Origin of the sequence: Cellvibrio sp. BR, from assembly GCF_000263355.1 — a bacterium.
In the GTDB taxonomy this organism is placed as follows: Bacteria; Pseudomonadota; Gammaproteobacteria; order Pseudomonadales; family Cellvibrionaceae; genus Cellvibrio.
Genome location: NZ_JH668209.1, coordinates 57,672 through 100,400 on the forward strand (window position 1 = coordinate 57,672; position 42,729 = coordinate 100,400).

Genomic DNA, 42,729 nt, shown 5'->3' on the forward strand with positions numbered 1-42,729 from the left:
AATATTCCCGCAGGCCAGTGGTCGCACTTGGCGTTCACGGTGAATAACGGCGCGCTCAATGTGTATGTAAATGGCGTGAAAAGATTCAGCGGCACCAACTTCCCGAATATTTTTACCACCACCAATGGCATCTTTTCACTTGGTGTGAACTGGTGGGATGTGCCCTACAAAGGCGCGATGGATGAGCTGCGTATTTATGAAACGGCATTAACTGAAAGCCAAATTCAAAGCCTGGCATTCTAGGTTTTTACTGAAAAGATTTTCGTCATACCCGCGCAGGCGGGTATTCATAAAAATTTTTGTGATAAAAGTGAGTGAAAAAATGAAAGTATTTATTGGAAGTGTGTTGTTAATGTTTGCGGCGCAATTTGCCAGCGCAGCAGTAATTGATTTTGATGATTTGGGCGATGAATCCTTCGCGCAAATTGGTGATGGTTACGGCGGCTTTAATTGGAATGTAATCGGCGCCCTGAGCGGCAGTGATTACTCTGGCTCTGGTTTGGATACGGCGGTCGTCTCCGGCACTAATGTTGCGTTTAATCCATTTGGTGCCTGGTCGTCTATCGATTTGGCAGGCGCGGGCAGTTTTGATTTTATCGGCGCCTGGTTTGGTTCTTATTTATTTGAACAGGAACTCGCGTTTGAAGGTTGGTTGGATGGGGTGTTGGTGTACAGCACCTTGGACACTTTTGTAATCACGTCCGAGAGCGCAAGTTGGATTCAATTGGATTGGGCCGGTATAGATCAGCTGATGATTTACAACAGTCTTGCCGATTGGGGCGTGAGCTGGGCGATGGATGATTTCACGGTGGAGGTGCATTCCGCCGCCAGCGTGCCGGAAGCGTCGGGTTTGGTGCTGATATTAATGGGCTTGTTGGGAGTTGGTTTGTTGCGTCGCCGCCGTTAAAAAATGCTGCGCTTAACCTTTTCAGTGTTAATTAAAAAGTTATAAAAGAGCAGTGTTAAAAAATAAAAACGCCAGTGGGAATCGGTTTCTGCTGGCGTTTTTTTATAAAGCCTTCGTCAGCTTTTATCTGCAATTCACGCGGCCCTGTCTATACTATTTTTTATGTCGCGATTCATCTTTTGCGCTAGGTGAGTCGCGGCATTAGTATAAATTTCCAGTCAGGGCGACATTATGAATGCTGTCAGTGAAAGTCAAAAATGTTTAACACGAATTCTTAATACTACCGACCTCTCTGCGCTCAACAAAACTGATCACAAAACCTTTTTAAAACGGCTGGATCAGCATTTTCCCTCCCTGTTTGACCTGTTGTTACATGTTTATGACCGGCATTACGACTTGCACTTTCACTTGCAACAATTGGTGGCGAGCCTTGCTGCCAACTTTTCCCAGCGTAAAAATCGCCTGAAAAAGAAAGATAAACAGCGCCTTGCTGATCCGCTTTGGCATAAATCGGAACAGATGCTGGGCATGGCCTGTTACGTGGATTTAATGGCCGGTGATTTAAACGGGCTGCTGGCAAAAATCCCCTATTTCACCGAGTTAGGGCTGACCTATTTGCATTTGATGCCGCTCTATAAATCCCCCGAGGGCGATAGTGACGGGGGTTATGCCGTGTCGGACTATCGCTGCGTGAACCCGGCGCTGGGTACCACCAAAGACTTGCAGGTATTGGCAGAAGCGCTGAACGATGCGGGCATCAGCCTGGTATTGGATTTTGTGTTTAATCACACGGCGGATGATCACGCCTGGGCCAAAGCGGCGCGCGCTGGCGATGCGGAATTTCAGGATTATTATTTAATGTTTGATGATCGGCGTATTCCCGATCAATACGATGCGACCCTGCGCGAAATTTTCCCCAGTGTGCGCCGTGGCAGTTTCAGTTATTTGCCGGATATTGATAAATGGGTGTGGACGACTTTTAACAATTTCCAGTGGGATTTAAATTACGGTAACCCCGCCGTGTTCCGCGCGATTGTGGATGAAATGTTATTCCTCGCCAACCTCGGCTGCGATTCCCTGCGGCTGGATGCTTTGGCGTTTATTTGGAAAGACATGGGCACAGTGTGTGAGAATCGCCCCAAGGCCCATGCGCTAATCAAAGCCTTTAACTGTTGTTTGCAAATTGTCGCACCGGCAGTGGTATTTAAATCTGAAGCCATTGTGCACCCGGACGAAGTGGTTAAATACATCGCGCCCACGGAATGCCAGCTCTCCTATAACCCGCTGTTAATGGCGCTATTGTGGAATAGTTTAGCCACGCAAAAAACGCGGTTAATCACCCAAAGTTTAAGTCACCGCTTTGAAATAAATCCGCACTGCAGTTGGGTCAATTATGTGCGCTGCCACGACGATATCGGCTGGACGTTTGACGATGGCGATGCGGCGCATTTGGGCATTAATGGTTACAATCACCGGTTGTTTTTGAATCAGTTTTACACTGGCCGTTTTGAAAATTCGTTTGCGGTGGGCTTAGGTTTTCAAGAAAATCCGGAAAACGGTGATTGTCGTGTGTGCGGTTCGCTGGCATCACTTGCTGGCCTGCAACAGGCATTGGAACGCAATTCCCCGGCATTAATTGAGCTGGCAATTAAACGCATCTTGTTATTGAACAGTGTCATTTTAAGTATCGGCGGCGTACCGCTGCTGTACGCGGGCGATGAATTGGCCATGCTTAATGATTACAGTTTCCAGTCTGATCCTCACAAATTGCACGATTCACGTTGGGTGAATCGTCCGCGTATCGATGAACCAGCGCTTGCACTCGCACATAAACCCGGCACACCGCAATACACCGTTAATGTGGGTTTGCGCAAAATGATTGCAGCACGCAAAAAACATGCGGTATTTGGAAACGCCAGTACCCATATTTTGCGTACCGGTAATGACCATTGTTTTGCTTATTTACGGCAAGCGGATAATGGTGAGCGGTTATTAGCGATATGTAATTTCAGTGCGGCTGAGCGCGAGATAAACGCAGACATATTGCACAACTTATTGCCCGCGCGCGAGGTGATTAACCTGATTGATCACCAACCCTTGGTCATGGATTTTAGCAAGCCGCTGGTGCTTAGGGCGTATCAGGTAATGTGGTTGTATTTTCCAGGTTAACTATTTTCAATAGATACCCGCGTTTGCGGGTATCGAAATTTTTTGACCTGAAAATTACTGGCGCGATTGGCGGCGCTGCAATAAATCGGCGATGGGATCGGCAGAGTTTAATTGCGCATCAATTAAATCGGCTTGGGCGCGAGTTTGGTGTAGCAGTGACATTAACAGCCGCACCTCATCGTACATTTCGCCGTGGGTTTCATTGCACAGACGGCGCCCCATTTCCTGCGCCAGGCGCATCACTTCAGCCAACTCACGTGCAGTTTCACCCTGTTCTTCACGCAGCCACTTGGCGTGGTTGATGTTGTCGTGTTTCATGGCGCTTCTCCTAATTGATCCTGTTCCTTTATCAAGGTTGTGGCGGGTAAACAACTATCTACCCGCCACAGCTATATCCTCGTTAAAGCCTAGACCTTTCAGGAGTGTTAAACAAAGAGTTAAAACTAATAACCCCGCGGAATTCCAATCAAAAAGTTATGAGCTATTTAGTTAAACTCGCACAAAAGGTTTAACGCGCCACACCACACAAACTTACTTTTTTCTTATTTAACTCGTTTACTTTGGTATGTATCCAACTCTTTTGGGTCAACCATAGGCCAGCCTTCTTTGTCCCAGCTGATATTCATGATTTTTAATTTCTGCAAATATTTATCCGCCGTTTCATAGGCGTGTAGCACCAAATAATCTTTATCGTCCCATGAATAGGCGCTGTTGTGGCCGAGGCCGACCCAGTTTTTATTGCCGAGTAGTAACAAGCTGCCGCCGCCTTGGTTCATGTCGCGGCCAGCGCGGTCAAGGTAGGGGCCGGTGACATTTTTGGAGCGGCCTACGGCGAGGTGATAAGTGGATTCACCGCGTTTACAGCAGAGGCCCCAGCTTACGAATAAATAGTAGTAATCACCTTTGCGCAGAATAAATGGCGCTTCAATTTCACCGGGGCCGGCGTTAACGTCGGTGCCGGTAGGAACCTGATCGCGGCGCGCTATGCTGTGCCACTCTTGTGGTTCGGCGGGGCGGGTGAGGTCGCTGTTTAATTTAAAAATTTTTAAACCGCTCCAGAAAGAGCCAAAACTCATCCAGGCTTGGCCTTGTTCATCAAAAATTACTGCGGGGTCGATTGCGTTCCAGTTGTCGCGGTTGGGCACCGATTCAATCACTATGCCTTTATCTTCCCAGCGGTAGTCGGGCGATTTGGGATCCAGCGTTTTATTAACTGTCACACCAATTGCTGAGGTATTTTTGCCAAAGGCGGATACCGAGTAATACAAATAAAACTGGTTGTTATGTTCGATCACATCGGGCGCCCAGAGGTGACCGTCAAAGCTTGGCGACACCGATTTGGCCCAAGTGGGTTGGTCGGCAAAGGCGCGGTCAGAGAAAGTCCAGTTCACTTTGTCTTTGGAGCTGTAAATAGTGATGCCGGGGCCGGTGCTGAACAAATACCAGGTGTCGCCTTCGCGTGCCATCACGGGGTCGTGCACATCCACTTGTTTGGCTTGGGCAACCGATGCTCCCAATAACAGGGCGACGGCGTTGAGGAGCAGCGCAGCGGTATAACCAACGCGGGCAGCAGCTTGGCGGAAACGGGTGAGGGGGGCTGTATTTACCATAGTTAACTCTCTTATAGGTCGATTTCTCTCAATATGTAATATAATATTATTCCATTAAAAATAACAGTTAACCGGTGTAAAGCCGGGCACAGGAGAATCATCCATGAAGTTTATTGCTATTCAATCGCACACCTTCCACTTGTTATCCCTGAGCAGTTTGCGCATCGCCGCCGTGGCGTTGGGTAGTTTTTTATTGGCGGCTTGTGGGGAATCTAGCGCACCGGTCGGTTCAGCTGAGTCAGCCGCTACCAGTGAATCTGTTGCGGCCAGTGCATCGTCAGTAGTTGGCGATATCAAACCGGAAACCGCGAGTGATGTACCGGTGGCCTTGGTGCCGCAGCGCGCTGACCCGCAAATTTATCGCACCGAATCGGGCCATTACTATTTTATTGCGACAGCGCCCAAGTTTGATCGCATTCAGTTGCGCAGCTCACCTAGCTTGTCAGGTATTGGCAGTGCAGAAGAAGTGACCATTTGGGAAAAGCATGAATCCGGCCCGATGAGTGAAAATATTTGGGCGCCGGAATTACATCGCTTTAACGATACCTGGTACATCTATTTTGCCGCTGGTGAAAAAGGTGTGGGTGGTAGTATTCGCATGTATGTGTTGGCCAATGAATCGGCCGACCCCATGCAGGGTGAATGGAAAGAATTGGGTCTGGTAAGAACCGCGCGCGACTCCTTCTCGCTCGATGCCACCGTGTTTGAGCACAAAGGCCAGCGCTATTTGGTGTGGGCGCAACGTGACCCGGAAGGCACCATGAATTCCGCGCTCTATATTGCCACACTGGATTCGCCTACTCAGGTTGGTGCACTGGAAGTGGAAATTACCCGCCCGACATTGGATTGGGAAATTCAAGGTTATAAAGTGAATGAAGGTGCAGCGGTGATTATTCGCAACGGTAAAATTTTTATCAGCTACTCGGCGAGTGCTACTGACCATCGCTATGCGGTAGGGTTGGTCTGGGCCGACGTGGACGCAAATTTACTCGATAAAAATTCGTGGAATAAATCGCCTGAGCCGATTTTTTTCACCAACGAAAAACTCAAGCGTTTTGGCCCTGGCCACAATAGTTTTACCCTGGCGGATGATGGTAAAACCGATGTGCTGGTATATCATGCGCGCGATTACGCCGAGCTACAGGGCACACCGCTTACTGATCCCAATCGCCACACCTATATTCGTGAACTGGGTTGGACAGCCGAGGGGTTCCCCGACTTCGGACAAGACCAACCCGATGCCCTTGCTCCCTGAGCGCAGGGGTTTGAAGCCCGGCGCACCGAGCGCCACGCCTCTACTAATACTTCAACTACTATGACAGCAGCTATGACAACAACTACAGCACCACTATCGGCAACAACATCTACAACAATGATTGCGCAAAAATTATTTGGCACTACTCCTGCGGGCGAAGCGGTAAACGAATTTACCCTCACCAATAAACTGGGTAGCCAGGTAAGTATTATTACCCTCGGCGGTATTATTACCGAGTGGCACATGCGCGATAAAAACGGCGCGCTCGGTGATGTAGTGTTGGGGTTTGACACCCTTGAACCCTACCTTGAGGTAGGCCCTTATTTTGGTGCACTGATTGGCCGCGTGGGCAACCGCATTGCCAATGCGCAATTTACGCTGGATGGCACGACCTATAAATTAACTGCTAACAATGGCAGCAATAATTTACACGGCGGCCCACAGGGGTTTGATAAAAGAGTCTGGAGCGCTACCACCGCTGAAGATGCAAATGGTCCCATATTAAAATTGCATTTGCTCAGTGAAGATGGCGACCAGGGCTTCCCCGGCAATTTGAGTGTGACTGTCACTTATCAATTCACCCACAGCGATGAATTGATCGTGGATTATTTCGCTACTACCGATAAAGCCACGCCGGTAAACCTCACCCAGCACAGTTATTTTAATTTGGCTGGTATTGGTGCAGCGTCAGGCGAAACTATTCTCAACCACAAAGCGCAGATATTTGCCGATCACATTAACGCGGTAAACCAAGCGGCAATTCCGGTAGGTGAACCAATGCCGGTTGCCGGAACACCGTTTGATTTTCGCGAGCCGACGTTAATTGGCAGTCGCATTAATGATGAGCATGAGCAGATAAAAAATGGTTTTGGTTACGATCACAATTTTTTGATCAATCAAAAAACCTACAAAGAATTAACTCTGGCTGCCCGTGTTCAAGAAGAAACTTCTGGCCGAGTACTGGAAGTATTCACTGAAGAGCCGGGCGTACAATTTTATTCCGGTAACTTTTTAGATGGCACTCTCACGGGTAAAGGTGTCACCTATAAAAAGCGCAGCGGTTTTTGTTTGGAGCCACAACACGCTCCCGATTCGATTAACCAAGCACAATTTCCATCGATAGTGTTGCGCCCTGGTGATGAATATAAAACCCGCACCATTTTTAAGTTATCAGTTAAGTAATTATTCGGAGTAGGGCGGAGTCGCGCAGCACTCCGCCGCACTTTGCAGTAGACAACAAAAAAAGCCCTGTACTGAAAAGTGTAGGGCGTTTTTTTATTCAACATGGTTGTAATATGGCTAAACGAAAAAGCCCCGCCTTTCATCTGAAAGGCGGGGCTTTTTGTTACTGCGTCTGAGCTAGATGGTCAGTCGCGGTAAATAGTTGCCCGGGATAATGCCGAAGACTGAGAGCACTATGAGAATCAGCATGATAATGAATAAAACCCGCACCACTTGCGCCACCGGTGACGGCAGCGGCAAGAGTGATACCAGCCACCAGATAAGCCCGAATACAACCAGGTAGACGATAAGGTTAATAATGGAGTCCATGATCTTTTCCTTTGCGATTTGCTAACGATGGTGCGCCGGGCATTACTATTTGCCCTAACGCTTAAGTGATATTGATCATAACGAAGCGGGAGGGTTTTGGCGGTGCGCTGGCGTACACAGGAGTGTGGTGGCGCTGTTACCCATCTACACCACAAGTGTAAAGACCGCCTAAATCCCTTGGCCTGAAAGTAGATTTATGAGTAAAATCAATTTGTCTTATAATATTAAGACAATATCAATCACAACCTACCGTCTAACAATAATCTACAGGTAACCATTATGTTTAAATCAATTCTGGCGGGACTGGGCCTTTTGCTGTGCAGCGTTAGCGCATCGGCGATTACGCTTTCGGGTTTGACTAATTCCCATGACCCGGGCGCCCTCATTAAGGATGGTAATACCTATTTTCATTTCACCACGGGTACCGGTATTTGGTACTCCACATCGACCAATTTAACCACCTGGACGGGTGGCCCGGCGCCGGTATTTACCACTTACCCCAGCTGGATTTACAGCAAGATCCCCAATTTCAGCGGCTCTTTCTGGGCGCCTGAAGCGATTCATATGAATGGTTACTACTACCTTTATTACTCCGTATCCACCTTTGGCACCTCGGTGTCGGCAATTGGGGTCGCGCGTTCAGCATCGCTGACCTCACCCAGCTGGCAGGATTTGGGGGTAGTGGTGGAGTCCTGGGGCGGTAGTAGCGAAATTAACGCGATTGACCCGGCGCTGTACCGCGACCATGACGGCAAGGTGTACATGAGCTACGGTTCGTTTTTTGGTGGGATTGGCGTGGCTGAAATCAACCAAAGTACCGGTAAGCTCAATGGCAGTGTGACTAAGGTATATGGTGGCAACCACGCGGATATTGAAGCGCCTTACATTTCACGCAATGGCGATTATTACTACTTATTTATTAATCGCGGCGCCTGCTGCCAAGGTGCTAACAGTACCTATTACGTGCAGGTCGCACGCTCAACTTCCGTCTACGGCCCTTACACCGATGTGCGCACCTTGCTGCCTAATGTGGATGGCAACTACAAAGGCCCGGGTCACATAGGTTTGTTAAAACAAGATGGCTGCAATTACACCTCTATTCATTATTACGACTTGAACGATAACGGCAATGCCAAGTTAGACCTGTTAAAAATGACCTACAGCAATGGCTGGCCGACGCTCACGCGTAATTTTTCTGTCGCCAGTTGTGGGGGTGTGAGTGATGGTTTGTATCGCATTACTGCGCGTCACAGCAATAAAGATCTACTGCCTGCCGCTAAATCCTCCGCTAATGGCGCGATGATTCAACAGGAAACCTGGAACTCTTATCGCGCCCAACAGTGGTATGTGATTAACCAGGGCACGGGTTATTACAGCCTGATTAACGCGGCGAGTTTGAAAAGTTTGGACGTGTACAACAATTCCACCGCTGCGGGCGCCAATATCGCGCAGTGGGATTATTGGGGTGGTGCAGGGCAGAAGTGGAGCCTGACGAATAGCAGCGGCTATTACACCATTCGTTCGCAACTGAGTAATTTACCGCTCGACGTGTTGAATTTAAGCACGGCAAATGGTGCACAAATCATTCAGTGGAATGCGACTGGCGCCACCAATCAACAATTCAGTTTAACCCGCTTGAAATAAAACCCGGGTTTGACGCGCGGCGCCTTTCGGCGGTTGATAAAAACTGTCGGAAGGCGCTGCGCTTTTCCAACCGACAAAATATAAATGGAGAGTTTTGATGAAAAAAATAGCCAGCGTTTTGCTTGTGATGGGCGTGAGTGTGTTGGGTACTGCCTGCAGTCAAAAAGCGCCAGAAACCCTTACCAGTCCCGACACTAACCTTAGTGTTAAGGTATTTGTTACCGAGCAAAATACACTGGCTTATTCAGTGGATCGCGCGGCGCAGCCGGTGATTCTGCCATCAGATTTAGGTTTGCAGTTAAGCGCTGCCGATTTTACCCAGGGCGTCACTATTGAATCGCGTTCAGCTATTACTCCTGTGACTGATAATTACACCCTGCGTGTGGGTAAAAAAAATAAGATCGCCTATCGCGCCAATGAACAAACATTTTCTATTTTAAATGCGCAACAACAAAAACTCATACTGACCTTTCGCGTATCAGACGACGGTGTTGCGTTTCGTTATGCCGTGAAAGATTCCGCTATCGCCACCAAAGAATTTGTGAAAGAAACTACCAGCTTCCAATTGCCGGAAACGGCGCGCGCCTGGTTGCAACCTATGGCGGTGTCGCAAACCGGTTGGAGCAATACCAATCCATCCTATGAAGAACATTACCAAATGGATATTCCGGTGGGCACTGCTTCCACCCTCGGTGCGGGCTGGGCGTTCCCAGCGTTGTTTAACACCGGTAATAACTGGGTATTGATCTCGGAAGCGGGCGTGAATCGCGACTGGCATGCCTCACGTTTGCATCATGAATCACCCAAGGGCGAATATACATTTGCAACACCACAAGCGCCGGAAATTTATATTGCACCCAATGGCGAAAAAGGCGCACTGCTTGCCAATAGCAGCGGCGATTTAATTTCCCCCTGGCGTATTCTCGCAATAGGCGATTTGCCGCGCATTATGGAATCAACTTTAGGAACCGATGTCGCTGAGCCTGCCATAGCGCTGGATAAAAATATTATCCAGCCCGGTCACTCATCCTGGAGCTGGGCCATTTTAAAGGATGATTTCACTACCTTCGATGTGCAAAAAAAATTCATCGACTACGCCGCTGAAATGCACTGGGATTACACCCTGATTGATGCCGATTGGGATAAAAAAATCGGCATGGAAAAATTGAAAGAATTAGTTGAGTACGCTGCGCAAAAAAATATTGGCATTCTGGTCTGGTACAACTCATCGGGCAGCTGGAATGAAACACCCTACAGCCCTAAAAGCGAATTGCTCACCCATGAGCAGCGCCAGGCTGTATTTGCGCAGTTGAAATCAATTGGCGTAAAGGGTTTGAAAATCGATTTTTTTGCCGGTGATGGTCAATCCATGATGGCCTATTACCACGACATCATGGCCGATGCTGCTGCACATGGTTTGTTGCTCAACTTTCACGGCGCCACTCTGCCGCGCGGTTGGCAGCGCACTTATCCCAACTTAATGACCATGGAATCCATTAAGGGTTTTGAGTTCACCACCTTTACCCAAGCTGACCAGGACCCGGTAGCGGCGCATGTGGTTATGTCGCTTTTTGCACGCAATGTGTTTGACCCAATGGATTACACGCCCATGGCGTTTGGTGATATCCCGAATATTAAACGTGTGACCGAAAATTCATTTGAGTTAGCCGAAGCGGTGCTCATGATTTCCGGTATTCAACACTTTGCAGAAATTCCCGAAGGCATGGCGACTGCACCGGACTATGTAAAAGCATTTTTGCAAGAATTACCGCGCGCGTGGGATGAGGTGAAATTTATTGATGGCTACCCAGGAAAGTACGCCGTAATTGCCCGTCGCGCAGGCGATGTTTGGTATGTCGCTGGTATTAATGCGGAAAAAGAAAATAAAACCCTGAATCTGGATTTAGGTTTTATCGGCGACAAAAAATGCACGCTGATTGCCAGTGGTGCAGGTGAGCGCGATTTTATACAGCAAGATGTTGATAACAAAACACCACAGGCTATTAGTCTGCGCCCCAGTGCCGGTTTTGTGATGGTATTTAAATAAATTTTGGCATACGACCAAAAAATCAAAAATTAAAAATGTAAATGTGAGAGAGAGGTACCATGAAAAAATTATTATCCCTATTGTTATTGCCCGCGGTATTAATCGGCTGCGGTAAAGAGGCAGAGGTGCCCGCTGAAAAAAGCGTGGCACCCGGAGCGCAAACGTCGGTTGCAAGTCAACCGGCTAATGGCCCCACCGCCGAGCAAATGGTCAATAGCTTTATCAACCCGATTTTCCCCAACGGTGCCGACCCTTGGTTGGAATATTTTGAAGGCAATTATTATTTAACCACCACCACCTGGACATCGCAGTTGGTGATGCGCAAATCGCCCACACTCGCTGGCCTTGCTACAGCAACGCCGATTAATATCTGGTCAGAGAGTGATTTGGGCCGTTGCTGTAATTTTTGGGCGTTTGAATTTCATCGCCTGAATACCCCTAAAGGGCCGCGCTGGTACGTTATGTACACCTCGGGCATTGCTGAAAATTTTGATCGCCAACATTTAAGTGTGATTGAAAGCCACGGCGATGACCCGCTCGGCCCCTATACCTATAAAGGTTCGCCCATGCCGGATATTTGGAATATCGACGGCAATTATTTTGAGCACAAGGGCCAGTTGTATTTGCTCTGGTCGCAGTGGGTGGGCGATGAGCAAACCATTTGGATTTCCAAAATGAGCAACCCCTGGACGGTAGAAGGCGAGCGCGTAAAAATTATTCGCCCCGAATACGACTGGGAATTTTCCGGCATGAAAGTCAATGAAGGCCCGGAAATGTTAAAGCGCAATGGCAAAACTTACATGGTGTATTCCGCGAGTTTTTGTAATACCCCGGATTACAAATTGGGCTTGGTGGAATTAGTGGGCGATGACCCGTTAAAAGTAGAGTCCTGGCATAAATTTGATAAGCCAGTATTTAGCAAAGCCAACGGTGTGTTTGGCCCCGGTCACAATGGTTTCTTCAAATCGCCCGATGGCACCGAGGACTGGATTATTTACCACGGTAACGCCAGCGAATTGGAAGGTTGCACCAGCACTCGCTCAGTGCGCGCACAAAAATTTACCTGGAATGAAGATGGCACCCCAAACTTTGGTGAGCCGGTCGCTGCCGGTGTGCCTGTAGCATCTCCCTCTGGTGAAAACGGCCCGCTCGTCACTAAAGTGCAAGGCACTCAAATATCCTTGGTAAGCAAAGCGGATAACACCTGTGTGGTTGCCGATAATAGCGGAAAAATTTCTGCCGCGAGCTGCGCAGATACCGCGAGCAATAATGCCAGCGCGACTTGGAATTTGGATTACACCACCAACGGCAATTATCGCTTGGTAACACCAAGCGGATTATTCCTCACCGCCGGTGGCGAGCAGTGCGCGATTACCGATGCAGGTTTGAGCAGCGCCCCTTGGCACAACCAACTCTGCCAGCAATGGCAAATCAAACCTTATATTAAAGGTTGGGTCGCACTGGTAAATGCACAAACCCGGGAAGAGTTACGCTTTGCTGATTGCAAGGAGCCCGCACCAAAAGAAGTGCAAAAATCAGTTGAAGACATTCCGCAATTTATTCAGCCAAAATCTGCTTGTGCACAATGGGCATTGCAACCACAAGGTGAAAATGCCATCACCAGTATTCAAAGCGGTAAAGCAATTACCGTCGTGGAAAATACAGCCGTTAAAAATATTGCGCAGCAAGAGTGGCTAAACAAATCGAACCAACGTTGGAAATTTGCAGCGGCCGATGAAGGTTACTTCTACATTCAGCCGAGTGCCGAGCAATCTAATAGCAATGCACAACAATGTATTGCGGTCGCAAAAAAGTCTATCGTGCCCGGTACTAATATCGAGCTGGCAAATTGCGGAGAGGATTACACCCAATGGCAAGTAGAGTTTTTAGCTGACGGCACCGTAAAACTCGCCAACCGTAAAAGTACGCTAGTAATCGATTTGGCCCACGGTGGCGTGGAAGACTTCACCAACTTCGCCCAAGCCCAATGGCTAAACAGCAACGGACAGCGCTTCCAAATTAAACCCGTACAATAATATTTCCTGCATTGGGTGGGTGCCGCACAAACGGCATCCACCATTTTCGATCACCCCGCGAGTGCATGTATCCTGCCCCCCGTTTTAATTAGCTGCACCAATCCTGATAATCTGCTCGTGCCGCATATCACCTTCTTGTTTATCTGCCCACAAGATTAATGCTTTTAAAAACAGTAGGTTATCTGTAGTAAAAAATATCGCATAAAGCAATAACCGGCGCAGTATCCATACTCGCGCCGGTTTTTTAATAATTGATATATACAAGCAGCTCGCCAAGTGATTGAATCAGCAGTATCTTTTTGAGTAAAAGGTACCCGCCATAAAAAGATATGCGGCTGGGTGATATACGGCTTGAGCCGTTTAATAAACTGTTATAGCGTGCGAACTGTTTTTGAACGTACACAAGGAAAGCTCATCGCAAGCAAACACCTTTTGGCGTTTCCGCAATGTTCAAAGTGCGCAGTGTCGTTCCGGTGCTAATAGAAAGTGTGTGGCAACGCGCTTCGCATTTTGGGGTGCAAGAAAGAAAATCGGTGTAAATTGTGCATCGGTAATATTAATTGGCAGCTTCGGTTGGTTTTTGTAGAAACGTGGCTTTCTGAAAGTGCAAACCGTCGCTGCCATAACAAGAAGCGCCAGGCTCGCACACTTCGTGTGCTGGACGCATTGTAAGTAGCGCTTTTATGGTTTTGCTTCGCAAAAGTCTTCCATAAAATCACTACTTACAACGCGCCCCTGCGCTTAACGTTATAGGCACAAACAAGGAGTTAAAAATGAACAATATCGTAACCTGCAGTTCCCTTGAGGAAGTTCGTTCAAATATCGATGCTATCGATCAAAAAATTGTTAGCCTTATCGCTCAGCGTGGCGGCTTTGTTATGCAAGCCGCTCGCTTCAAAAAAACAACCGAAGACGTTAAAGCGCCCCAGAGAGTCGAGCAAGTAATTTCAAAAGTACGTGCTCTTGCAGTTGAATCAGCAGCAAATCCCGATGTCACTGAAGCCGTTTATCGTGCAATGATTGCTGCTTTCATAAATGCCGAGCTTGCAGAGCATTCATCTCTTGCAGGTAAAACGGTAAAATCATAAGCGCAGCATGTACATTTTTCTCCATTTAAGAATGGAGAAAAAATAGCAACCTATAACAATGCATTGCACCTGACGCATTGTAAGTAGCGCTTGTGCAATATCGCTACGCTAAGTTTATCGCAACGCGCTACTTACAATCCGCAGGTGAGCGCAACGTTAGGCTATGAGATCGAAAATATGAAAGTCCTTCAAAATCTGCTATTTATATGTGTTTCAATTTTACAGGTGAGTGGATGTACTTCCTCTAATGTTATTCCAACTGGGCCAGATACTTATATGGTTTCAGCGAGTGGGGCAGGTTTTGCAACCGCCGGTGTACGAGAAATCGTTTATCAGAAAGCAAATGATTTTTGCGCATCGAAAGGGCTGGTTATGGTTCCAGTTTCGTTTAAAGCACGTGAAGGGCAGCTAGGTAGGAATCCTCCGAGTGCAGATTTAATATTTCGCGCATTAAAACCCGGAGACCCAGCAGTTGAGAGACCGGACATTACAGATGCAAATGAAAATATTGCAGTTACACAAAATATTAAAATATCGGTAAAAGGTGAAGAAAAACCTGAAACGAAGTCTGACACTTACAATGACTTGCTTAAACTGGACGATCTTAGAAGGCGTGGAATTCTATCAGAAGTTGAATTTGAAAAAGAAAAAACGAAACTTCTTCAGTCAAAATAAATAGAGCCTAACAAAGTGGTCAAACACCGTTCCGCTTCGCTCCACTGGACAGAATTTAAGTCGCAGTTTTGTGGTTTTGCTGCGCAAAAGTAATCCACAAAACCACAACTTAAAAACTGCCGCTGAACTCGGCGTTATATTTTCCGGAAATTGGTGCCATGAACAGTTCTGATGTCAGAGTCGAAACAGAAATCGAGGCAAGTGCCGATACTGTATGGAATATTATTTCAAGTTTCTCAAAATGGAGTGACTGGCATAAAAGTGGTGTCGAGGTTCGCATGAAAAATGGGGTCCCAGTATTACTTAAAACCCAAATGTCTGGTCTCCCGTTAAGAATAAATCTAAATAAAGTAAAAATTGTAGAGCGTAGGCATCTAGAATGGACTGGGACACTTCCAATCATTGGAGGTTTGCTTAGCGGCATAAGAAAGTTTACCTTATCTGAAATATCCGAATCCCGCTGCAAATTAATACAAGAAGAAACATTTTGTGGTGCTTTTAGTGGTTTGGCTAAACGTAAACTAATTATTTCTTACCAGCATAGGTATAGCCTTCACAATCAAAAAATAAAAGCTATAGCTGAGTCAAAATATAACAAAGCGTAGCAACCCGCGCACTGCGTGCACTGGACAGTTTATAAGTCGCAGCTTTGTGGTTTTGCTGCGCAAAAGTCACCCACAAAACTACGACTTACAAACTGCCGTTGAGCACGGCGCTATGGTAAAAATATGTTTCTAAAAGGTATTATTCACGGGGCGGCATTAAGTGCTTTAGCTATCTTAATTGTCTTTCTACTTCCGTATTTAACAATGGATCATGATTTGCTAAAGATTTCTACCGCTCTCATATTGGCTGCTCCATTGTTGTACATAGGCTACAAATTTCGCGGCAAAATTGAAGTGCCGCTTATTGAATATATTGTTTTTAAAAATCATAAATTATGGCGGTATTTAATAGGTGCAGGCCTCATAACTGCAGTCACATCTACAACGCTTAAAATTCATTTTAATAGCATTATTAACTTTGACGCTCTAACAGTTGTAATTACTTATGCAGCATCAATGTTCGGAAATACCGCAACCATAGCCACAATTATTTTTATTGGCTCTTCATTAAATAGAAAACCATAACAAGCGACTGTGGTAAAAAATCAATACCTGAAACGCAACGTTAGCCGTAATAGGAAATCGAATACGTGCATCAATATCTAGAATCAACGAAATATATAGATTGGAAAGAGCCAGAGGTGCTGGCTAAGGCGAAGTCGCTCGCTGACGGCACGGAGAGCCTTGAGCAAATTGCCGATAAATGTTTTGTCTTTGTTCGAGACCAAATTAAGCATAGCTGGGATTATGAGTGTGATCCTGTAACGTGTAAGGCTTCCGATGTTCTGAAGTACGGAACGGGCTACTGCTATGCGAAGAGCCATTTGCTTGCGGCACTTTTGCGTGCGAACGGCATTCCGGCGGGCTTATGTTATCAGCGGCTGACCATCAGCAATGATAAGCCGCCGTTTTGTCTGCATGGCCTGAATGCTGTATATCTTGAAATGCATGGCTGGTATCGAATTGATGCCAGGGGAAACAAGGCCGGTGTTGCGGCTGAATTCCGTCCTCCGGTTGAGTATTTGGCATTCCCGATAGTCTCAGATGGAGAAGCTGATCTACCGGAGATATGGGCAGAGCCTATAAAGCCCGTTTTGGACGTTCTTTTATCCAAGAAGACGTATCGTGAGGTTGCAGACAATCTGCCGGATATTTGGCTGGTTAGTGCTAACAAGCAATGCACGCGACAAGCGCGTGATTGCGGCGTTAACTAATACAAGGAATAAAAACTGTGCCATTTTCTGAATCTGAAAAAGCAGTATTGCTAAGCGTTAAAGGTGTAGGGCCAAAAGTTGTAGAGCGCTTAGAGCAAATGGGATTTGTAACGCTATCTCAATTGGCTAGCGCTGACATAAATAATATTTTGGAGCATGGCGCAAATATTACCGGGTCAACTTGCTGGAAAAATAGCCCGCAAGCAAAAAATGCTATTAGTTCGGCAATTAATGCAGCACGCAGTTTCCTCTAAGCAAAACTGTAAAGGAGCGCTCATAATTTCTTTAATATATGGTCATTCTAAAAATGGAAATGAGTTTTTTGCTTAAAAACTGCGGTTTAATCCAACGTCAGGTGTAAATAAGTGCTTAACTTTATAGATGCCGAAGTAAAAGATACCGATCTGCTTCGAGATACCTTAATTACATCGAAGGGCTATTGGGGTTATTCTCAAGAGCAGCTTGAAGAATGGAGATCTAATTTAAGGTTTGAAGAAAAGTATATTTCTCGCAATACAGTCAAACTAATTTTAAAAGATAAAGATGTGATTGGATTCTTCGCCATAGTGAAAGGCGATAGTGATGAGCTTGATCATTTTTGGCTATTGCCAAAAGCCATTGGCAAGGGCTATGGGAATCTAGTATTTGAACAAATTCTTTCAGAGTGTAAAACGCTGGATATCACTGAGTTTTATATAACATCTGATCCAGACGCTGAAGGTTTCTATTTAAAAAAAGGGGCATTTAAAGTGGGGGAAATATACAGTGAACCTCAAAAAAGAATGCTGCCCAGATTAAAATTTACTTTAGCCATAGTCGCCTAATAATTACCGGTGTGTCCTTATTTAGTATCTATGGCAGCCTTTACACAGCTTTCCAATTATTAACCTAATCATCTGAACCCCACCGCTAATTATCAGTCATAAAAAATGCAGCACCTTAATGAAGATGACTTGATTGGAGGTAGATATGCAAATTCAGGTGAATACGGATAAAAACATTCCAGGCAAAGAAGGTTTGGCTCGGCAGATTGAAGGCATACTTTCTAAAAATTTGGGGCGCTTTTCTGCCCAGCTCACACGCGTGGAAGTGCATTTAAGCGATGAAAACGGTGCTAAATCAGGCCGGAAAGACAAACGTTGTTTGCTTGAGGCGCGATTAGCAGGGCGCGAGCCAGCCGCAGTAACAGGTGAGGCTGGGACTATTGAACAAGCAGTCGCTGGTGCTTCCCAAAAAATGGTCAGCCTGCTGGATAGTGAATTAGGAAAACTTTCCAAGCGAAATATCTAGTATTTCCGTGCAAATAGAAGCAGAGTTTTTACTCTGCTTCTTTGGGTTATTTTATTTTTTATTTCATATTTTTTTTGTCAACAACCCAGCCTTTCCATGTTGATAATTTTGGGGTTTTTCCTTTAAAAAGCTTGCTGGAATTTTTATCGCCTTTTAATTGCCAGCTAAGCCACGCCGTGGCGACCTTGCCATATTCACCGCCAAAGGGTTGGGCATAGGTGCCGCCGTGGCCTACATCCAGGTTGGCGACAAATACCGGTACATGATTAATTTTTTCCACATCATCCATGCCATTTTTATAGGCTATGTCCGATGGACCGCCCAGCAAATAAAGGGTTGGTGTGTGAATTTTTTTCAGTTGGGTTTTGTCCAGTTGTGGCATCATCGGCATGGCATTGCCGCGCAGTGGTTCGATAAAAATACCGCTGTTGGCGACTATCAATGTAGTAATGCGCGGGTCGTCTGCCACTTCCAGTGCTTGTAATCCACCGCAGGACATACCGGCAAGGGCAATTTTGTTGGTGTTCAATTTCTTGAAGTAAACGCTGTTTTTATTGGTGTTTTGTGCAAATGCCCAGTCTATAGCGGCGGTGAGTTTGGCAGAGGTTGATCTCTCTTTATTTTGTTCACCAGATGCTCTGGGCATTGTTCCTATAGCGATAACCATAAAACCCTGCGAGGCGATTTCATTTAAAAAATTGACGTGTTCAAACGGCGAGTCAAAACAGGCGCCGTTACCCCAGACAACAATAGGTAAGGTTTTTTTACCGCTGAAATGCTGGATATCCTGCGGGCGGAAAATAGTGTGCGTTTGGAGTGAGTCCTCGCTTTTCATAATTGCAGGAAATTTTCCTGTCCCGCCACCTTCTACAATCCGGCTGTTGGTGTCTTTGGCAAATGCGGGTGTTGCAATACTGAATGTTAGCATCCATAAAAAGGGTAGTATTTTTTGCATGGGAAAGTTCCTTGTTAATTAGGGCTATTGTTTTATCGACTATATCAGTCGCGCCCAATTAACCTGGAATGCCTTAACAAAAAATTTCTGATGGCTTGTAAAAGCGGGTAAATATTTGGTTTTTTTGCCTAGTTTTTTAGGGGTGAAAAATTTATCCCGATATGAAAACAAAAGGTAAAAATAAAAAATAAAAATGTAAATAATAAATAGCGAAATAAAAAAGGCAGAACTCGCGTTCTGCCTTTTTGCGTTTCAGGATTCCGAGTAAATATTATTTCACGCTTTCCTGTTTCACAATTTCATCTTCAATAAAATTCAGGGCTTCGTCGATAAGCGCGAGCATGGATTGTTTGGCGCGTTCGGGGTTGCGGTTTTTGATGGCGTTGAACACTTTGGCGTGGTCTTCCACTATGCCGTCGTGGTTACCTTTTATGGGGCTGGTGTGGCTGATACTGACACGCAAGGCGGTTGAAATGAAATCGCGCAGGCGGATGTAAAAGCGGTTGTTGCTGGCGTAGAGAATGCTGACGTGAAAGGCGATGTCGGCTTCCAAGTCTTCTTTGCTGTTTTCTTCGGCGTTGCGCATGCGCTCCAGCGCTTGTTCAATGGCGTCGATTTTTTTGTCGTCGGCGTAGCGTGCGGCAAGTGAGGCGGCTTCGGGTTCAATGGCGATGCGCACTTGCAGGAATTCTTTGAGCACTCTGAGGGTGGGGCGGCTTTCCAGGGTCCAGCGCAGTAAGTCCGGGTCAAAAATATTCCATTGGTCTTCCGGCAGAATGCGAATGCCCTGGCGTGGTTTGCTGGAGATTAACCCTTTGGCGGAAAGCATTTTTACCGCTTCACGTACCGCGCTGCGGCTTACGCCAAACTTCTCACACAGTTCGGCCTCGGTGGGCAGACTGTCGTCACTGAATTCGCCACAGATAATTGTGCGTCCCAGCTCTTGTACCATGCGTTGTGAAAGATTGAAGTTGCGGTCGAGAAGCGCCATTATTTTTGTCGTCCAGATAAGCAAAAAAGATCGCTGAAGATTAACGATTTATTATTCATAATACAATCTGAGAATAGCGTGGGTGGCCGCAACGGCGCGGGGCCTATTGTATTTTGTGCGAAGGGTAGGGATATTTTTTAACGCCGGGTCAGTTTTATCCAGCAGTGCAATCAGCCGGTGAATTTGCGCCACGCGGGGTCGGGTTGCCACTGCGCAGCCCAACGTGGCAGGTCACTGGCGGGCATGGGACGGGCAATGCCGTAACCTTGCGCCAATTCACAGCCGAGAGGAATCAATAATTCACCGTGGGCGATAGTCTCTACACCTTCGGCAATTACGCGGCGGTGAAATGCGTTTGCCAAACCTATCACACCTTTTACGATGGCTAAATCGTCCGGATCATCGAGCATGTCGCGCACAAAAGTTTGATCGATTTTTAATAAATCGGCGGGCAGGCGTTTTAAATAGGTGAGCGATGAATAGCCGGTGCCAAAATCATCCACCGCAAAATGCACCCCCAGGGCACAGCAGGCGCGCATTAAGTCAGCCACTTCGGCGATGTCTTTGAGCGCGCTGGTCTCCACAATTTCCAATTCCAAAAATGCCGGTGGCACTTGCGGGTGAGCGAGCAGTTGCTCGGCGAGGCGCGCGGCAAAATCACTGCGCTGTAATTGCAGCGCGCCCACATTCACACTCACTGGCATTTGCAGCCCCAGTGCTTGCCAGCGTTCAATTTGGCTCAGTGCTTCGTCGATTACCCAGTCGCCCAATTCAATGCTGAGTGGGTGATCTTCAATAACGGGTAAAAATTTGATGGGGGGTATTAACCCTTGTTGTGGATGTTGCCAGCGGACCAGCGCTTCTACGCCGATAATTTCGCCGCTGCGCATGTTTACCTTGGGTTGGTAAAACAATACAAATTCTCGTTTATCCAGTGCGCTACGAATATGTTCCAGTGATTCGCGCTGGGTTTTTACCGCCATGTCTTTGGCAACATCAAACAGGTGGTAGCCGTTTTTACCCGCCTGTTTGGCGATGTACATGGCCTGGTCGGCGTGGCGCAATAATTGGTCGGCGTCGGCGGCATCCTGCGGGTAAAGGGTGGCGCCGATACTGGCCGAGACTTGCAATAACTGCTCGTTCAGCATCAGCGGGGTAGCGGCTTCGTGCAGTAGGCGCTCCAGTACCAATTCGTGGGTTTTGGGCCCTTCCAGCCCGGTCATAACCACCACAAATTCGTCGCCGCCAATACGGGCGATAGTGTCGCCCTCGCGCAGGGTGGCTTTTAAGCGGTGGGCAATATTGACCAGCAGTTGGTCGCCGGTATCGTGGCCGTATTGATCGTTAATCGCTTTAAAACCATCCAGGTCGATATAGAGCACTGCCAAGGCAGCATTCTGCCGATGGCTGTGGGAAATAGCCTGTTTCAGGCGATCCGCCAGCAGTACCCGATTGGGTAAACCGGTGAGCGCATCGTAGTGGGCGATATATTCGAGTTGGCGCTGGTGCTCTTTGATGGGCGTGATGTCGGTGAATAGGTTGACGTAACTTTGGGTGTGGCCAAGGCCGTCCTGCACGGCGCTGATGGTCATCATGGTGGCGTATAACTTGCCATTTTTATGGCGATTCCACAGCTCGCCGTGCCAGTAACCTTTTTGTTCCAAATCGTGCCAAAGGGAGGCGTAAAACTCTTGTCCGTGCAGGCCGGATTTGAGCAGGCGCGGGTTTTTGCCAATCACTTCCTCACGGGTGTAGCCGGTGATATCGCTGAATATCTGGTTGACCTCAATGATATTGCCCAGCAGGTCGGTGATAAAAATCCCCTCCCGTGCATGGGTAAATACACTGGCCGCCAGCTGCAGGCGAGTCTCTACATGAGACTGTTCAATGGCCAGTGCCGAGAGCCGCGCTTCACTTTCGATCAGGCGCAGGTCTTCCACTTGGGGGCTGCTGGGTTCGCGATGGTAGATGGCGAAAGTGCCCAGCACCTTGCCCTGGGCAGAAAATATCGGCTGCGACCAGCAGGCGCGCAGCCCGGCTTGGGCAGCCAGTTCGCGATAGTCGCGCCAGTAGGGGTGGGTGTCTATGTCCTCCACTATGACGCGCTCACCCAAAAAGGCGGCGGTACCACAGGAGCCGGTGGCAGGGCCTATGCTGGCGCCGTTGATTGCCTTTACATAAAACTCGGGCAGATGGGGCGCGGCGCCGTGAGTGAGGTGAGTGCCGCTCTCGTCGGTCAGCAGGATGCTGCAAATGGCGCCGGGTACCAGCTCCTCTACATCGCACACAATACTGCGCAGCACCTCATCCAACGGGATTTTGGTGAGCAGTATTTCCAGTATGTGGTTGTGATGCTGGTAGCGGCGCTCGGCTTGTTTGCGCTCGGTAATGTCCTGGTAAATGCCGGTCAGGCGCACGAGCGTGCCATTTTCATAGTGGGCGGTACAAGTTGTGCGCAGGTCGATTTTGCGCCCTTTGAAGGTGTATTTTTCCACCTCAATATCAAACACTTCGCCGGTTTCCATGGCGTGGCGCATGGCCTGGGCGATACGTTCGCGGGAGCCGGGCAAGTACATGGAAAAGCCCTCGTCGAGTGAGGGGGTGAACTCTTCGGGGGTAGTGTCGTGGATGCGATAGGTTTCGGCAGTCCAGTAGAGGCTGCGGGTGGGTACGTGCATCTCCACGCCGCCGACTTTGGCGATGGCTTGGGAAGCTTCGAGGATACGCGCGTTAGTGCGCAGCGCCTCTAACTGTTCGCGCTCGTGGCTGGCAAATTCAGTCAGTTTCTGCTCTAGCTGATCCAGCTCTTGCTGTTGCAATTGCAGGGCGAGGCGGTAGATATCCAGTTCGCGTGCGAGCTGTTCGGATTCGTCCAAGTCAGGTAAGCGGCCAGACCGCAGTGTTTGCTGCAGCTGGCGCGAGGCGCGCTGGTAGAACTCGCTTTGGTTGGCGGAGGATGCACTCATTGGTCTTCCATTCCTTCAGATACGTTCCTCAAAACCTGTGAGGGTGTGCACAAAATATAGCAGTGCTCTGCCAGAGTGTCGAAGTGACACTCTGGCTTTTTTTTAATCGGTTTGTGTCTTGGTTGATCCAGAGGTGGTCGTGGAGGCAAGGGGAGAGACAAGGGTTTTGCGGTGTAAACCCCAGTTGCGCAGCTTTTCCATGTAGAGGTAGACCACCGGGGTCGTAAACAGGGTGAGCAACTGGCTGACCGCAAGACCGCCGATGATGGTAATACCGAGTGGTGTGCGCAGCTCCGAGCCTTCGTTACTGCCCAGAATTAGCGGCAGGGCGCCGAGCAGGCCAGCGAGGTTGGTCATCATAATCGGGCGCAGGCGCATCATCGCCGCTTGGAAGATGGAATCGCGGGAGGACAAGCCCTCTTTGCGCTCCAGCTCCAGCGCAAAGTCGATCATCAAAATCGCGTTTTTCATCACTATGCCAATTAACAAAAACAGCCCGAGCATGGCGATCAGGCTGAAGGGGGTGTCACTCAAGCGCAGCGCCAGCAGGGCACCAATGCCAGCCGAGGGTAGGGTGGAGAGAATGGTGAGCGGGTGGATAGTGCTCTCGTACAAAATGCCCAAAATCAGGTAGACCGCAAGCAATACACAGGCGATCAGCACCGCCGGTTCCTGCGCCATGCCGGGGGTGCTTGGCCCCCAACCGGGGCGACTGGTGCCGGCGGTGGCCAGGTAGACTTCTTTGGGTACCATTAACTCGCCGATTTTTTGTTCAATGGCAATGCGCGCCTGCTCCTCGGTAAAACCTTCGGCGACACCGTAACCAATGCTCTCCGAGGCGAACTGGTTGGTGTGACGCACCCGATCTTCCGCCAAGCCATAGTCAAAGCTGGAAAAGGTGGAAAGCGGCACCCGCTCGCCGCTGCGGGTTATCACCTGTAACTGCTCCAATACTGCCGGTGTAGCGGTGTAACCCGGCTCCAGCTCCATCACCACCCGGTATTGGTTCATCCGGTCGTACATGGTGGAGACTTGCCGTTGCGAGAAGGAGTTATTGAGCAGGGTCGCTACGGTCGCCATATCCACCCCCAAGCGCTGGGCGGTTTCGCGGTCGATGGTGAGTACTACCTGCTGGGTGCCTTCCTCTTTTACGCCGTCCACTTCGGTCACTTCCGGCATATTTTCCATGGCGGTGGTGATTTTGGCGGCCCATTTGGACATCAATTTTAAATCGTCGGAGAGCAACAGCAATTCCTGTTCGCTGCGGCTAAAGGGCGAAGAGAGGCGAATATCCTGGTCCGGGCCGATCATCATCATGGCGCCGGGAATGCTGGGAATCTGGCGCCGGATGCGATCCACCACCTCATGCACACTTACGCCGCGCTCTGCCATGGGTTTGAGGCTGATACGCATCCACGCATTACTCACCCCATTACCGCCACCGCTGGCGCCAAATACATCTTCCACAGCGGGGTCGGTGAGCAGGACTTTGCGGAATTCCTGAATCTTGGGTTGCATCAATTGAAAGGAAAAACCATCGTCGCCGCGCACCCAGGCGGTCATCTGGCCTGTGTCCTGTTCGGGTAGCATGGTTTTGGGGATGGCGATATAGAGGTAGATATTGACTCCAATAACTGCCGCGAGCAGCAGCATCACAATCCGGCTGTGGCGCAGCGCCCAGCTGAGGGCGATGCCATAACCCTGTTTGATTTCGTCGAAGGTGCCGGGACGTTCGGATTTTTTCGGCGCTTTTTTCAGCAGTTGGGCGCAGAGCGCCGGGGTGAGGCTGAGCGACACCAGCAGTGAAATGAGCATGGCGGCGGCGAGGGTGATGGAGAATTCGCGGAACAATTTTTCCACTACTCCGCCCATCAGCAGGATAGAGACAAAAATCACCACCAGGGTGATGTTCATCGCCAGCAGGGTAAAGCCCACTTCGCGGGCGCCGAGTATCGCGGCTTCCATGGGGGGGAGGCCGCGTTCAATATGGCGTTTGATGTTTTCCAGCACCACAATCGCGTCGTCCACCACTAACCCTGCCGCCACAATCAACGCCATGAGCGAGAGGTTGTTGAGCGAAAATCCGTAGAGGTACATGACCACAAACGCGCCGATAATGGCCACCGGAATCGCAAGGCTCGGAATAAGTGCACTGCGCGCACTGCCCAGAAATACCCATACCACCGCCACCACTAACAGCACCGCCAGCACCAAAGTGACCTCTGCCTCTTTGAGGGTGGCGCGAATACCGGGGGAGCGATCCATCACCACTTTTAATTGGGTGTCGCCGGGCATCAGCGCGCGCAACGCCGGGAGTTGGGCGTTAATGGCGTCGATGGTTTCCACTATATTGGCGCCGGTTTGGCGGCTCACGGTGAGCGTCACCGCCGAACTGCGATTGTGGAAGCCATCGGTATAGCGGTTTTCCACCGAGTCGTTCACTGTGGCCACATCCTGCAGCCGCACCGGCCCGGAATCGCCATAGCGGATCACCAGATTTTTGTAGTCGGCGGCACTGCGCAGGCTTTCGTTGGTGCGCACCTGCCAGCGAGTGTCATCCTCCTCCAGCAAACCCAGCGGGCGCAGCACATTGGCAGTGCTGATAGCGTTGCGCACTTCATCCAGCGCTATGCCGTAATTGGCCAAGGCATTGGGGTTGAGTTGGATGCGCACCGCAGGCAGCGAAGCCCCGTCGATACCCACTTGGCCCACGCCTTTAATTTGTGCCAGCTTTTGCGCGAGCACGGTAGAGGCTGCGTCGTAGAGTGCGCTGGGCGCAAGGTTGGGGGAGCTGAGCGCGAGCGCCATAATTGGCGCTTGCGATGGGCTGATTTTGCGATACCCCGGGTTGCCCGGCATACCGGCGGGCAGTTGACCGCGCGCAGCATTGAGCGCGGCTTGCACGTCGCGCGCGGCGGAATCCAGGTTGCGATCCAGGGTGAATTCCACCCAGATGTTAGTGAACCCCTGGGTGGAGTTGGAGTTGATGGCGGTTACGCCCGGAATACTGCCCAGCGCGCGCTCCAGCGGTGTCGCCACGGTAGATGCCATGCTCTCCGGGCTGGCGCCGGGCAAGCTGGCGTACACCTGAATGGCGGGAAAATCCACCTGCGGCAAGGGTGCCACCGGCAACAAGCGCCAGGACAATAACCCGAGCAATACAATCGCCACCGCCAACAGGCTGGCAGCGACGGGTCTTTTAATAAACGGCTCTGCGATATTCATATTTGTTTTACGCCTCCACCTCTTGTGGAACGGGATCGGCCGCGGGTTTTTTGTTTACCCAGCGATCAAAAAACAAATACACCACCGGCGTGGTGAACAGGGTTAATACCTGACTTACCAGCAAGCCGCCCACCATCACCAAACCCAGCGGTTGGCGCAATTCGGCGCCGGAGCCAGAGGCGAGCATGAGGGGCACTGCGCCAAACAGCGCGGCGAGGGTGGTCATGAGAATCGGGCGGAAACGCATCAGGGCGGCGCGATGAATCGCTTCGCGCGGCGACATGCCGAGGGTGCGTTGGGCGTCCAGCGCAAAGTCCACCATCATGATGCCGTTCTTTTTCACCAGCCCGATCAGCAGTACCACCCCGATCACCGCAATCAAATCCAGCGGTTGGCCGGTCAGTAATAGCGCCAAGAGTGCGCCCACCGTCGCCGAGGGCAGGGTGGAGAGAATGGTGACGGGGTGGATAAAGCTCTCGTACAAAATCCCCAGCACTATGTACATGGTGATAATCGCCGCGAGGATCAGCCACAGCGTATTGCTAAGCGAGGCGCGGAAGGCTTCGGCGGCGCCCTGAAAACGCAGTTCCAGGGTAGCGGGCATGCCCATTTCCGCTTCCACGGCTTCAATCGCGGCAATGGCGGCCCCCAGGGATGCACCGGCACCGAGGTTGAAAGAGAAGGTGGAGGAGGGGAATTGCTCTTGATTGTTAATCAGCAATGGCGCCGGGCGCTGGGTGATTTTGGCGATAGTGGAAAGCAACACTGGCGTGCCGTTGCTTGTGGCCACATAGGTATTTTGCAGTGCGGCGATACCCTGGGCGTAATCCGGGTCTACTTCCAGTACCACCCGGTATTGGTTGGCCTGGGTAAACAGGGTCGCAATTTGGCGCTGGCCGTAAGCCGTTTGCAGGGCGCCAGCGATGTCGCTAATGCGCACCCCGAGGCGCGCGGCGGCGTCGCGGTCAATTTCCACATAGGCTTGCAGGCCACGGCTTTGCAGGTCGGCGGCGACATCCGCCAAGGCTGGCTCCATGCGCAAACGCTCTAATAAACGCGGCACCCAGGTATCCAATTCGGTGCCATCCGGGGTGGTTAAGCTGAACTGATATTGGGTGCGGCTCACCCGGTCCTCAATACTCAGTTCCTGCACCGGCTGGAACCAGGCGGTAATGCCGGTAACGTTTTTGATCTGCTCCCGCAACCGGTCAATCACCTGGCTGGCATGGGCGTCGCGCTCGTCATGGGATTTGAGGTTGATCAGCAAACGGCCGGAGTTGAGGGTAGTGTTGCTGCCATCTACTCCAATAAAGGACGACAGGCTTTCAACGTCCTCATCCTGCAAAATCTGCTCAGCCAATTGCTGCTGTTTTTCGGCCATGGCGCTGAAGGAAATGTCCTGCGGCGCCTCGGTCACGGCTTGAATTGCGCCGCTGTCCTGTACCGGGAAAAACCCCTTGGGTACGGCGAGGTAAAGCCCGGCGGTGAGCACGACGGTGCCAATCATCACGGCCATGGCGGCGGTTTGGTGTTGCAGCACCACATCCAGCCCGCGCCCGTAGCGCACAATCACCCGCTCCATAAAATCCGGCTCACTGCCGTGGGTGGGCGCGTTTTTAAGCATACGCGCGCACATCATGGGGGTGAGGGTGAGGGATACCAGTAGTGAGATACCAATCGCCACCGCCAGCGTAATTGCAAACTCCTGAAATAATCGCCCCACCAGATCGCCCATAAACAGCAGCGGAATCAGCACCGCAATCAACGACAGGGTGAGCGACACCAAGGTAAAGCCAATTTCCCCCGCGCCCTTGAGCGCCGCCTGCATGGGCGATTCCCCCTGCTCGCGGTGGCGGGCGATGTTTTCGAGCATGACGATGGCGTCGTCCACCACAAAGCCGGTGGCGATGGTGAGCGCCATGAGGGTGAGGTTATTGATGGAGAAATCCAGAAAGTACATCACCGCAAAAGTACCCACCAGCGACAGCGGTACGGCAAGGCTGGGAATAATGGTGGCGGGCACTGAGCGCAGGAACACCAGGGTCACGGCGACAACCAGGCAGATGGCAAAAATCAGTTCTTTTTGTACATCGCGAATCGAGGCGCGAATACTTTCGGTGCGGTCAGTCAGCACTGCCACATTCACTGCGGCGGGCAGGGTGGCGGTCAGTTTGGGCAGCAGTTCGGCAATGCTGTCGGCCACCTCAATCACGTTGGCGCCGGGTTGGCGCTGCACATTAATCAGCACGGCGGGTTGCTCATTGGCCCAAGCGGCGAGGAAGCGATCCTCAGCGCCGTTTTCCACGGTGGCGACATCGCCCAAACGCAGCGGTGAACCGTCGCGCCAGCTGATCAGCAAATCGCGATATTCCTGCACTGAGCGCATTTGGTCATTGGCGTCGAGCATGGTGGAGCGGTATTCACCGTCGAAGCTGCCCTTGGGCTGGTTGGTATTGGCGGTAACAACCGCGTTGCGCACCTGCTCCAAACTCAACTGGGTACTGGCGAGGGCGTTGGGGTTGACCTTGATGCGAATCGCCGGGCGCTGGCCACCAGCCAAACTCACCATGCCTACGCCGGGCAACTGCGCCAGTTTTTGCGCCATGCGCGTGTTCACCAGATCATAAACTTCCGGCAGCGGCAGGCTGGCCGAGGTCACAGCGAGGGTCACAATAGGCGTATCCGCCGGGTTAACCTTGCGATAAATCGGCGGTGTGGGCAGGTCATTGGGCAAGAGGTTATTGGCTGAATTCAGTGCGGATTGCACCTCCTGCTCAGCTACACCCAAATCAATCTCCAGTGAAAATTGCAGGGTGATAATCGACGCGCCCGTAGAACTGGTGGACGACATTTGTTTCAAGCCGGGGATTTGCCCCAGGCTGCGCTCCAGTGGGGCTGTCACGGTGCGTGCCATCACATCGGGGCTGGCACCGGGGTTAAAGGTGAATACCTGGATAATCGGGTAATCCACCTGCGGCAGCGCCGCGACCGGCAGGAGGCGATAGCCCAGAATACCGGCGAGCAACATCGCCAACATCAGCAGTGATGTGGCGACGGGGCGCAAAATAAAGGGTTTGGATAAACTCATCGTCAATCTCGATTAATGCCTGGGTAGGTTGGAAAAGCGCAGCGCCTTCCGACACTAAAGCCAGATCACAAATTTATGTTGGGTTGATTGTCGGAAGTCGCTGCGCTCTTCCAACCTACATAATTTTTACGTCTTTGCCTTCGTGCAAGCGATCCAAGCCTTCCAATACCACCTGCTCACCTTCTTCCAAACCTTCTACCACCGCGACTTTAGTGCCTTCGCTTGCCCCCAACTTCAGTAGGCGCATAGCCGCTTTGCCATCTTTAATGGTGTAGACATAGGTGCCTTTGGAGCCGTACTGCACGGCATCCGCCGGAATGGTGATGGCATCGTTCAGGGTTTGTACCTGCAAGCGCGCATTCACAAATTGATTGGGGAACAGGCTGTCATCGCTGTTATCAAACTGGGCTTTTAGTTTAAGGGTGCCGGTGGCGGTATCTATCTGGTTGTCCAGGGTGGTGAGCTGGCCGGTTGCCAATAAACTCTGCTCGCTGCGATCCCACGCCTCTACCGGCAGGGTGCGGTTATTTTTTTGCGCATCGCCATAGGCGCCACGCACGGCAATTAATTGGTTTTCGGGGATGGTAAACATCACCGCAATCGGCTGGGTTTGGGTGATGGTGACCAACCCTTCGGCATCGCCGGTTTTGATTAAGTTGCCCACATCCACTTTGCGCAAACCGGTGCGGCCGGCAATGGGCGCGGTGATGCGGGTGTAAGAGAGCTGCAGGCGCGCATCATCCAATTGTGCGGTGTGATTTTTTAAGGTGCCGCGCAACTGTTCAACCAAGGCTTTTTGTTTATCAAACTGTTGTTTGGCGATGGAATTTTTGCTCAGCAGACTTTGATAGAGCGCCAAATCCTCCTCGGCATTTTTTAACTGCGCGCGGGTTTCCTGCAGCGTGCCTTCGGCCTGTGCCAGGCGCACTTGATAAGTGGCCGGGTCAATTTCGGCGAGTAAATCGCCCGCTTTTACCCGTTGCCCCTCTTCAAACAAAATACGCAATAACTGGCCGTCTACCCGGCTGCGCACGGTCACGGTATTGAGCGGTGCAACGCTGCCAATCGCTTTTATATAGACGGTTAAATTTTCTTTGGTCGCCGTGACTACATTCACGGGTGTTGGGCCCATCCAGGGGTTAGGTGGCGGCGGGCGTTTTTCTTCTGCGTCGCGAAAGCCAAAAAACCAAACGGCAAGCAGCACAATAGGCAGGGCAATAATGGCCAACCAACGTTGGCCGGGTGATAAACGTGCGAGAAAGTCGGGCATGGAAAAATCCGTATTAGAAGATCAGTCGATTAGGTAGGTCTTTGTTTTTGTTTTAAAAAGTAAACTACAGAATTTGTATTACGAATAGACCTATACGAGAGCCTAAGCATCCGCTATCACACGGGCAACCGCATTTACATTTCTCGACGTTTAGTTACAAGTGTGCAGAAAAGTGTTTTTGTACTGGCACATCAATCTGCGCGATTTGTATTACCTCAGCAGCTGGGCTTTACTTGATCAATCGGGATTGAGCTGGAGCCATTGCATGTTGATTGAACCGCGACAACGAGTGTTGTTATTGGTCAGCGTGCTGGCGATGTTTTGCATCATTACCTGCACCGCCACGTTTGCCCGTCATTTGTGGAAATTAAAAGCGGAAGTGGAGACAACATTTAAAAGCCGCCACGAACTGACACGCCAATTTGTTGCACTGCAGCGCGACCGGGTGCTGGTCATGCACAATTTATTGGTCGGGCGTTATGAAGTGGGGGTAGAGCCAGGCTCCCGCCCCTTAACCCTGAAGCAACATCCTGAACTCGGGGTGTGGGAATTACAGCAACACAATGCTATTGCCGGCAGTTTGACGGGCATGGGTGAGTTGCCCCTGCCGCTGCAAGTAGAGCGGGAAATTCATGCCGCGCTGGCGCTGGATGCCCAAATTACCCCGGCGTTGGAACTCGCAGAGGAAGTCGCCTGGCTTTATTACCAATCGCGCCATAATTTTATTTACATCGCCCCCAAAATTTCCCCCGCCGAGTTTCACTTTACGCCTGAACTTTACAACAGTGGTTATTGGCTGGAGGGCGGCGAACAAACTAACCCTTCGCGCCGTTTAGTTCTTAAAGGCCCCTACAAAGACATGGCCGGCAAAGGCTGGGTGATTACTTTTGCCCGGCCGGTCTACAGTGGCGATGAATTTCTGGGCATGGTGGCGCTGGATCTGAGCGTAAATACGCTGGAGCATTTGACCAATGTGGGAACGGCGACGGGCGAATCCATGTTGATCAGCGAGAATGATCGCCTTATCGCCCGCCAGAGTGGTTTTGCACCGGGCGTATTGTTGCACCCGCCGTTGAGCACCAGCCTCACGGAGTGGGACAAGGGTAAAGACGGTGACCTGTGGCTCAGCAGTTGGGTGATTGATGACGAACTCTGGCTGGTGCATCGCTTGACCCGCGCGCAATTGTGGCGTGCGGCCGCGCGCGACAGTGTGGGTGTTTGGTTTGTGGTGGTGCTGATTACGATTCTCGCCATTATGTCGCTGCGCCTGCAGCGCACACTGGCAGAAGTCACGCGCTTAACGCGGGTTGATCCACTCACCCAGGCATTTAACCGGCGCGGTTTTTTTGAATCGGCAGAAGTTGCTATGGCCGTTGCCAAGCGCCAACAGCTCAGCCTGGCGGTGTTGATGATGGATATAGATCACTTCAAAAAAATTAACGACACCTATGGTCACGCGGTGGGTGATGCGGTGCTGAAACAGCTGGGCGCTAATTTGTTAAACGCCTGTCGCCCCTCGGATGTGTTTTGTCGCTGGGGCGGTGAAGAATTTATTATGTTGATTGCGCTGGATAAAGTGGAAAATGCGCGGGATGTGGCCGAGCGCATGCGCAGCGCCGCCCAGCGCACGCGGATTACTACCGACAATAGCCCCATCACCTTGAGTGGCGGTTTGGTCATCCTGGGCTCCGAAGAACCCTTGGAAGAAGCCATTAACCGCGCCGATGCCTTGCTCTATGAATCCAAACAAGAGGGGCGCAATCGCATCACCTATGGTTAATGCATTACCTGCGCCGCAAGACAAAAGCGCGTTCGCCAATAACTACTGCTCCCAGCATCAACAAAAATAACAACAGCGCAACCCCGCCAAAAAGCGACGTAGTCGCGATTGCACTCATAAAAATAATTGCAAAAAAAACCGGCGTTATTCGATTGCTCATGATTTTCCCTCCAATAGCAAAATAATAAATTCTTCGGTGATGTTTAGGCGTAGTCTGTACGCTAACGTACATAGCTACCGCGATTGCTCGGCTAAGATGCTGACACCTGGATGTTCGATAGCACTTATTGGAGTAACGCCTATGCCACAAACAGCTAAATCCCCGTCATTAAAACCGCAACAAAATTATCTGATTGCCGCCTTGCCGGCCGAGGTACAAGCGCGCTTGCTCCCCAACCTTGAATTGATTGCACTGCCGTTAGGCAAAGTTTTGTATGAATCCGGCGGCACCCTGCGCCATGTGTATTTCCCTATCGATTGCATAGTGTCGCTCCTATACGTGATGGAAAACGGTTCATCGGCAGAAATTTCAGTGGTGGGTAAAGAGGGCATTATCGGTATCGCGCTGTTTATGGGGGGCGAAAGTACACCGAGTCGCGCCATCATCCAAAGCGGCGGTTATGCCTACCGCTTGCTGGGGCAAAAATTCAAAGAAGAATTTAATCGCCACACTGAAATGCTGATGTTGCTCCTGCGCTACACCCAATCGCTCATTACCCAAATGGCACAAACCGCCGTGTGCAATCGCCATCACTCTATCGATCAACAATTGTGTCGCTGGCTGCTGTTGTCGTTGGATCGATTGCCAAGTAATTGTTTAACCATGACGCAAGAATTAATTGCCAACATGCTTGGCGTAAGGCGCGAAGGTGTCACCGAAGCGGCGGGTAAATTACAAAAACTGGGCGTGATTGAATATTCGCGCGGAAAAATTACCGTGCTGGATCGCCCGCAGTTGGAGCAATTAACCTGTGAATGTTATGCCGTTGTAAAAAAAGAAACTGATCGGCTTATGCCTTGCCCATTAACCATTGCGTCGGTCATTCGCCCTTGCGAATTGCCGCGTATCTTGCGTATGCCTCCATGCGCGCAGTAACACAATTCCTTGTCTTACTGCACAATTTCTCCTTCCTAACTAAACCCCAGTTCATGACTAGGGTTTAATGCGCACAGCGAGCAATACTCCGCCCAGAATAATAAAACCAATGCCGAGCGATAAGGGAATGTTCACTCGCTGCTCTTCTTTTACGCTCAACTTCAGCGGGCCAATATTAGTTTCGTGTGTCTCCTTGGTGTAACTGAAACCGCCGTAAGCAAGACCGGCAATACCAATAATGATAAATGCCAGGGCGATAATTTTTTTCAGATCCATAAAGTTTGCTCTGTTATTAATAAAAGAAGCACATTCTGGAATTTGCGAGTGGCGGCTGTCGGTGCGCTAGCGTACATGCCGTGCGAACAAAAAAAATTATCGATTTAGGTGGTTCTGTGCCCTGCCGTACGGAGTTGGTGTAGCTAAACCGGCATGCTCTTATGGTCGTTTATTCATTCCTAAAGAGGCTTCCTATGAATACTTTTCATTTACCTGTTTTTACTAACACCGCCACAGCGACTACTGCGCAACTTGGCGCACGTGCTGCCCATGTTTTTAGCATTGCGTTATTAATGGCATTTTTATTCGCCGTACTGGTGGGTTGCAGTTCTACCTCCACCCGCTCAAGCACCGGCGAATATATTGATGACAGTGTCATAACCACGAAAGTAAAAGCCGCCATCCTTGAGGACAAAGAACTCAAAGTGACAGAAATTAATGTTGAGACTTTTAAAGGTGTGGTGCAGCTCAGTGGTTTCGTCACTTCACAAAGCGATATCAACCGCGCGGTGAGTGTTGCCCGTGGTGTCGGTGGTGTTAAATCGGTAAAAAATGATATGCGCATTAAATAGTGTTTTAGTTGCTTCTTATTATTGGAGAGTCACATGTTAGCTGCTCAATATCCGCATCTCGTTTTATTGCCTGGTTTGGTGAATGATTCACGCTTGTGGCAACACCAGGTATCCGGGCTTGCGGAAATTGCGCAGGTGACTGTTGGCGATTTAACCAAAGGCCACACCATCGCCGAAATGGCTTCGGACATTTTAGCCAGCGCGCCAGCCGGGCCATTTGCCTTGGCTGGTTTGTCGATGGGTGGTTATGTTGCACTGGAAATTATGCGCGAGGCGCCGGAACGGATTGTGGCGCTCGCATTACTGGATACCAGTGCGCGGCCCGATTCGCTTATTGCGCGCGACATGCGCAACGAAGCAATTGAACAGGCAGAATCCAATTACCAAGCGGTCATTGCAGCACTAATGCCTAAACAGCTGCACCCCATGCATATGGAGGATGCAGATCTCGTCAGTTTAATTACCGATATGGCAATGAGCCTGGGCAATAAAATTTTTATTCGTCAGCAGCGCGCCATCGCCGGTCGTATCGATAGTATTCCCTCATTATCATTAATTAAATGTCCAACGTTGGTGTTGTGCGGTCGCGAGGATGCACTGACCCCTATAGGTCTGCATCAGGAAATGGTGGCGGCAATAGAAGGCGCAGGTTTAATGATGGTGAGTGACTGCGGGCACCTCTCTGCGCTTGAACAACCACAGCGTGTTAATGAAGCGCTAATCCAATGGCTTGCAAAAATTATTCATTAATAAAACTCGTTGATTGCTAAATAATTTGATTCAGCAATTATTCACCGGGTAAAGCGACACTCTGAAATATTCACCTTTTGTTAAACCTGCGCATGCGGGTATGCCTAACACCAACAGGTTAAATTAACGGCACTGGTCTTTAATTGCGGCCACAAAAAAATATTGCTGAAAAATTGAACAATAAAATTGAAAAACCCGCATAAAAATTGAAACTCTTTAAAAATAACACTGTCTCCGTTTGCCAGCGCACCGATCTCACTGCTAGAAAACCAGATACTGGCCACCGAAGAAGCCGCTCAGCTTATTGAGCCTAAGGTCTGGCTGCGCACTCCGCGCAATCACGGACGGCACATCTCCCGGAGCTACACATGAAACACACACCAACTAATTTACACACCCAAAATATTTCACGCACCCAATCACTCAAGCCTACCCGTCTTGCATTGGCAATCAGCCTTGCAGCCATGGTGAGCAGCCCGGTATTGTTTGCGCAAGCTGACAACAAATACGACCTTACTTCAAATTGGTACGGCGGTTTAAATATTGGCCAGACCCACGAAAGTATTAACGACGGCGCAATCGCCCAAAGCGAAATCGGTGGTGGTTTAACGTCACTGACTGATGATGATCGCGACAACGGTTACAAAGTATTTGCCGGTTACCAGTTGAATGACAACTTCGCCATTGAAGGTGGTTATTTTGATTTGGGCCAATTCGGTTCGCGTGCCGTTAAAGGAAATGAAGGCGCACTAAAAACCCGTACCAAAACGCGCGGTTTTAATCTGGATTTGGTTGGCTCATTGCCAATGACTGAAAAATTATCGGCCTTTGCCCGTGCCGGTGCACATTACAGTGAATCGAAAGACCGCTTTCAAGGTAGCGATAACGTGATTGTTACCGATCGCCATCGCCGCGATCGCGATGTGAATTTTAAATGGGGTGGTGGTCTGCAATATGATTTCACTCAAAAATTCGGTATGCGCCTTGAAGCAGAGCGCTATGCCATTAACGATGTAATGGGCAATAACGGCAACATCAACATGTACTCACTCGGCGCGCTGTATCGCTTTGGTGAGCCAAATGCAGCACCGGCTGCAGCCTACGTAGAGCCAGTGACTCGCCGCGATCAAATGCGCGATGAATACTGCACCACGCTCGATGTGCAATTTGAAATTAACAATGCCGAAATCCAGCGCGAAGATTTAGAGCGCCTGGCGGTAGTTGGCACCTTCCTGAAAAAATACCCGGACACCAAAGCCGTTGTTGAAGGCCACACGGATAACGTCGGCACGCCTGAATCCAATATGGAATTGTCGCGTGATCGCGCTGAAAGTGTCATGAGTTATTTGGTGCGCGAACAACGTGTTGCCAGCTCGCGTGTTAGCGCCGTAGGTTATGGCGATACCCGCCCAATCGCCAGCAATGCAACGGAAGATGGTAAACGCGCTAACCGTCGCATCAATACCATGATCTCTTGTGCCAATGACATTGAAGGTTTAACGCCTGCTGCTGCACGGGTAACCATGGGTATGTTGGTTGAGTTTGATAACAACAGCGCCGCGGTTAAACCGCAGTACTACAATGAACTCGGTAAGGTTGCCAAATTCTTGAAAGAAAACAAAACCGTGACCGCCACTATTGAAGGCCACACCGCTGATTTGCAAACCACGCCGGCACTTGCGCAGGAGATCTCACTCAAGCGCGCACAAAACGTAGTGGATTATCTAGTAACCCAGGAAGGTATTGAGCGCTCGCGCTTGACTGCAGAAGGCTTTGGTAAAACCCGTCGCTACTCCTACAACACCAGTGCTGCTGGTCAACAGGATAATCGCCGCGTAAACGTAATTTTTGCTTACCCGCAAAAATAATTGCACCGGCAATAGCCGGATTGTGATCAAAAAGCCAGCATTTGCTGGCTTTTTGCATTTTCGGTGGGCCGGTGCGGCGCATTTATTTGCTCGCTATGTTAGCCAGCGTACAGACGAAGCCCTAAAAAATAATGAAGATGCGCGGTTGCCTGAAAAAGAGCTGCAAGTCTTGTCGCTCCGGATTTGTTGTAGAGGGGCGATCATTTAATTTTTAGGGGATAGGTACATGACTGATGCAGAAAAGAGTGCTGCTCCCCGGAACGATGCACACCCGCTGGAGGGTGTGACTGAGGCGATGCGGCAGCAGGCACTGTTAAAAACCGGTGCGTTGCAAAATGCGATTTTAACCAGTGCGAATTTTTCAATTATCGCGACTGATGAAAAGGGCGTGATTCAGTTATTTAATGTCGGTGCCGAGCGCACATTGGGTTATGCCGCCGCCGATGTAGTGAACAAAATTACCCCCAGCGATATTCACGACCCGGAAGAAGAATTGGTGCGCGCACAAGCGCTCAGCCTGGAATTGGGTACGCAGATTAGCCCCGGTTTTGAAGCGCTTTCATTTAAAGCCTCGCGCGGGATTGAAGATATTTACGACCTCACTTACATCTGTAAGGACGGCAGCCGTTTTCCGGCGATAGTCTCGATAACGGCGCTGCGCGATGATTATGACCATTTAATCGGCTATTTATTGATTGGCACTGACAGTTCGCAACGTCGGCAGGTTGAGTTGAAATTAAATCAGGCTATGGCGATTGCGGAAAAAGCCAACCTCGCCAAATCCGATTTTCTCTCCAGCATGAGCCATGAATTGCGCACACCCTTGAGTGCGATTTTAGGTTTTGCACAATTAATTGAATCGGGTAATCCACCACCAACCGACACACAAAAACGCAGCATCGATCAGATACTGCAAGCGGGATGGTATCTGCTGGAATTGATTAATGAAATTCTCGATTTGGCGTTAATTGAATCGGGCAAATTATCGCTCTCGCTTGAGCCTATGGGCTTGGCGGATGTGATGCTGGAATGCGCGGCGATGATTGAACCGCAAGCGCATAAACGCGGTATTCGTGTGACATTTCCGCCACTGGGCATGCGCTATTTTGTGAAGGCAGATCGCACCCGCGTTAAACAAGTGCTGATTAATTTGTTATCCAACGCCATTAAATACAACAGTGTTGGCGGCAGTGTCACTGTGACCTGTGAGGAGCGTGTGCCGGGGCGCATTCGTATTTCCGTGGAGGATACAGGCTCAGGTTTGGCGCCCGAACAAATCGAACAATTATTCCAGCCGTTTAATCGCCTTGGACAGGAAGCCAATGCGGAAGAGGGCACAGGTATAGGTTTGGTTATGACCAAACGGCTGGTGGAATTAATGGGGGGCGCCATTGGTTTGGACAGTGTGGTAGGGCAGGGCTGCGTATTTTGGGTGGAAATGGATTTAACCAATACCCGAGTGCAGGATGTCGGTGAAGTCAGTGATGAGCCGACAAAAACCTATCGCCAAACGAATGCTGCACAACATTTGTTGTTGTATGTAGAGGACAATCCCGCCAATTTGATGTTGGTGGAAGACCTGATTGCGCGTCGCCCGGACATTAAATTAATTACCGCGCGCGACGGCCTGGAAGGTGTTGCACTGGCGCGCAGTGCACTGCCCGACATGATTTTGATGGATATTAATTTACCCGGTATCAGCGGTATTACGGCGCTGCTTATTCTCGCCAAAGACCCAAGCACCAAACATATTCCGATTGTGGCACTGAGCGCAAATGCAATGCCGCGCGATATTGCCAAGGGCTTGGAGGCCGGTTTTTTCCGCTACCTCACCAAGCCCATTAAAGTGAATGAATTTATGGATACGCTCGATCTCACACTCAAACATGCTGATGCGCACCCGGCGCCACACGCGGGGCAACCCCTATGACGCTGACGACGATGGATTTGCTAAACGCAAAAATTTTAATCGTGGATGATCAGCTCTCCAATGTGCAATTGCTGGAGCAATTACTCAGCGAGGCGGGCTATAAAAATCTCAGCGCTACCCTCAACCCCTTGGAGGTCTGCGCACTGCATCGCCAGCACCAATACGATTTAATTTTGCTCGATTTACAAATGCCGGGCATGGATGGTTTTGAAGTGATGGCGGGTTTGCGTACCAATATTACCGACGCCTATTTGCCGGTTATTGTATTGACCGCCCAGCCCGCACATAAACTGCGTGCATTGCAGGCTGGCGCAAAAGATTTTATCAGCAAGCCGTTTGATTTAATTGAAGTGAAAACACGTATCAGCAATATGCTGGAAGTGCGTTTGCTGTATAAAAAATTGGAAGACTACAGCAAAGAACTGGAAGAAAAAGTGGCCGAGCGCACTGCAGAATTGCGCGAAAGTGAAGCGCGTTTTCGCAGCCTGACCGAGCTGGCCTCCGATTGGTATTGGGAGCAGGATGAACGCGGTTATTTCACCAAAGTGTCTGGCCCGGTACTGGATATGCTCGGCATTCGCGTCGATACACTGGATGGCAGCACCAAGGGTGATGACCCGGACGGATGGGACGCCGCCGAGCGCGCGCAATTACACGCGGCTATTGAAGCGCGCCAACCTTTTATTGATTTTGCGTTCAGCCGCACTTATCCCGACGGTTCACAGCAGCATTATCGTGTGAGTGGTGAACCCATGTTTGATCAAGCCTGTCGCTTTATCGGCTATCGCGGCATAGGCGTGCAGTGTAAACAAATGGTGTACAGCAATGCCCTTATCAACAATACCGCCAGTAGTTAATTCTGCACTCACAAAACCAAAGGGCGCATCGATGATTTCCGCTGAAAAAATGCAGACACCCCACCTGAATTTTTTACTGGGCGCACTACCTGCCGCCAATCTTGCGCCGCTTGAGGCGAATTTGGAATTAGTGCAACTGCGCCTGGGCGATATGCTTTACGAACCCAACACACAATTACAGCACGCTTATTTTCCCACGAGCGCCATAGTGTCGTTGCACTATGTCACTGCCTCGGGCGCCTCGGTGGAAATTTCCGGTGTGGGAAATGAAGGTATGGTGGGTATTTCGCTGTTTATGGGTGGCAACACCACACCCAGCTCCGCCATGGTACACACCAGCGGTTACGCATATCGCCTGGAGCGGTCGCTGCTAAATGCCGAGTTTGCAAACAATATTGCCCTACAAAAAATGCTGCTGCGCTACACCCAGGCACTTATCACTCAAGTCTCCCAAACCGCCGCGTGCAATCGCCACCACTCAGTGGAGCAACAACTCAGCCGCTGGTTGCTACTCACCTTGGATCGCATCACCTCGGGTGAATTTGTACTCACGCAAGAATTAGTTGCCAACATGCTCGGCGTGCGCCGCGAAAGTGTTACGGCTGCTGCAGCGAGTTTGCAGGGAAATGGATGCATTAGTTACCGGCGCGGGCACATATCCGTACTCAATCGCAAAAGCCTTGAGGGTTATGCTTGCGAATGCTACGCCGTAGTGCGGAAGGAAATGCAGCGGTTGTTGGGAGCAGCCCAAACCTGAACCAATTTACATCCCCAGTGCAGTCAATGTTAAGTACAACATTCTGCACTGGGGTAGTTATTCTCTGCTTCACTTGGCACACATAGTGCGCCCGCTCTTACCCGACTGGCATCACAGTTTTAACTCACTGATTCCTTAACTCTGGACATACAGCGTTGAATCCTTACACTGCGCGTTTAAGTTTCTACGCGATCATCAACACAAGGATGCAATTTTGGTCAATCTCATTATTAAAAGCTTTACTGGTCAGTCCTATGAGCTGACCAGTCGCTCAAATCCATCCCGTTCATCTTCAGCAAAACGCTACTCCAGCGATTCCTATTCAACCTTTCGCTTCGTTGCAACGCTGCCGCTGGCACCAGCGCAATGGGTGCAAATTCTAAAAAGCACTCATCAACGGCTCCCCGATTTTCACAGCAGTCATCCGGGAGAGGTGTATCAAGCTGTTGCCGAGGCGATTGTGCGGGGCGACTTGTCGCTCTATCAGCTGCCTTCAATGAATGCCAACCATTGTCTGGCGGGCAAAAAGGGTTTTGGTCTAAGCATCATCAAAGGCCCCAAACCCCACAGCGCAACTGATCTCAGCCCGGAGTCGATTAAAACGGCAGCTTCTGCCCAACAATTGTTGGCGGAATTAGGCATTAGCAATGAGGCGTTTTTAGGTTATTTGAGTGGCGAAAATCTCTACAACAGCTATCAAAAACGAAACCCTTTGGCCGAAGCCTTAGGGTTACTCGCTACTGGCGAATTGCTTGCCTACAAAATTCCCCTACCACCCAAAACTCCATCGGTAAAAGCGCAGGAATTTCTCCCGGTTACTGCAGCAGATAGACCGGTGCCTTTGGCGCCGGAGACGAATTTTCCTGTTGGCAGCAAAGCACCAACAAAGTCTGAGATTGCCAGTGCGGAAGGTAACTCTGATGAACAAGTAGCAGCAAGAAAGGAGGTCGCTTATGATTTCTATAAAAAAGAAGGAATGCCTCCCTCAAAAATAGAAGGACATACTGCGGGTATTGATTTTTCAAAGCCCGTTGAAATCATATCTTTGCCGGTTGGAAAAACGGTAAACCAATATCAAGTTCCGGGTGGTCCTCAAGGTAATTATTATGCAGAACCTGGCATACCACCGACCAAATTAGGCATTTCGGATAAAGCTAAAAATTGGAAAACAGGGGAGATTGTGACTAAGGAAGTAAATGTTTACGAAACTAACTCATCTGTTAAAGTTTTACGATCAACAGCTGCTAGAATAGATGATACTTGGTCAATACCAAATGAAATCACAAAAACAGATGGTGGAGCGGTGCAGTTTTTTACTATGCAATCCGGAAAATTTATTAAAAAATAAGTGTGAGTATTAAAAAGAATGAACTTATTAAACACTAATATCGCCCAAGCTCAGTCACTTGTAGATGCTCTTCTACAAGAAAATCCCGATTTTCCTTTGTGGCGTTCAATTAAAAATCAGCTTGACTTTATTGAAAGTGATTTTGAGGTGAGTGGTAGTTTTAAAAAAAAATCTGATCTGGAAATGGTAAAAAGAATAATTTTAGGTGTTCAATCAATAAGGGAGGTTGAGCCAGGTAATCCTGAGTTATCAGATCTTTTATGCGAAATTGACTATCAGTACAAAAAGCTATACGGGCTTGTAAAATAAATTTTGCAATGGTTGCTCAACGAAATAATCAGAAAGCAAGATTATTTGATTATTTTTTGCTGCAGTCGTTTTTTAGCATGTGATTAAGGAATTTTATTTTTAGCCTTCATTGTGTAATAGATACGAGTATCGTGTTGTAGAAACATTGACGTTTGAAAACAATCCGTCACCTATTTCTGGCATGACTAATGTCAAAACAATTGAACTAAAGCCGATAAGGGGGGTTAAATGAATCAAAAAATAATTTCTCAGCCCTTAGGTCTAATTGATCCAGATAAATTAAAAGTCAATGAGCAGTTTCTATTTTCTATTTATTATGAGATGTTTCCAGAAAAAAAGGTAAGGTTATATAAAAAAGATAATTACTTGGTAATACATACCGTATTTTGGAACAAGCTTAATAAATCTTGGAATATGACACAAAAAGAATTTCCATTGTCTGCTTTGCCCTGGCTTGTGGATCGTTTTGAAAATGGTTTTTTTAAACCACAGGATCAAGGTGGAGTCTCTGATTTTGAGCGTAGCCTGCGAAAAGAGTTTAATGGTGAGTTCATTGGCATTAATGCAATGGCACATTGCTGCGCAGAAAATTTACCGGGT

Annotated in this window: 39 protein-coding genes (1 of these 39 cut by a window edge); 28 read left to right on the forward strand and 11 right to left on the reverse strand. The window is 49.5% G+C overall.

The features are described from left to right. The 3 genes from O59_RS22265 to O59_RS20290 all read left to right on the forward strand — a co-directional run. On the forward strand, window positions 1–243 hold the 3' portion of the coding sequence (locus tag O59_RS22265; protein ID WP_040393820.1) for a LamG-like jellyroll fold domain-containing protein. 2,127 nt of this gene lie to the left of the window's left edge; only the last 243 of its 2,370 coding nucleotides appear in the window; its start codon lies beyond the left edge, outside the window; the stop codon is at window positions 241–243. Window positions 244–322: 79 nt separating this feature from the next. Beyond that, a complete protein-coding gene (locus tag O59_RS20285) occupies window positions 323–907 on the forward strand; it encodes a hypothetical protein (protein ID WP_157152677.1) in 585 nt (194 codons plus the stop codon). 231 nt (window positions 908–1,138) lie between these two features. Then, window positions 1,139–3,076 (forward strand): amylosucrase, encoded by a 1,938-nt coding sequence (locus O59_RS20290; protein ID WP_007646169.1) that lies wholly within the window; start codon window positions 1,139–1,141, stop codon window positions 3,074–3,076. A gap of 54 nt (window positions 3,077–3,130) precedes the next feature. Here O59_RS20290 and O59_RS20295 read toward each other — a convergent pair whose 3' ends face one another. Next, complete coding sequence (locus tag O59_RS20295; protein ID WP_007646171.1) at window positions 3,131–3,394, reverse strand: hypothetical protein; 264 nt, start codon at window positions 3,392–3,394, stop codon at window positions 3,131–3,133. 224 nt (window positions 3,395–3,618) lie between these two features. After that, window positions 3,619–4,686, reverse strand: coding sequence for an arabinan endo-1,5-alpha-L-arabinosidase (locus O59_RS20300; protein ID WP_007646173.1), 1,068 nt, complete (start codon window positions 4,684–4,686; stop codon window positions 3,619–3,621). 103 nt (window positions 4,687–4,789) lie between these two features. On the opposite strand from O59_RS20300, the gene O59_RS20305 reads away from it, so the two are divergent. After that, complete coding sequence (locus O59_RS20305) at window positions 4,790–5,941, forward strand: family 43 glycosylhydrolase (protein WP_007646175.1); 1,152 nt, start codon at window positions 4,790–4,792, stop codon at window positions 5,939–5,941. 72 nt (window positions 5,942–6,013) lie between these two features. Beyond that, a complete protein-coding gene (locus O59_RS20310; protein ID WP_157152678.1) occupies window positions 6,014–7,123 on the forward strand; it encodes an aldose epimerase family protein in 1,110 nt (369 codons plus the stop codon). A gap of 177 nt (window positions 7,124–7,300) precedes the next feature. Here O59_RS20310 and O59_RS20315 read toward each other — a convergent pair whose 3' ends face one another. Continuing rightward, window positions 7,301–7,492: a Thivi_2564 family membrane protein gene (locus tag O59_RS20315; protein ID WP_007646178.1), complete on the reverse strand. Its 192-nt coding sequence runs from the start codon at window positions 7,490–7,492 to the stop codon at window positions 7,301–7,303. Window positions 7,493–7,771: 279 nt separating this feature from the next. Between O59_RS20315 and O59_RS20320 the strand changes: the two genes are divergently transcribed. The 11 genes from O59_RS20320 to O59_RS20375 all read left to right on the forward strand — a co-directional run bounded on the left by O59_RS20320 (window position 7,772) and on the right by O59_RS20375 (window position 18,091). After that, window positions 7,772–9,136 (forward strand): family 43 glycosylhydrolase, encoded by a 1,365-nt coding sequence (locus tag O59_RS20320; RefSeq protein ID WP_007646180.1) that lies wholly within the window; start codon window positions 7,772–7,774, stop codon window positions 9,134–9,136. Window positions 9,137–9,233: 97 nt separating this feature from the next. Continuing rightward, a complete protein-coding gene (locus O59_RS20325) occupies window positions 9,234–11,183 on the forward strand; it encodes a glycoside hydrolase family 97 protein (RefSeq protein WP_007646182.1) in 1,950 nt (649 codons plus the stop codon). A 59-nt stretch (window positions 11,184–11,242) separates the two neighbouring features. Further along, a complete protein-coding gene (locus O59_RS20330; RefSeq protein WP_007646184.1) occupies window positions 11,243–13,219 on the forward strand; it encodes a family 43 glycosylhydrolase in 1,977 nt (658 codons plus the stop codon). Window positions 13,220–13,992: 773 nt separating this feature from the next. Next, window positions 13,993–14,307: a chorismate mutase gene (locus O59_RS20340; protein WP_007646190.1), complete on the forward strand. Its 315-nt coding sequence runs from the start codon at window positions 13,993–13,995 to the stop codon at window positions 14,305–14,307. 177 nt (window positions 14,308–14,484) lie between these two features. Further along, the gene (locus tag O59_RS20345) at window positions 14,485–14,982 is read left to right on the forward strand and encodes an SHOCT domain-containing protein (RefSeq protein WP_040393824.1); all 498 of its coding nucleotides are present in this window, start codon (window positions 14,485–14,487) and stop codon (window positions 14,980–14,982) included. Between the two features lie 158 nt (window positions 14,983–15,140). Beyond that, window positions 15,141–15,587, forward strand: coding sequence for an SRPBCC family protein (locus tag O59_RS20350; protein WP_040393826.1), 447 nt, complete (start codon window positions 15,141–15,143; stop codon window positions 15,585–15,587). A gap of 123 nt (window positions 15,588–15,710) precedes the next feature. Then, window positions 15,711–16,112: a hypothetical protein gene (locus O59_RS20355; protein ID WP_040393828.1), complete on the forward strand. Its 402-nt coding sequence runs from the start codon at window positions 15,711–15,713 to the stop codon at window positions 16,110–16,112. Window positions 16,113–16,177: 65 nt separating this feature from the next. Then, complete coding sequence (locus O59_RS20360) at window positions 16,178–16,801, forward strand: transglutaminase family protein (protein ID WP_050977148.1); 624 nt, start codon at window positions 16,178–16,180, stop codon at window positions 16,799–16,801. A 17-nt stretch (window positions 16,802–16,818) separates the two neighbouring features. Beyond that, window positions 16,819–17,055, forward strand: a complete 237-nt coding sequence (locus O59_RS20365) for a helix-hairpin-helix domain-containing protein (RefSeq protein ID WP_007646200.1) — start codon at window positions 16,819–16,821, stop codon at window positions 17,053–17,055. A 111-nt stretch (window positions 17,056–17,166) separates the two neighbouring features. After that, on the forward strand, window positions 17,167–17,625 hold the full coding sequence (locus O59_RS20370) for a GNAT family N-acetyltransferase (RefSeq protein WP_007646202.1): 459 nt from the start codon (window positions 17,167–17,169) through the stop codon (window positions 17,623–17,625). 145 nt (window positions 17,626–17,770) lie between these two features. Next, on the forward strand, window positions 17,771–18,091 hold the full coding sequence (locus O59_RS20375) for an HPF/RaiA family ribosome-associated protein (protein ID WP_007646204.1): 321 nt from the start codon (window positions 17,771–17,773) through the stop codon (window positions 18,089–18,091). 58 nt (window positions 18,092–18,149) lie between these two features. Here O59_RS20375 and O59_RS20380 read toward each other — a convergent pair whose 3' ends face one another. The 6 genes from O59_RS20380 to O59_RS20405 form a co-directional block, all read right to left on the reverse strand. Next, window positions 18,150–19,046 (reverse strand): S9 family peptidase, encoded by an 897-nt coding sequence (locus tag O59_RS20380; RefSeq protein ID WP_007646206.1) that lies wholly within the window; start codon window positions 19,044–19,046, stop codon window positions 18,150–18,152. Window positions 19,047–19,317: 271 nt separating this feature from the next. Continuing rightward, on the reverse strand, window positions 19,318–20,037 hold the full coding sequence (locus O59_RS20385; protein ID WP_007646210.1) for a FadR/GntR family transcriptional regulator: 720 nt from the start codon (window positions 20,035–20,037) through the stop codon (window positions 19,318–19,320). A 170-nt stretch (window positions 20,038–20,207) separates the two neighbouring features. Further along, window positions 20,208–23,003, reverse strand: a complete 2,796-nt coding sequence (locus tag O59_RS20390; RefSeq protein WP_007646216.1) for an EAL domain-containing protein — start codon at window positions 23,001–23,003, stop codon at window positions 20,208–20,210. Window positions 23,004–23,105: 102 nt separating this feature from the next. Next, window positions 23,106–26,228, reverse strand: a complete 3,123-nt coding sequence (locus tag O59_RS20395) for an efflux RND transporter permease subunit (RefSeq protein ID WP_007646217.1) — start codon at window positions 26,226–26,228, stop codon at window positions 23,106–23,108. A gap of 7 nt (window positions 26,229–26,235) precedes the next feature. Then, window positions 26,236–29,316 carry a multidrug efflux RND transporter permease subunit gene (locus O59_RS20400; RefSeq protein WP_007646219.1) on the reverse strand — a complete coding sequence of 1,027 codons (3,081 nt, stop codon included), beginning with the start codon at window positions 29,314–29,316 and terminating at the stop codon, window positions 26,236–26,238. A 115-nt stretch (window positions 29,317–29,431) separates the two neighbouring features. After that, window positions 29,432–30,586: an MdtA/MuxA family multidrug efflux RND transporter periplasmic adaptor subunit gene (locus O59_RS20405; protein WP_007646221.1), complete on the reverse strand. Its 1,155-nt coding sequence runs from the start codon at window positions 30,584–30,586 to the stop codon at window positions 29,432–29,434. A 265-nt stretch (window positions 30,587–30,851) separates the two neighbouring features. Here O59_RS20405 and O59_RS20410 point away from each other — a divergent pair, with 265 nt between their 5' ends. Further along, window positions 30,852–32,366 carry a sensor domain-containing diguanylate cyclase gene (locus O59_RS20410; RefSeq protein ID WP_157152679.1) on the forward strand — a complete coding sequence of 505 codons (1,515 nt, stop codon included), beginning with the start codon at window positions 30,852–30,854 and terminating at the stop codon, window positions 32,364–32,366. Between the two features lie 4 nt (window positions 32,367–32,370). Here the strand turns inward: O59_RS20410 and O59_RS21755 are convergent, their stop codons facing one another. After that, window positions 32,371–32,526, reverse strand: coding sequence for a hypothetical protein (locus O59_RS21755; protein ID WP_157152680.1), 156 nt, complete (start codon window positions 32,524–32,526; stop codon window positions 32,371–32,373). A gap of 141 nt (window positions 32,527–32,667) precedes the next feature. Here O59_RS21755 and O59_RS20415 point away from each other — a divergent pair, with 141 nt between their 5' ends. Next, entirely contained in the window at window positions 32,668–33,462 is a 795-nt protein-coding gene (locus O59_RS20415) for a Crp/Fnr family transcriptional regulator (protein WP_007646226.1), read from the forward strand. A 57-nt stretch (window positions 33,463–33,519) separates the two neighbouring features. Here O59_RS20415 and O59_RS20420 read toward each other — a convergent pair whose 3' ends face one another. Continuing rightward, complete coding sequence (locus O59_RS20420) at window positions 33,520–33,738, reverse strand: hypothetical protein (RefSeq protein ID WP_007646228.1); 219 nt, start codon at window positions 33,736–33,738, stop codon at window positions 33,520–33,522. A gap of 293 nt (window positions 33,739–34,031) precedes the next feature. On the opposite strand from O59_RS20420, the gene O59_RS20425 reads away from it, so the two are divergent. The 10 genes from O59_RS20425 to O59_RS20475 form a co-directional block, all read left to right on the forward strand. Then, window positions 34,032–34,310 carry a BON domain-containing protein gene (locus O59_RS20425; protein WP_040393860.1) on the forward strand — a complete coding sequence of 93 codons (279 nt, stop codon included), beginning with the start codon at window positions 34,032–34,034 and terminating at the stop codon, window positions 34,308–34,310. Window positions 34,311–34,343: 33 nt separating this feature from the next. Next, window positions 34,344–35,060: an alpha/beta fold hydrolase gene (locus O59_RS20430; protein WP_007646231.1), complete on the forward strand. Its 717-nt coding sequence runs from the start codon at window positions 34,344–34,346 to the stop codon at window positions 35,058–35,060. Window positions 35,061–35,428: 368 nt separating this feature from the next. After that, entirely contained in the window at window positions 35,429–36,928 is a 1,500-nt protein-coding gene (locus O59_RS21225) for an OmpA family protein (protein WP_007646233.1), read from the forward strand. Between the two features lie 22 nt (window positions 36,929–36,950). Continuing rightward, window positions 36,951–37,136: a hypothetical protein gene (locus O59_RS22135; RefSeq protein WP_007646235.1), complete on the forward strand. Its 186-nt coding sequence runs from the start codon at window positions 36,951–36,953 to the stop codon at window positions 37,134–37,136. Between the two features lie 18 nt (window positions 37,137–37,154). Continuing rightward, on the forward strand, window positions 37,155–38,858 hold the full coding sequence (locus O59_RS20450; protein ID WP_007646246.1) for an ATP-binding protein: 1,704 nt from the start codon (window positions 37,155–37,157) through the stop codon (window positions 38,856–38,858). Continuing rightward, a complete protein-coding gene (locus O59_RS20455; RefSeq protein ID WP_040393832.1) occupies window positions 38,855–39,715 on the forward strand; it encodes a response regulator in 861 nt (286 codons plus the stop codon). The genes O59_RS20450 and O59_RS20455 overlap by 4 nt, the downstream gene beginning before the upstream one ends. A gap of 31 nt (window positions 39,716–39,746) precedes the next feature. Then, window positions 39,747–40,472 (forward strand): Crp/Fnr family transcriptional regulator, encoded by a 726-nt coding sequence (locus tag O59_RS20460; protein ID WP_007646250.1) that lies wholly within the window; start codon window positions 39,747–39,749, stop codon window positions 40,470–40,472. 214 nt (window positions 40,473–40,686) lie between these two features. Beyond that, window positions 40,687–41,820 (forward strand): polymorphic toxin type 46 domain-containing protein, encoded by a 1,134-nt coding sequence (locus tag O59_RS21230; protein ID WP_007646251.1) that lies wholly within the window; start codon window positions 40,687–40,689, stop codon window positions 41,818–41,820. An 18-nt stretch (window positions 41,821–41,838) separates the two neighbouring features. Further along, entirely contained in the window at window positions 41,839–42,129 is a 291-nt protein-coding gene (locus tag O59_RS20470; RefSeq protein WP_007646252.1) for an immunity protein Tsi6 family protein, read from the forward strand. A gap of 228 nt (window positions 42,130–42,357) precedes the next feature. Further along, window positions 42,358–42,729: hypothetical protein (locus O59_RS20475; RefSeq protein WP_040393834.1), on the forward strand; the 372-nt coding region annotated here is incomplete at its 3' end.

Excerpts from the sequence above, each read along its gene's own strand:
- O59_RS20395 (WP_007646217.1), bottom strand. The coding sequence starts at position 26,228 with ATGAATATCGCAGAGCCGTTTATTAAAAGACCCGTCGCTGCCAGCCTG.
- O59_RS21225 (WP_007646233.1), top strand. The coding sequence starts at position 35,429 with ATGAAACACACACCAACTAATTTACACACCCAAAATATTTCACGCACC.
- O59_RS20455 (WP_040393832.1), top strand. The coding sequence starts at position 38,855 with ATGACGCTGACGACGATGGATTTGCTAAACGCAAAAATTTTAATCGTG.
- O59_RS20340 (WP_007646190.1), top strand. The coding sequence starts at position 13,993 with ATGAACAATATCGTAACCTGCAGTTCCCTTGAGGAAGTTCGTTCAAAT.
- O59_RS20330 (WP_007646184.1), top strand. The coding sequence starts at position 11,243 with ATGAAAAAATTATTATCCCTATTGTTATTGCCCGCGGTATTAATCGGC.
- O59_RS21755 (WP_157152680.1), bottom strand. The coding sequence starts at position 32,526 with ATGAGCAATCGAATAACGCCGGTTTTTTTTGCAATTATTTTTATGAGT.
- O59_RS20305 (WP_007646175.1), top strand. The coding sequence starts at position 4,790 with ATGAAGTTTATTGCTATTCAATCGCACACCTTCCACTTGTTATCCCTG.
- O59_RS20405 (WP_007646221.1), bottom strand. The coding sequence starts at position 30,586 with ATGCCCGACTTTCTCGCACGTTTATCACCCGGCCAACGTTGGTTGGCC.
- O59_RS20410 (WP_157152679.1), top strand. The coding sequence starts at position 30,852 with ATGTTGATTGAACCGCGACAACGAGTGTTGTTATTGGTCAGCGTGCTG.
- O59_RS20290 (WP_007646169.1), top strand. The coding sequence starts at position 1,139 with ATGAATGCTGTCAGTGAAAGTCAAAAATGTTTAACACGAATTCTTAAT.
- O59_RS20295 (WP_007646171.1), bottom strand. The coding sequence starts at position 3,394 with ATGAAACACGACAACATCAACCACGCCAAGTGGCTGCGTGAAGAACAG.
- O59_RS20425 (WP_040393860.1), top strand. The coding sequence starts at position 34,032 with ATGGCATTTTTATTCGCCGTACTGGTGGGTTGCAGTTCTACCTCCACC.
- O59_RS20285 (WP_157152677.1), top strand. The coding sequence starts at position 323 with ATGAAAGTATTTATTGGAAGTGTGTTGTTAATGTTTGCGGCGCAATTT.
- O59_RS20400 (WP_007646219.1), bottom strand. The coding sequence starts at position 29,316 with ATGAGTTTATCCAAACCCTTTATTTTGCGCCCCGTCGCCACATCACTG.
- O59_RS20380 (WP_007646206.1), bottom strand. The coding sequence starts at position 19,046 with ATGCAAAAAATACTACCCTTTTTATGGATGCTAACATTCAGTATTGCA.
- O59_RS20300 (WP_007646173.1), bottom strand. The coding sequence starts at position 4,686 with ATGGTAAATACAGCCCCCCTCACCCGTTTCCGCCAAGCTGCTGCCCGC.
- O59_RS20350 (WP_040393826.1), top strand. The coding sequence starts at position 15,141 with ATGAACAGTTCTGATGTCAGAGTCGAAACAGAAATCGAGGCAAGTGCC.
- O59_RS20415 (WP_007646226.1), top strand. The coding sequence starts at position 32,668 with ATGCCACAAACAGCTAAATCCCCGTCATTAAAACCGCAACAAAATTAT.
- O59_RS20345 (WP_040393824.1), top strand. The coding sequence starts at position 14,485 with ATGAAAGTCCTTCAAAATCTGCTATTTATATGTGTTTCAATTTTACAG.
- O59_RS20310 (WP_157152678.1), top strand. The coding sequence starts at position 6,014 with ATGACAACAACTACAGCACCACTATCGGCAACAACATCTACAACAATG.
- O59_RS20460 (WP_007646250.1), top strand. The coding sequence starts at position 39,747 with ATGATTTCCGCTGAAAAAATGCAGACACCCCACCTGAATTTTTTACTG.
- O59_RS20315 (WP_007646178.1), bottom strand. The coding sequence starts at position 7,492 with ATGGACTCCATTATTAACCTTATCGTCTACCTGGTTGTATTCGGGCTT.
- O59_RS20385 (WP_007646210.1), bottom strand. The coding sequence starts at position 20,037 with ATGGCGCTTCTCGACCGCAACTTCAATCTTTCACAACGCATGGTACAA.
- O59_RS20470 (WP_007646252.1), top strand. The coding sequence starts at position 41,839 with ATGAACTTATTAAACACTAATATCGCCCAAGCTCAGTCACTTGTAGAT.
- O59_RS20450 (WP_007646246.1), top strand. The coding sequence starts at position 37,155 with ATGACTGATGCAGAAAAGAGTGCTGCTCCCCGGAACGATGCACACCCG.
- O59_RS20430 (WP_007646231.1), top strand. The coding sequence starts at position 34,344 with ATGTTAGCTGCTCAATATCCGCATCTCGTTTTATTGCCTGGTTTGGTG.
- O59_RS20390 (WP_007646216.1), bottom strand. The coding sequence starts at position 23,003 with ATGAGTGCATCCTCCGCCAACCAAAGCGAGTTCTACCAGCGCGCCTCG.
- O59_RS20375 (WP_007646204.1), top strand. The coding sequence starts at position 17,771 with ATGCAAATTCAGGTGAATACGGATAAAAACATTCCAGGCAAAGAAGGT.
- O59_RS20355 (WP_040393828.1), top strand. The coding sequence starts at position 15,711 with ATGTTTCTAAAAGGTATTATTCACGGGGCGGCATTAAGTGCTTTAGCT.
- O59_RS20325 (WP_007646182.1), top strand. The coding sequence starts at position 9,234 with ATGAAAAAAATAGCCAGCGTTTTGCTTGTGATGGGCGTGAGTGTGTTG.
- O59_RS20420 (WP_007646228.1), bottom strand. The coding sequence starts at position 33,738 with ATGGATCTGAAAAAAATTATCGCCCTGGCATTTATCATTATTGGTATT.
- O59_RS20320 (WP_007646180.1), top strand. The coding sequence starts at position 7,772 with ATGTTTAAATCAATTCTGGCGGGACTGGGCCTTTTGCTGTGCAGCGTT.